A 57,123-nucleotide genomic window follows, 5' to 3' on the forward strand; every position below is an offset into this window, starting at 1 on the left:
TCTGCCACGGAACGCCTAACCATTACCCCAACCTTTCAATCGGGAACGCAGACCCTTGAGTTTTTGGCCTTTGATACTCCAACGGCCTCTGCCTCAGTAGACTTTGGTGAGTATCGCTTCAGCGTGGATGCCGCCCTTATTGCCACCATAGATGATGGGGGCATTGAGCTTGCAGATGGATTCTCCTACTTTGTTGATACCTCAAACGTATTGAGTGAAAGCACGCTTGGAACAACTGTTCTTGCCTCCGCCTTAACCTCTCTTGGCACCATTGCTTCCCTGGTCGCCACCACCGTAGACATTAACGGAGGCAACATTGATGGGACTGTCATTGGTGGAGCGGCTACTGCAGCTGGAACCTTTACTTCTCTTACAACAGACACCGGAGGAGTTTCTATTCCAAACACGCAATCCTACACTGGAGCCGGGATAGTCACCTTATCTTCTGCGGCAGGACAAACCCTCATCGTAGACTCCGGAACAGTCGGAGACCTCAACATTGGTACTGCAACCAATGCAAAGACCATTACTATTGGAAACGTTACAGGGGCCACTGCCCTGGTCTTGAACACGGGAACCGGGGGAGTGAACATTGGAGACAATGCCAACACCAAGACCATTGACATTGGTGGGGTAGATGCTTCCGGCACGGACACCATTAGGATTGCAACAGAGGGCACCTTAGCAGACGTTATCACCATTGGAAACTCCAATGCCGCTACCACCGTCACTATTACCGGGGGAGATGACTGGTCAATTACCGCAGCCGGGGCACTCACAGTGGTCTCCTCAACCTTCAATGGCCTTGCTACCTTCAATGCAGATGTAGACCTTGTCTTTGGCGCAGGCGAGAATCTCAACATTTCAGCCGGAGCCGCCCCGACCGCAGACATGGTTGTTATTACCAACGCGGGCCAGGGAACAACAATCACTGCCATTGACGGATTACAAATTGACTTTGTGACCGCAGCGGTTGGAGGGAGTGTTGACAACGCAGGGCTTCGCATTGTGATTGATCCTGTGGGCGCAACCGAAGCCGGTGACACGGTGCAGGCAATTGACATTCCCAACGTAACCAATCCAACAGGAGCCATCACCGCAATTCAAATTGGCACTGGATGGGATGTAGCGCTGTCTGTAGAAGGAGGAACCGCGGGGACAGCCCTGGTAGAAATTGGCTCCGATCAAACCAGCGGCATTATTGCAGAAATTGGCACAGCATCAGCAGTCACTCTAACCGGATTGCTTACGGGTCAGAGTATTGATTTGAATACTAACTATACCTCTATCAACCAGTCTGCCACTGGCTTGGATATTCTTTTGGATACCGCAAGCAATACCTCTGGCACCATTCTATACAAGGGCATTGAGATTTCTGGCGGAGCGCTCACGCAAAACACAGCAGGTTCCACCGCCTTTAAGGGAATAGAAGTTACCATTCCTGCCATTACGCAGACTGGGGCTACCATTACCGCAGACGGCCTTGAGATTATCACCGGCAGCATTACCACAGGGGGAACGGAAAATGCAATAAAAATTACTGCAACAGGCGTTGTAGCTGGGACATTAACCGGTCTTAACATCTCGGGCATTAGCCAAGGCGCTGGAGCAACAGAAGAGGGTATTAATGTTGGCGCTGGTTGGGATATTGGACTTAGGATTGGGGATGCGACAAACTTTATTACTCTTACAGAAGATTCTACTGGTTTAACCTATGGTGGTACAGCACGAGCAACCAGACAAGTAACGCTTTCACCTGAATACCCCGGCGCAACTTTAACCGGAGACGGGAGCAGCAATACAGGTACGATGACATCTGATTTCTGTGAAAGTGGGTTTTCAGCCGATATTCCTGAAACAAATACTGGAGTTTGTAATACTGCAACGGACATTCATAACTATTACGAATGGGCGGGCACGGGCGGTAGTCAGCAAGATTATGATATTTGGGTTCGCTGGCGCGTGCCGGATAACTTTGCCAGTTTCGCCTCTGTTACCGATCCGATTAAAGTGTGGGCCAAAGCAGCATCTAATGCGAATACAGAAGTGACGGCGTTCGTGTATGATACGGATGGAGATTTGGAAAACACCGGCGGCACGCTGGTAGATGGAGCTACGTGGACGCAAACTTCCGTAGAAGCCGTTTTTGATGAGCCTGCAACGACCACTTACACTCCCGGTAGTTTCATGACCATCAGAATTGTCATGTCTGACGGCGGAACGGATACGGTCTATGTCGGTGAGATTACGATTGACTACTTGGCAAATAATTAAAAATCTTTGTTTTTATCGCAGTGTTCTAATGGTTATAGGGCACAATAATTTTCAAAACGTGCGTAGATTTTTTATGGGGTTAGCAAAACCCCTCCGTTTTATTGTCATATTCCTAATAATTACTGGCTGGGTGTATTCGGGCTGGCCACAGATCCCGTTTCTTAATTTCCCGCCGAAAGTCCAAGAGGCATACGCCTTAATCGCAGTTCAAAACGATGCTACCGAGGTTGCTTGCACCAATGCTTCAACGTGTGCTGTTACACTAGATGTTCCGAGCACTGCGACTATGGTTGTTGTTGCAGTCATGGTTAGGAATGCTGAAACTATTACTTCTGTTACTGATGGAGACGGCGATACCTATAGCGTGGCCTCCTCTCAAGGCACTGATCCAACAGTTGCGATTTATTTTGCTACTACCATCACGGCAAATGCTTCAAAATCAATCACTGCAAACTTATCAGCATCAACAGCAGATACTGTTATAGATGCATATACGCTTACCGGAACAGAAACGACAAGTCCCATAGATGCAACAGCAACAGCAACAGGTTCAGGCGCTACTGCAAATGCAAATATCACCACAAACAACAATGATTCATTAATCGCCTTTGTCGCAGGCCTACAAAGTAATGGCGGAGTAAATACGTTAGGTACTGGACAACTACAAAGAGGAAGTGTGACAGTAGGTGGTCAAGTAAAGTACGCGGGAACAAACACATCAGAAATTACTACAAGCTCTGGAAATAATGATCAAACGGTAACGTGGTCAAAAAGTGCAACATGGAGAGCGGTTGCAGTGGAGATAAAAATAGCCGCCGCAGTCACTACTTTGACCCAAAATGATTTTGAGTTTTTTGTAGATAATAATGCTTTATTGCCAACAGATGTATGGGGAAACCCAGATATAGCTGAAAATGTCGCTGTGGATGCTGTTCCTCCAAGTAATGACCCGATTGATAAGGGAGATCATATTCGTCTTCGTATGAATATAAGCGTTACAGATGCCCAGCTTGATGCTGGTGCCGAGGGGTTTATATTGCAATACGCACGAGCGAGTGATTGTACTACTGGTCCGAGCTGGACAGATGTAGACGCGTTTGGTACAGCTGGCGCAACATGGCGATTTTTTGACAATGGCAGTATTACTGACGATACCGCCCTTGATGGCGCTACACTTACACTAGATAGTTCCGATGAAGAGGGGCGGTACTCAGAATCAGACCCCACAGGTACTAATCCAGTAGCGGTACCCGCTGGACAGGAATTGGAATGGGATTGGAACATTGAGTATGACGGCACCGGCGCGGTGGATGAAGCGCGCACATATTGTTTTCGTATGAGAAAAGATGATCCTGCCGACCTCGATGGTTATAACTCTGATTCTTTTCCAAGGATTGATATAAGGCCGAGTACGGCTGATCAACTGCGCCACGGCAACTTCTTTACCGAAGGAGTTGAACGAGGCTTCTTCTGGGCCGACTAGCAAAAGCAGGGCCAGGCCCTGCTTTTACAGCATGAATTACCAATTTTTACGGCATAAAGTATTTGTAAACTGGGTTACCCCGCTTGTTATAACGGCGTTGATTTTTAGTTTAGTTCAACCGGCCTTTGCGCAAATCTTTGAGCAAGACACAAATCTTGCACAATATGTAGCGACCAATGACGTAATAGTAGGAAGCGAGGCAGGGGATAATGGGTTTCGGCAGATTTATTATATTTTTAATGGCAATAAAGTTTTTATTACCAACAGCAGCTATACCAATGCCGACCCCGTTACAGACAAAGAATATATTGCCTGGATGGGGCAGGTGACGGGCAGTTGGAGAATTTTTCTTTATCATGTTTCAACTGGCGTAACCACCCAGCTTTCAGGCGGAGCAAACAATGTGAACCCGCGATTGAGTCAGGGACGGGTTGTGTGGGAAGGATGGGTAGAAGACAGATGGCAAATATTTCTTTTTGACGGCATATCTATACGGCAAGTAACCGAAGGCGAACTTTCCCTTAACCCCGATATTGAGGGCAACGAGCTTTTGTACGCAAGAAAAGATGCCCGGGGAGAATGGAGAACGCTCCAGCATTTTCTCGGCACAAACCAGGCGATAATCATAAAGCAGGGACCTGTCGCAAAGAGGCCGAAGTTTAGGAACGGCCAAATTGTGTTTGAAATAGAAGAATGGCTTGCAGCTGCAGAAGCTCGCAAGCAGGCAGAGCAAGAGGTGCAGCGCCTCGCAGAAGAAGCAAGGCGCGCAGAGGAACTGGCTAGCTTGGCTGAGGAATTTACCGGAGGAGGTGTACCTCCTGCTGAAGAGCCTCCTATCACAGAGGAAGAAACGCCTATAATAGAGGAAGAGGCACCGGCTGAGCAAGAGCCGCCTCTTGAAGAACCAGCCCCAATAGAAGAACCCACAGATGTCACCCCAGAAGAAGAACCAGCACCAGGCGAGACGACCGAGGAGCCAGCCGAAGAGCCAACTGAAGAAGAAACGCCTACCGAAGAACCAGTTGAAGAGCCCGCAGGCGAAGAACAGCCAAGCGAAGAACCCGCGGAGGAGGAGCCAGCTCCCACACAAGAACAGCCAACTGAGGAACCAACGGAGGAAGAGACACCCATCCCAGAAGGGGAGGAACCTCCAGTGACTGAAGAAGAGCCCATTGTGCCAGAAGAGCCAACAGAACCAGAAACGGTAACTGAAGAGGAGGTTGCAGCTGAGCTAGAAGGGGAGCCCTTGGTTCAAGAAGAGCTCACCGAGGAAGAGGCAGCTCTTGTGGGAGAGGAACCAGCTCCTGAACCTACACCCGAACCTACGCCTGAGCCCGCGCCAGCTCCTGCCGAGGAGCCGGCTGCAGAACCCGAACCCGCTCCGGAACCAGAATCATCCCCGGAACCAGAGCCTGAACCCGAGCCAGCTCCTGCTCCAGAACCTACGCCCGAACCCGAGCCAGAACCTGAACCTACACCTGAGCCGACCCCAGCCCCAGAACCGTCACCTCCTTCAGAAGAATAGTGCTGTTTAGTCTTGGGCGAGTTGTGCTTGTTTTACGCTAATGCGTTTGAGCCAGAAGTCGTATTCTAAAATAAGGTTTGTTTGGTGGGTGAGCAGTTTCACAGATTGGTCGCTGCGTATCATTTCGCGCTGAATATCAAGCGCTAATTCCTTGAGCCCTTCAAATTGTGATATGAGAAGTGTGACGCTGGTATTGCCCTGCAAAAGATTCTGCGTTTTTTGAATTTCGCTTTGCAGCAGCTCTAGCGTTTCACTGCTTACTTCAATTGCATCAAGTTTGCTTGCTATTTTTTCTAGCCCATCTTTCGCATTTTCCTTTCTCGCTTGCAGCTGTTCGCTGTCTGCTATAAGGTCAGGCGAACCCAAGTTCTGTTTTGCATTGTAGCGCAGCAAGTCTCCCGTTGCAGAGTTGAGATTTGTTAAGGAGACAATAAGGCCCTGCTGTTCTTTGAGTATCTGGCGCTCTTTTTCAAGAAGCAGGGGGAGTGCTGCGGCAAGGTTTGAGAGCCCTGCAACACGGGGGAGCTGTTGATTCTCCTTTAGGGATTGTAGTCCTACCTTGTTTGTTTCCTGGAGTTTTTGCAGAAGATTCATTTCTTTATTGAAAAGATCGGCTGCACCAATAGAGAGTTGCGCCAGCTCTACTAAAGCTACCCTATTTTGCACAAGATTTGTTCTGTGCTCTGCAAATATCTTTTGCGTTTCAAGATAGGCGTTTGGCAGGGCCAGACGAGGCGCTAGAAACAAAACATAGTATCCTGCAAAAAGGATGACCAGTAATGCAATAACCTTTGCCAGAGAAAGGCCGAGAAAGCGCCTTTCTTGCTTAAGGAGTTTGAGTACTTGTAATGCCTTCATTTCTTCTTTATCATAATATAAGACAAGTACACACTCAATATTGTCTACAATGAAACTATGAAAAACTCGCCGACGCCTTTGCTGAAAGACCGTATGGTAAATCAAATAAGGAATCCTTTTGTTGCCATACCACTGGCGCTCTTTGTGGTTGCTGCGGTCTTTGCGGTGTATTCATACACTCAGTTAGCAGAACTTAAAGGAGATCCTCGAAGAATAGCTCAGCAAGAGATTGAAGAACTTGTGAATCGTGTTGGCAAGCTTATTGTTCTTCCCGAGAATGAGCAGCCAACCGTGGCAACAGTTTCTGATGCAGAGAGCTTGCGGGAACAGCCGTTTTTCGCCCAGGCAAAGAATGGATACAAGGTATTAATTTACACAAACGCGCGTAAAGCAATTCTGTATGATCCCTTGAGCAATAAGATTGTGGAAGTTGCGCCATTGAACATTGGAGAGACTGCGCCAGGGGAAGGCGAAGAGCAGCCCGAAACCACCCCTGAGCAGTCACTGAACATTGGAGAGACTGCGCCAGGGGAAGGCGAAGAGCAGCCCGAAACCACCCCTGAGCAGTAAAAGAGCAGGGCCTCTGTGCTCCTGTGGATAGAATATGTGCGGCGTATTTGATATTATATATATATGGGTCTCTGGAAGGCACGTTCTGTCGCATTTGTAGGAGCGTTTGTCCTCATTTTCATTAGTGGAGGCGTATTTGGCTTCCTGGCACACGCCGTTGATTTTTCAAGCACAAACTTTATTCTGCGAGACCCCGTGATTACCGTTGAAGGAGGAAGGTCAACCTCTGCAAGCTTTGAGTTTCTCTCCAGCACGGGTCAGCCCATCATAGGCGAGAGCACGAGCGCTGGCTTCATCCACCGGGCCGGCTTTCTCTATTTTGAGGAAGTTTCTGTCGCCCTGCCCCCGCCTTTGGCGACGCTGAGTCCGCAAGGACCCAGCGTGGTCTTTTTTGGAAAGGCATATCCTGACAGTGAGGTTATTCTTTTAAAGGATGGTCAGATTGCAGGGACCGCGCAGGCAGACGGGGCAGCCAATTTTTCCCTGAGTACCGGGGCGTTATCCACTGGGGATTACCTGTTCTCTTTGTACGGCAGGGACTATACCGGGAGATCCTCCCGTCTCATCTCGTTTTCGGTGAGTGTTGTATTCAATACCACTACGACGATTCGCAGTGTGATAGTGCCCCCGACCATTGCAGTTGACAAGAGGCAGGTTGCAAAGGGAGAATTCATTGATTTGTTCGGGCAATCCGTTCCAGCAGCAGACATTGTAATTCTTGTTAAGACTCCCACCGGAGAATTCTCCGTGCAAACGGTTTCAGGCCAGCAGGGGAGATACCGATATTCTCTTGATACCTCTTCTTTGGAGTTTGGGGATTATTCAGCCGTGGCCGAGGCCTCGCTTCAGGGAAGCTTTTCTGGCATTGCAAGCGCCGCAGTGAACTTTACCGTTGCTGCGGAAACCATCCTTAAAGAACCAATCGTCTGCCCTTTTGGGGGAGACCTGAACGGCGACTGCCTTGTGAATCTTATTGATTTCTCCATCCTCATCTTCTGGTTTGACCGCCCCAACGTTCCTTCCCGAGTGGATTTGAACGGAGACGGAAAAGCCGATTTAGTAGACTTTAGCATCATGGCCTTCTACTGGACCGGGTAAATGCGATGAAATACATTCTTTTCCTTTTCATCCTCGCAGTTCCTGCCCCTGCATCGGCGGCTGAGATTTTCTTTGGGACTCACAGCGAGGAGGTTGGTTTGGGTCAGCAGTTTGAAGTGGGGGTATTGCTGAACACGCAGGGGCAAGATGTGAACGCCGTAGGGGGAACGATTTTGTTCCCGGCAGACGCGCTGGAGCTGAAAGCGATATATGAAGGGAGCTCCATTACAAGTTTCTGGGTGCAAAAACCCGCTTTAAGACAGCAGGGTGAGGTTGTCTTCTCTGGCGTGATGCCGGGCGGCATTGAAGACAGCAAGGGATTCTTGTTCTCACTTGTATTCCTTGCAAAAGGGGAAACGAGCGTAACTTTTAAGACCACAGAGGAGCGGATTCTTTTGAATGACGGACAAGGGTCTGCGGCCTTAATAGAGCGAGCGCCGGCCACGCTTCGTATTACAAAAACCGCAACCGGAGAGGAGTTTGTGGTGCTTCTTGACGCTGAAGCTCCGGAATCCTTCACGCCGCAAATTGCTCGCGACCCGAATATTTTTGAAGGGAAATGGTTTGTGGTCTTTGCCACGCAGGACAAGACTTCTGGCATTGCGGGCTACAGTGTGCTGGAAACCACCAGAGTAGAGAGACAGGAGGATGCAAAATGGCTTGCCGCTGAAAGCCCCTATCTTCTGCGCGACCAGGAGCTTAAAAGTTACATATTTGTGAAGGCGCTTGATAAGGCAGGGAACGAGAGAATCGCAGTGCTCTCGCCCAAAAACCCCAAGCAGTGGTATGAAAACCCCGTTGCTTTTGGTATACTAGGGCTGTTAGTCCTTGTGTTTTTGAGTATGCTGTATTTTGCGCGAAAGAAAAAAAGGCTCGCAAAAAGTATCTTACACCTATGTATTTTTATGGTGAGTTTTCTCCTTTTTGGCGCGGCAGGAACAACAGCGCAGGCTGCAATTCTTTCTGTGGGGCCGGTGGGAGGAACCTTCACCGCAGGAAGCACCTTTAACATGTCCGTGTTCTTGGATACGGAAGGGGAAGCGGTCAATGCCATCGGGGTATCTATTGGTTTTCCTCCCGACAAGCTGCAGGTGGTCTCTCCTTCCATCGGCCAGTCCATTATCGGAGTGTGGACCGCTGCCCCCAGCGTGAACAACCAAACCGGAAGGATTCAACTCCAGGGGGGTATTCCCGGGGGCGTTACGACAAGCAACGGATTGATTACGACCGTCACGTTTAGAGTCACATCGGTGGGGAGTGCCTTTGTGAGGTTTCTTGATGATTCCGTGGTGCTCTTGCATGACGGGGTGGGGACGGACGCGCTTTACGAGACCGGGAATGGCATCTACGAGCTTATTCTTCCTCCTCCCGCCGGCCCGGCCGTTATCTCACAAACGCATCCAGAGCAGTCAAGGTGGTATCCCAACCCGAACATCACCTTTACATGGATTAGCCAAGAGGATGTTGACGGGTACAGTTGGGTATTCAACAAAGAGCCGGTGGATATTCCAGATGATATTATTAATGGTTCAAGGACCAAGGTTGGATACACGAATCTGGGAGACGGCATCTACTATTTTCATATCAAAGCGTTCCAGACGCAGTCATGGGGTGGAGTCACCCATTTTGCAGCGAAGATTGATGCAAGCCCGCCCGCAGAATTTCCCATCAACATTGAAGGCTCGAGCCGCACCACGAACAGGCAGCCAAGCATCAGGTTCGCCACGACAGACGTTCTGTCTGGCATGGACTATTACACCTTAAAGATTGTGCCGCTGAGTTTAAAGGCTACGCCGTCAGACGGCAGGGCCTCAATAAACCAGCCCTTGTTTATTGAGATTGAAAGCCCTTACATTGTAAGTCCCCTGGAGCTGGGAACGTACGATGTCATTGTCCGCGCGCATGATAAGGCCGGGAACTTGCGCGAAGTTATCAAGCGCTTTTCCATCGTCAGCAGCCCCTTTCAGTTTATTCGCGGGGAAGGCCTGCAGATTACGAGCACCTTCTTGATATCCTGGATATGGTTCTGGATTCTTTCAATGCTGCTCATCTTGGCTCTTTTGTACGGAGGGTTGCGGGTTGCCAAATGGCATCGCGACTTTGATATTAAGCGAGCCGAGAAAATACTGCCAAGACACGTAAAGGAACAGCTTGCGGAACTGAAGGACTACCGAAAAAAATACGGTTCCAAGATTGCTATGCTCCTGTTTTTCCTGTTTGGTGCGGCTTGGGGGATACAGCCTGTTTCGGCCCAGGAGGCGGAACTTACCCCGCCCCTCATTACCACCGTCTCCCGCGATATTTCCAACAATGAGATTTTCTACGTCGGTGGGAAAACCGGAGTTTCGTTCGGTGAGGTCACCATCTACCTTCAGAATCTTCGTACCGGAGAAACGTTTTCCTACGGCGTTTCTTCAGACCGGCAGGGAGACTGGTTCTATCGTCATGATGCCTTTTTGTCCAGCGGGGGCTATCAGCTGTGGACCCAGGGCAGGGTTGCAGACCAGGTGAGCCCGCCGAGCCCCCAGATTCAAATAACCGTCGGGTCAACCGCCATTCAGTTTGGGGCTTCCAGGATAAGCTATGAAGTGCTGTATCTCATATTTGTCGTTATCCTGTTGTTTGTTTTGCTGGGGCTGTTTGGGTACATTGTGTTTCATGGATATTACGGCCGCAAAGAGCGCGGGCGCCTCATGAAAGAAGTGCTGGAAGCAGAAGAGTCTGTCCGCCGCGGATTTGCGGTGCTACGGCGGGATATTGAAGCAGAACTTGCCTTTGTGAACAAGTTAAAGCTTAGCAAAACGCTTTCCGACGAGGAAAACGCAATGGAGGAGCGGCTGCTCAAAGATTTTAAAGAAGTTGAGCGGTACATCGGCAAAGAAATTTGGGATATTGAGAAAGAAATAGACTGATGGTACTCACGCAATCTTTTCAAAAACTGAATAGGGGAGACAAGGCGCCAGAGTTTTCTTTAAAAGGAGTAGATAATAAGACCCACTCTTTGTCTGATTTTGCTGGCAAGGAAGGTCTTTTGGTTTTGTTTATGTGTAATCACTGTCCGTACGTGAAGGCAAAGATGGATACCATAGTGAAGTTGCATGAGAAATGGGGAGACAAGATTGCGATTGTCGGTATTAACAGCAACGACCCAGAATATCAGGGTGAGGGCATGGACAACATGAAGGCATTTTTCAAAGAGAGGAACATGAAGTTTCCCTATCTTTTGGATGAAACCCAGGAAGTGGCAAAGGCATATGGGGCTACCTGTACGCCAGACCCCTTTTTGTTCGATAAGAGCCAAAAGCTTGTGTTCCACGGCAGGATTGATGATGCTTTAGAACCGGGGCAGGAAGCAGGAGAGAACACCATGGATGAGAATATTGCAAAGCTTCTATCTCAAAAAGAAATATCAGACGAACTCAAGCCCTCCATGGGCTGCTCTATTAAATGGCTCCAATCATGAAAGCTCTTTTTAATGGCAAGGTGATAGCGAAAAGCAGTGATACGGTTGTAGTGGAAGGAAACCACTACTTTCCTCCAGAATCTTTGCAAAAAGAGTATTTTAAGGACAGTGAGACCCAGTACACCTGTCCCTGGAAAGGGGAGGCTCGATACTATCATCTTTTTGTTGATGGCAAGGACTTAAAAGATGGGGCATGGGAATACCCAAATCCCAAGGAAGCCGCACAAAAGATTGCAGGTTACATCGCCTTTGACCCCGAGGTTGAGATAACCGAAGAATAGTACATGACACAAAAAAAGCTCATTAAAGAGATTCATAAATCAGGGCAAATTTGTTTGCCGGCTGCAACCTTGGGAAAATTGATGAATCTTCCCCCCGAGCGAGTAGGGGGCATGCGTTTAACCCGCATTACCCAAGAGTTTGCCAAGGGATTTCACTTTCTTAAAAACTACGGCAAGTCAGCCACTTTTTTTGGGTCAGCAAGATGCGTTGCGGGAGATAAGCACTACGAGGAAGCAAAGAAGCTTGCCTCCTTGCTTGTAAAAGACGACTTTGCCATTATTACGGGAGGGGGGCCCGGCATTATGGAGGCAGCCAACAAGGGGGCATCTGAAGCCGGTGGGCAAAGTGCCGGCATTAACATTCAACTAGACCATACCCAGAACGTGAACCCGTATGTGAAGAGATCCATTTCTTTAAACTACTTTTTTGCAAGAAAAGTAATGCTTGCCTTTGCTTCTGAGGTGTACATCTTTTTTGCGGGAGGGTTTGGCACCTTAGATGAGTTTTTTGAGATGACTACCCTTGTTCAAACAAGAAAGATTGACCCCATTCCCATTATCTTGGTGGGAAAAGAGTACTGGAGCCCTTTGCTTACATGGATTAAGAAGGACGTGTATGAAAAAAGAAGGAATATAGACAAAGAGGATATGAAAATCTACCGCCTTGTGAAAGATGCCAAGGAGGCCCACCGAGTTATCAAACGTCTGGTGAAAGGGGATATTATACGCACTCAGCTTTAACTATGCCTAAATGAGATTTAGGCGGGGGATTGACACAGAGCTTTGGGGAGATATAATCTCTTAAAGTTCTTTTTTTGTGTTCAAGCATTCCTCTCTCTGCTTAATCTTGTTAAGTTTGGAGAGGAGTGCTTGAAAGAAAACTACTCTTACAAGAGTAAAGGGAAGCAAGACCCGCGCAGCCAAACCTCGGTTCTCAAATGGAGCGCTTCTGACCTCTTGAGGTTGGGGCTAAATGTCTCCATACGGACCGTTGATACGGTTCTTAACCTGAGTAAGGGTTGTGTGCGTCTCCCAGTTTTCTCAAAAAGCAAACTATACTCCAGAAAGGACGGTGGTGATATATATGGAGGGTCCGAGCACTTAAGCCAGGCGGCGGCATCATTGATTCCCACCGGGAAAGAGGAGTATCGGCTCCTTATTTTCCTGGTGCATTCGGGTGTTTCGTTCCTTCCCCTGTAAAAAAAGCGTGGGAATACCTTGTAAAAGAGGGCATCCCTAAAGCATCGCTCGTGCGATAACACAGGACAGGAAAGAGACGACACGATCTTGCGTCCGTCCGCGTTCCGTCTGTGTCTGTGCGTCGAGTTCGCTCCTGCTTGACGTGCCTGAAGCTGGGGAGATGGTGTTCTTCGAGAGCAGCATCTCCCTGGCCCCTTTTTATTTCCGTCAAAATTTAATCTCGTTTAGGTATTGGTAATCTAGGTACACTACGCTTAATATGTGTGGCCTTGTTTGAGAAAGTGGGTATAGCGCCAGACAAAAAACACCATAAGGATGGTAACGGTCCCGGAAAAGAGAAAGGGCACTTGTGGTCCAAACACGAACAGGAATCCACCAAGCAGGGGACCCAAGAGTCGTCCTAAGCTCTCAAAGGCACTTGAGGTGCCCAAGGTAATTCCTTGAGGTTCTGTGGTTTCTTTTGTGATTAAGGCGGTAATGACAGGGCGTGCAACAGCAGAACCAAATCCCGCGCTCGCCATTACAAGATAGAAGAGGGAAACCTGGTTTGGCAAAAATGGCATTACAATAAAAGACAAAGCCATTAACACCAGGCCCCCTGCTATGGTTGCGTGTTGTCCAAGGGTCTTGGTAATGCGAGAAAGCAGGAAGAACTGCGTGATAGCAGAAACCAGGCCCATTAAAGCAAAGCCAAGACCAATGGCTCCGGTATCCAAAGAGAGCTTTTCTACTCCCAAAAGGGGTACGTTCACTTGATTGTTGGACAGGATAAACGACCACACAAAGGCAAGCAGGAACAAAGGCGTTAGGGAACTCCGGAGGCCTTGCCAGATTCGGGGCAGGGAAATCCAAGCCAAGCGTATGGTTATCTTATAGTATCTTTTTTCTTTTAGAGACTCGGGGAGCAAAAAGAACATGAGTATCAAGTTAAGGGCAGCCACCACAGCAGCGGCGAAAAAGGGAAGTACCAAACTTTCTTGCGCCAGGAAACCTCCAATGGCAGGGCCCAAGATGATTCCCAAAGCCAAAAATGCTCCTATCTTTCCCATGGCTTTTATCCGCTCTTCTTTTGAGGTGACGTCAGCTACGTAGGCGCGGGCTGAGGGCATGATGGCCCCGGAAAAAATTCCTTGGATGAACCTAAACAAAAATAGGGCGGTGAGATTGGCCGCAAAAGCAAACATCAGAAAACTCAAAGACAACCCCAAAAGACCCAGCAGGATGATTGGTTTTCTTCCGAACCTATCAGATAGAATTCCCCAGAAAGGAGAGAATAGAAGCTGCGAGAAGGCAAAGGAGGCAGCCAGCAATCCAATCGTAATATTAGAAGCCTCAAAGTGCTTTGCATATATCGGGAGCAGGGGAAAAACCATAGAAAAAGCAACCACGCTCACGAACACAGAGAGGTAAATCAAAAAAAAGTTGGGGGTTTTATCCCTCATAGAAACAGTATATCTAAAAACTCCCAAATTGACAAAAACAGGGGTGTATCTACAATAGAAGAATGGCAAAGAAGAAGCCCGCCTCTTCGGCGGGTGCGCCGAGGAGGCGCAAAAAAAAGCAGCGACAAAAAAAGGCAAAACAAGCAACCCCTCAAAAAAGGAGGGTTTCTCGGGTAGAGCCGCCAGAAGCTGTGCGAAAGACCAAGATTCGGGTCATTGGCATTGGAGGAGGTGGCGGCAGTATTGTAGGGGAGATTGCAAAGAGTATTGGAAAGGTAGATTTTGTTTCTGCAAACACTGATTTGCAAGCGCAAAAAAACCTGCCTCGGAATGTTCGGGGATTTGTGTTTGGCCAGGAGTTCACAAAGGGTCTGGGGTGCGGTATGGACGAAAAGCTGGGGGAGAGTGCAGCAAAGGCAGAAAAGGACAGGATAAAAAAGCTCGTGGAAGGACAGGACGTGTGCATCCTGGTTGTTTCTTTGGGCGGGGGTACTGGATCTGGTGCAGCTCCGGTGTTTGCTGAAGCAGCAAAGGAGGCTAAGTGTTTGACCTTGGGCATTTTTACCATGCCTTTTTCCTTTGAAGGGCAAAAAAGAAGAGAGATAGCAGACGCTGCTCTAGAAAAGGTTGTTCCCTTGCTCAATGCGTACGTCCTTATTCCCAATGAGAACATCTTTCGGATTATTGACCAAAAGACCCCGCTCAGAGCTTCTTTCTCAGCTGTAAACAAGAGATTGGCCGAAACCTTAGAAGGCTTTATTGATACCTTATCTTTGCCAGGACTTATCAACATTGACTTTGCCGACTTTAAAACTCTGCTGGAAGGCAGGGGACGCTTGGCGTATTTGAACTCTGTTTCAATGCAGGGTGCTCCCAAAGCCCAGCTCGTCTTAAAAGAAGTGTTACATAACCCGCTGTATGATTATGGCATTACCGGAGCTGACCGGGTGGTGTTCAACCTGACCGGGGACAAGACAATGAAAATGCAGGAGGTGGCCGAGATTTCAAAGCGCATCTCTTCTTTTAACATCAAGGCCCGTATCATCTTTGGCATTTCCTTTCAGCCAAAATACAAAGACAAGCTCCGTATTGCCTTGTTTGCCATAGGGTGCAAAGAAAAGGAAGGGACAAAGGAGCAAGAAAGAAAAAAGGACGCAAAAGTTGCCTCAGCGGTACCTCGCCGTGGAGGCGGGAAGGTTACTTTAAAGAAACCTGCAACAAAGAAGCAAAAGAAAAAAACCGAGGAGAAAAAGACTCCGCCCCCAGCTCCAAAAAACCCTCGCCCACAGTCTGGCAAGGTGAGAAGAAACGCTTTGGATTTGAAAAAAGCCCAGGACCGGGAATTAAAAGACCTAGAAAAGCAAGAGCGCCAGTGGGATATTCCTTCTTTTCTTCGCAACACCAGGTATCAAGAAGACGCCTCCTAAAATTTCTTATGGCAGAGATCACCAAAGCGATAGTCCCCATTGCGGGTTTGGCAACGCGCTTTTTGCCGCTTTCCAAAGCCCTGCCAAAAGAACTCTTGCCCGTAGGTTTAAAGCCTATGGTGCTTTATGGCTTGGAGGAATTGAAGGCAGCGGGCGTTAAACAAGTCATCTTTATTGTGAACAGCAACAAGAAACAGGTTGCAGACTACGTAAAGCGATCTTTCCAACTAGAAAAGCTTTTGGCGGACAGGAACCAAGAGGAGCTGCTTAAAGAGGTGCAAGAGCTTCACAAGACCTTGGAAGGGTTCTCTTTCACCTTTGTTTCTGTGCAAAAGCCTTTAGGAGACGGCCACGCGGTGTTGCAGGCAAAGAAGCTTGTTGGCCAGGAACCCTGCTTTGTCCTGTACCCAGATGATATTATTGAGGCAAAGACCGCAGGATGCACTCAACTGGCCCAGGTATTTAGAACCTCCCAAAAGCCAGTGACTGCGCTAGCCCGCCTTCCCAAGGAACGCCTGTCTTCCTATGGAGTGGTTGCCGTAGAAAAGATTGCTCAGCGTCTCTACAAGATAAAAAAAATCGTTGAAAAACCAGAGGGAGAAACCCCCTCTGACCTCGCCATTATTGGGAGACGTATATTAACCCCAGAAGTGTTTGACTATTTGAAAAAAGCAAAGCCAAACAAGAAAGGGGAAGTGGTGCTGTCTGAAGCGTTGGGAGATATGGTCAGAGACGGAAAAATCGTGTATGGATATGAAATAGAGGGGAGATGGTGGGAAGCTGGCAACAAAGAGGATTGGTTAAAGACTCACCTCCATTATTCTCTTAAGGACGCTCGAGTAGGCAAAGCACTGCAGCAGTTTTTAAAAGAGGAGTATAAGGTACTATAATTATTATATTAACTAACCTTTGTTTTATGCCAACAAAGAAAAGAAAAACGGTGTATAGGAGCTCCATTACCGGCCGCTTTGTGAGAAAGCAGGATGCAGAGCGAAATCCCAAGAAGACAGAAAAGGAGAGAGTTCGCGTAAAGGGATAAAGAAGAGTTGAACCCTCTCTTTGGTGTGGTAGGATAGAGGATATGGTGAAGGTAGCAATCAATGGTTTTGGGCGCATAGGCCGACTCTTTTTTCGTCAGGTACAAGAGTTAGGCGACCTTAAAGTTGTTGCTATCAACGACTTGGGGGATTTGGAGAATCTATCCTATCTTTTACAATACGATACGGTATATGGAAGGTTTGAAAAGGGGCTTAAGGGAGTTAAAACTTTTAAAGAGAAAGACCCTGCAAAGCTTCCCTGGAAAAAACTTGGGGTAGATATTGTTGTTGAGGCAACAGGCGTTTTTGCTTCCTATGAAAAGGCAAAGGTGCACTTAAAAGCCGGTGCAAAGCGCGTGGTGATTACGGCACCTGCAAAGGACGAGGACGGCAAAGAGGGGAGAACAGTGCTCTGTGGGGTGAATGAAAAGGAAATGGCAAAGTTTAGCATTACTTCAAATGGTTCTTGCACCACTAATGCAGCATCTCCTGTGATTTTGGTGTTGTCTCAAAACCCAGGGATTCAAAAAGCAGTGCTCAATACTACGCATGGATATACTGCAACGCAGAGCTTGGTGGATGGGCCAAGCCGCAGCAGAGATGTTCGGAGAGGAAGGGCGGCAGCCCAAAACATCATTCCCTCCACTACCGGAGCTGCAGTTGCCGTGACCCGGGCAATTCCTCAATTAAAGGATAAGTTTGACGGCATTGCCTTGCGGGTTCCCGTGGTTGCAGGAAGTATTGCAGACATCACCTTTCTTGCCAAGAGAAAGACAACGGTAAAGGAAATCAACAGCATTTTAACCAAGGCAGCCTCTTTACCTAAATGGAAAGGAATCTTAAAGGTGACCTCTGATCCCTTGGTTTCCTCTGACATTGTAAAAGAACCCTACGGAGCCATTGTGGACCTAAGCCTTACTAGGGTGGTGGATGGAGATTTGGTAAAGGTGCTTTCTTGGTACGATAACGAATGGGGGTATGTCACCACATTAGTCAGGCATGTGAAAGCAGCAGCAAAAGCATTATGATATACTTATACTCGGCAACGGAGTTCCAAAACACCGGTTGTTCAAATCTCCAGCGAGATTTGTCAACCTGCACTCTCGGCAGTTTGTCCGCCTTCGGCGGAACCATGCCAAATTGCCTCCGAGAGCTATTTTGTTAACTTGTTGCCTCGTATCTTATTGGTTTTCTTCATCATGGAAATTAAAGTATTTGTAGAGATACCCAAGGGTTCAAGAAACAAGTATGAGCAAGATGAAAAGACAGGCGAAATCGTCTTGGACAGGGCATTGTATGGCGAGGAGATTTTTCCGTTTGACTACGGCTTTATTCCGGGAACGAGAGGGGAAGACGGAGATCCTTTAGATGTTGTTTTACTTGTGACTAACCCAACTTTTCCTGGGTGCGTGGTAAGGGCAGAAATCATTGGATATCTTGAGATGGAGGATGAATCTGGCATTGACAATAAGGTGCTTGCGGTTCCCGCAAAGAAGCTTGACCCCAGGTGGGAGCACGTTCGAGACATTGGGGATTTAACAGAAGAGCAAAAGCAGGAAGTCAGAGATTTCTTTGAGAACTACAAGAAACTGGAGCCCGGAAAATGGGTAAAGCTAAAGGAGTTTAAGCCAAAAGCAGAGGCAGAACAATTGATTCAAGAGGCAAAAGAGCGCCTTGGCAAGAAACAGGCATAATATATATGGCAGACCTGAATACATTTCTCCAACTTTCTTTTGCAGGAAATACCATGGGTGCATATATCATGGCCCTTCTTTTTTTTATTGGAGTGTATCTTCTTTTGCAGCTTTTTCGCAAGCAAATACTGAATAGAGTCAAAATTATTGCAGAAAAAACAAAAAATGATTTTGATGACCTTCTTATTGCAATCCTACAATCAGTCGGTTCTCCTTTTTACCTTCTCTTGGCAACCGCAGCAGCTCTCCAGTTTATCCAGGAGCCAGAGTTTGCGAGGAGCGTAGGATATTGGATAGCCTTTGTGGTGATTGTCTACAGTGTAATAAAGGCATTGAGCAGGGTTATTGATTACTTCTTTGAAAAGATTATTAAAAAACGTCTTGAAGAGGGTGGCACATTTGATCCTTCTATCATCAAGCTTCTTAAAAAAGTGCTGAAAGGAATACTCTGGGTGGTAGCTCTCTTACTTGTTGTCCAGAATCTTGGATATGACATTACGGCTTTAATTGCAGGTCTTGGGATTGGAGGCATTGCAATAGCATTTGCTCTTCAGGGTATTCTTTCGGATATCTTTGCTTCTTTCTCCATTTACTTTGACAAGCCTTTTCAGACAGGAGATTTCATTATCGTGGGAGATGAGATGGGTACCATAAAGCACATTGGCTTAAAATCTACACGTATTCAAACACTGCAGGGCGAAGAATTGGTTATGTCCAACAAAGAGTTAACAGAAGCAAGGATACACAATTATAAGACAATGGAGAGGAGGAGAATCGGGTTTCGTTTTGGCGTGGTTTATGATACCCCCACAAAGAAGCTCAGACAGATTCCAGAGATGGTGAAAGATATCGTTGCCGCGCAAGAGTTAGCTGATGTGGATCGTGTTCATTTCACAGAGTTTGGGGATTTTAGCCTAAACTTTCAGGTGATGTATTACATAAATATCCCAGATTACACGGCATATATGGATACACAACAGGCAATCAACCTTGCCATCAAAGAGAAATTTGAGCAGGAAGGCATTGAGTTTGCATATCCTACCCAGACCCTGTACGTAAAAAAGTGATGGCGCAAAAAAATCTCAAATACTATTACCAGAAAGCTAGAAAGGGAGGTTTTGCCCTTCCTCAGTTTAATTTCTCCACCGCAGAGCAGCTGCAGGGAATTGTGCAAGCTGCGGTAAGACTAAAAGCCCCTCTGCTGGTGGGAACGTCAGAAGGAGACAGCAAGTTTCTGGGGAAAGCGCAGGCAGTAGCTCTTGTTGAGTCCTATCGGAAAGAAACAAAGCTCCCCATTTTTTTGAACTTTGACCACGGCAAATCCTTTGATTCGGTTAAAGAGGCAATTGAAGCTGGGTACGACGCAGTGCACTTTGACGGTTCCTCGTATTCCTTTAAAGAGAATATTGTTCTCACCCGCAAGGTGGTAGCTTTGGCAAAAAAGAATCGCGTCTCAATGGTAGAAGGAGAGTTTGCGGAAATTCCGGGGAAACATTCTGTGTTTCATAAAGGGAAAGCACCGTCTTTCAACAAAGACTCTTTTACCGACCCCAAAGAGGCAAGGGAATTTGCTCAAAAGACCGGAGTTGACAGTTTAGCCATTCTTATCGGTACGGTGCATGGCGTGTACAAAAAGAATCCCCGTCTCAATCTGAAACGGTTGCAAGAAATCAAAAAACGTGTTATGTGTTTTATGGTACTGCATGGGGGGTCTGGTACTCCAAGGCGAGATCTGCTCCACGCAGTAAAGAGCGGAGTGGTGAAGGTGAATATTTCAACAGAACTGAGAGCCGCCTTTACCAACACCTTGAGAGCAACTCTGAAAGGGAAACCAGAGGAAGTTACTCCGTATAAAATATTGCCGCCAAGTGTTCGGGCGGTACAGAAAGTAGCAGAATACCATATTCAGTTTTTGGGTTCTGCAAACAAAATCTAGACAGAACATATGTTATCACTCAAAGGAACCCAAAGAAAAATACTTGGTAGGAAAGTGCGTGAGCTCCGAGTGAAAGGAGAGATTCCAGCCGTGTTGTATGGACCGGGATTCGACCCCGCAGTTTTGTCCGTTGCGAAAAAGGAGTTTGATGCAGTATACAAGGAGGTAGGGGAGAGTTCTCTTTTATCTCTTGTCATGGCGGCAAAAAAGGCTCCAGTCCTTATTCGAGACGTACAGCGCCACCCGCTTTCAGGTGACACCATTCATGTTGACTTTTACCAGCCGAGACTTAATGAAAAGATTAAAATCATGGTGCCCCTGAGCTTTCAAGGAGAGGCCTCTGCCGCAGCCGACTTTGAAGGTACCCTTCTTCAAAACATGCACGAGGTTGAGGTTTCCTCGTTGCCTCAAGACCTTCCTTCAGAGATTACAGTAGACGTCTCAGCGTTAAAGACTTTGGAAGACCGGATCTTGGTTGAGAATCTGCAGGTTGATTCTAAGGTGGAGATTTTGGCTGAACCCGACTGGATTGTGGCTCAGGTGGTTCCGAAAGAAAACGTGGAAGAGGAACTTGCAAAGCCCGTGGAGGACGAGACAGCTGCTGTAGAGGCGGTTAAGATTGTGGAAGAGAAGAAAGAGGAAGGGGCCCCAGCAGAGGAGCAAAAGAGCTCGTAGTTTGCCGCCCTGCTGGGCGAGCCTCGCCTTTGGCGGGTATCTTGTATATAATATACAAGATACATGAACTCAGCCACAAAACAACTCATCGGTATCTTGATGCTCGCAGCATTTCTGTTGCCGAGCCTTTTTGTCTATGCCCTAACCCCAGCGCAAGAACGGGAACAGCTGGAAGCAGAGCTTAAGGCCCTGGAAGAAGAGATTGGGGCAATTGAGGGGGATATAACAAAGACCCAGCAGGAAAAGAAGACCCTGCAAAACGAGATTTCCATTTTAAGAAACAAGATACGGAAGCTTGATTTGCAGATTGTTCAGTCAAACAAAATCATTGGTGACTTAAGAGGGCAGATTACCGATACTACCTTTTCCATATCAAGAACCGAAGAGGACATTGAAGTGAAGCGAGCGCAGTTAGCAGAGCTTTTGCAAAGGTTATACCAAGAGGACCAAAGAACCATGGTGGAGATTGTTTTAACCGGTCCCACCCTGTCTGACTTTTTTAATAATTTAGCTGCCCTGCAGTCCTTGCAAGACCGCAACAAAGAGCTTTTGGAAAGTACTATTGATCTTTCCTCGTATCTTAAAGGGCAAAAAGGCAAGCTGGAAACAGAGAAGTCGGAAGAAGAGAACTTTGTGAAAATTCAGATTCTCCAAAAGCAAGAGAGTCAGTACTTAACAGGTCAGAACCAGCAGCTCTTGGAAGTGACCAAAGGAAAGGAGTCTGAATACCAAAAACTCCTAGCTGACCGTCAGCAGCAGGCAAGCGCAATACGCTCTCGCATCTTTGAACTTATCGGAGTACCAGAAGCCCCAACCTTTGGGGAGGCGGTTCAGATTGCAGAGGCTGTGACCCAGCTAACCAAGGTGAGAGCCCCCTTTTTACTGGCAGTGTTAACGCAAGAGTCTAATATTGGAAAGAATGTAGGCCAATGTTACTTAAAAGACACCCAGACCGGAAACGGGGAAACGGTTAACGGAACCTTTGTGCGCCGTGTCATGAAACCAACAAGAGACGTGAAACCTTTCTTAGAGATAACGCAGGAGCTGGGGAGAGATCCTTTCAATACTGCTGTTTCTTGCCCTATCCCTTCAGTTGGGGGATACGGAGGCGCCATGGGTCCTGCCCAGTTTATCCCTTCAACCTGGCTCGCGTACAAAGACGAGATTGCACAGTTAAAGGGAAGTCCTGCTGATCCTTGGAATATTAGGGATGCATTCTTGGCCTCTGCGGTGTACTTGGCTGATGTTGGGGCAACAAGGCAAACCTTTGAGTATGAATGGTGTGCCGCCGTCTCTTACTTTTCTGGCAACTGCTCTTCGCGAAACCAGATACGATATGAGTTCTATGGGGACAACGTGATGGCAATCACGAGAAGGTACGAACAAGACATTGCAGCCCTGAAAGGAAATTAAGTCTGCTTAAACGAGATTTAAGAGCTCTTAAATCTCGTTTAGGAATCAATGGGATTTTTGGTAGTTGGCGAGGGATTCTATAACAGGGTCAATATCCCCCGCCATGATTTTTTCTATTCCATGCCAACTTTGCTCAATGCGATGATCAGTAATTCGATCCTGCGGATAGTTATACGTTCTAATCTTTTCTACTCTTTTTGCCCAGCCAATCTGGGCTTTTCTTTGACCTGCAGCTTCCTTTTCTTCCTTTTCTTCCTTTTGTTGCAAGAGTTTTGATTCCAGCAAGGATAATGCCGCTTCCTTGTTTTTTTGCTGGGAGCGGGATGCTTGTGAGAACACCATGAAGCCCGAGGGAACATGGGTGAGCCGTACTGCGGTTTGCCTTTTGTTCACGTTTTGGCCGCCAGGTCCGGAAGAACCGGTAAACTCTATTTTTAAGTCTTGGGGATTAATCTGAAACTGGGTTTTCTTTGCTTTGGGAATGAGAGCTACGGTCGCAGTGGAGGTGTGAATGCGCCCCGCCTTTTCTGTTTCCGGGATTCTTTGAACCCGGTGTACCCCTCCCTCATATTGCAGGTTCAAGAATGCATCTTCCCCCTTTACCTCCAATGCTGCGTTCTTTATGCCCCCAATGTTGGTGCGGTCTTCTTCCAACAGAGTAGTTTTCCATCTCTTCTTTGCTGCATACTTTTGGTACATGCTGAGAAGATCTGCAGCAAACAGGGCTGCTTCTTCACCACCCGTTCCCGCGCGAAACTCCATGATAAGAGCTTCTGGCAGATCTTCTTGGCCTTTTGCCAAAAGTTCTTCCAGCTCCTTTTCTGCACCTCTAAACCTTTCTTGAAGTGTTTTCGTTTCAGCTTCTGCTAAAGTGAGCAACTCTGGTTGGTCTTCAGCACCCAACAGTTCTTGATTCTCTGTGAGCTGGGTCCTTAGGTCTTCTGTTTCTTTTGCCTTGTCTAAGATTTTCTCAAGCTTTGCTTTCTTCTTGGAGAGTTCTTGGAAACGCTGGTAATCAGAAATTAACTCCGGGTTCTGAAGCTCTTTTAAGAGGTTCTGGTATTCTTGCTTTAACTCCTCCAGGTTCATTTCTTCTTTAAGAGTCTGGCGCGGAACTTCTGGACCTGACCAACCTTGTCCATGATTTTCTCTTTGCCAGTGTAGAATGGATGGCAGGCAGAACATACCTCAATCTCAATGAGTTCTTGCGTTGCCCCGAGGGTAAAGGTATTGCCGCAAGCGCACGTCACCTTTGCCTTTGGGAAGTATTGTGGGTGAATATCTTTTTTCATAGATAGTATGAGGTACTTTAGCATACTTGCGAAAGGAAATCAATTGTGATATAAAGACGATTGCTATGGCAGTTGTTACGAAACCAACAGAACAAAAACTTGATCCTATCACGCAAGAGATGATGGCGGCTGGTTTGCATTTTGGGCACAAAACGTCAAAGACACATCCCAAGATGCGCCCTTTCATTACCGGAGTGCGAAACACCGTGCATATCATTGACTTGGAAAAGACCAAAGAAAAGCTCAAAGAAGTTACAGAGTATGTAAAGAAGTTAAAAGAGGAAGGGAAAATACTCTTGTTGGTGGGAACCAAGGTGCAGCAGCGTTCTTTGATTCAAGAGACAGCAAAGGCCTGTGGTCTGCCCTTTGTCACACAGCGATGGATTGGTGGGACCTTTACCAACTTTGGCATTATTTCAAAACGGATTGAACGGTTAAAGGAGTTGGAGGAGCAGCAGGCCTCAGGGGAGTGGGATGAGAAATATACCAAGAAGGAACAGCTGGATCTCAAAGAGGAAATCCGCACCTTAGAGACACGCTTTGGGGGTATAAAAGAACTTACCAAGGTTCCTGATGCCATATTTATTTGTGATTTAAAAGAGAATGTCTCGGCAGTGCGGGAAGCAAAGAAGAAGAGTATTCCCATCATTGCCATTTCAGATACCGATACAAACCCAGAAGAGGCAGATTACTTTGTTCCCGCAAACAACGACGCGGTTAGCTCGCTTAAATATATTCTTGATAAGATTCAGGAAGCATGGATAAAATAGGTATGGCAGGAATTGACGATATAAAAGAGTTGAGGTCAGATACGAGCATGTCGGTAACAGACGTGAAAAATGCTTTGGAAGAGGCAAAAGGAGATATGACAAGGGCAAAAGAGCTTCTGCGTTCTCGCGGAGCTGAAATTGCACAAAAGAAGCAAGAAAGGGAAGCTGGCGAGGGAATCGTTGAAACATATCTTCATGCCACAGGAAAGACGGGGGTTATCTTAGACCTACGCTCTGAAACCGACTTTGTTGCAAAATCTCCGGACTTCAAAGCATTGGCCCATGAACTGGTGCTGCAGATAGCTGCCATGGATCCAGAATCCGTAGAGGAGCTTTTAGCGCAAGACTATGTGAAAGATCCTTCAAAGAAGGTGCAGAATCTTTTGGAAGAATATATTGCGAAACTCGGAGAAAACATTGTTGTAAAGCGATTTTCGCGTTACCAGATATGATAGGAGTTATTGCGGCATCAGTCATTCTTATTTTCAGCACTGCTGGCCTTTTGTATTTTGCAGTAAAGAAAGCCCCGATGCTTTTAGCATATCCCGCAAGAGAGGAAGGCAACTTGCCAAAAGAGATTTTAAAGAAGATTGCAGACAAGGTACAGGATTTAAAAGTCCTGCATCAGGTTGCCTCCCCCGACATGCTCTTGCAGAATGTGCTTTCCAAGACCAGGATTGTGGCCCTCAAGACCGAGTCAAAGACCGGCAAGATCTTGGAAAATCTGAGAAAGAGATCCCAGGGAAAGAGTGGCAATTCCAAGTTTTCAGATGACTATTGGAAAAAGCTCAGGAAAAAGAGGGTGTGACCGTTATGCCGAGGTAGCTCAGTGGAAGAGCAACTGTTTTGTAAACAGTAGGTCGCGAGTTCGAATCTCGCCCTCGGCTCCAGGTCTTGACTAGGGGGTCAGGACATAGTATCCTTTCTATACAAGGCTTATGTAGATTCTTTGCCACATTAGTTTCTTTTAAAAGACAATTCCCGAAGGTGTTCTTATTGAATGCCTTCGGGAGTTGTTTTGACCCCGTTAGAGGCCCGATTTTCCCCACTGGAAAAATCGGCAGAAACCAAAGGTTTCTTGCCTCTAACGGGGTTGACCCAATTCCCGTTCTTTAAAAATTACATACGAAAGTAAGTTAAGTTGATTCTTGAGAGTTGTTCCGACTCTATTAGTACTCTTATAAGAGTACGTTTAGAGAGTTTGATCCTAGCTCAGGATGAACGCTGGCGGCGTGGATAAGGCATGCAAGTCGAGCGATCTGGCTTTTGCCAGGTAGCGGCGAACGAGTTAGTAACACGTGGATACGTACCCTGAAGACGGGCATAATCCGCCGAAAGGCGGACTAATTCCCGATAGTTCCCGTAAGGGTAAAGAAGCAATTCGCTTCAGGAGCGGTCCGCGGCCTATCAGCTTGTTGGTGAGGTAATGGCTCACCAAGGCTATGACGGGTAGGGGAGGTGAGAGCCTGTTCCCCAACGTGGGTACTGAGACACGGACCTGACACCTACGGGTGGCCGCAGTCGAGGATATTGGACAATGGGGGAAACCCTGATCCAGCGACGCCGCGTGCGGGATGAAGGCCTTCGGGTTGTAAACCGCTTTTATAGAGGAAGAAACTTTTAGTTGACGGTACTCTATGAATAAGGGGGTGCTAACTCTGTGCCAGCAGCAGCGGTAATACAGAGCCCCCGAGCGTTATCCGGATTTATTGGGCGTAAAGCGTCTGTAGCCGGTCTGGAAAGTCTTTTGTTAAATGCCAAGGGCTCAACCTTTGGAATGCAAGGGAAACTTCCAGACTCGAGGATGTTAGGGGCTGATGGAACTCTTGGTGGAGGGGTGGAATCCGTTGATATCAAGAGGAACACCAAAAGCGAAGGCATTCAGCTGGAACAGTCCTGACGGTGAGAGACGAAAGCGTGGGGAGCGAAAAGGATTAGATACCCTTGTAGTCCACGCCGTAAACGATGGATACTAGCTATGTGAAGTGTCGACCCTTCACGTGGCGAAGCTAACGCGTTAAGTATCCCGCCTGGGAAGTACGATCGCAAGATTAAAACTCAAAGGAATAGACGGGGGTCCACACAAGCGGTGGATCATGTGGCTTAATTCGTCAACAAACGAGGAACCTTACCAGGGTTTGACACCTATCGGAAAGCTTCCTGAAAGAGAAGCCTTCTCACAAGGACCGGTAGGCAGGTGTTGCACGGCCGTCGTCAGCATGTACCTTGAGGCGCTCCGTTAAATCGGGCAACATGCGCAACCCCTATCGCTTGTTTTACATGTCAAGCGAAACTGCCTGAGACAATCAGGAGGAAGGTGGGGATGACGCCAGGTCAGCGTGGCCCTTTGATATCCTGGGCTGCACACATGATACAATGGAGCCGACAGCGGGACGCAATGCAGTAATGCGGAGCAAATCCCTAAACGGCCCCCCAGTTCGGATTGAGGTCTGCAATTCGACCTCATGAAGTCGGAATCGCTAGTAATCGCGTATCAGCTATGGCGCGATGAATATGTTCCTGGACCTTGTACTCACCGCCCGTCAAGTCAAGCGAGCCGGGAATACCCGAAACTCCACCTTGCGTGGATCTAAGGTAGGCTCGGTGAGAGGGACTAAGTCGTAACAAGGCACCGGTAGGGGAACCTGTCGGTGGATCACATCATTTTTCGAAGTGTCGTCCAGATAGCCCAGCCCTTTCTACGTTTCTGCACTGTCAATCGACGAGTGTGGTAATGTGGAAAGGTATTCTTCACGAAATTGTATTTTTTGAGGAAAGCGCGGGGTGATCTGAGGTTTGACTGGAGCCATAGAATCTAGTTCCTGCCCACATCTGTAAAGTTGTGGCGGGTTGTGGAGTCGGAGCAACTCTCAGAGATCAACTTACAAGAGCAAGGTCTTCACAAAAGGCCTGTTTTTGTTTATGATAGAGAACGAACATTTCCTTAATCTCGTTAAGGAAATATGCGCGTGTAGTTCATTGGCAGAACGCTTCTCTGATAAAGAAGAGGTAGAAGGTTCGATTCCTTCCACGCGCACAATTTGGGCCTGTAGTTTAGTGGTAGAACACCTCATTTGCAATGAGGAGATCGTGGGTTCGATTCCCACCAGGTCCACAGATATAAACTTAATGAAATAACATGTTTGAATATAATTGGAAAAACAAAGAAGCAAGCTTCGGACCGCCAGTAGCAAAAGAAGTTCCAGGCGGTACACATATTTCCATTGAAAACATTTTAACGTTCCAAGGGAAGTTCGTTGCGTTGAGACGACCAGAGGCAAACCCACAGCACGAGATACCAGAAAAAGCACAGAAAGCTAAAAAAGCGCTCCTGTATTTTGTGCATAACCTTCCACGTTGGGGCGAGACCCTGGATCAGTACGTCAACCGTGTCGTGATGGATTACGCAGGGGTAAAAGTGAGAAGCTACAAGGTTGTTGGACTCGACATAGAACTGTACGAAGACACTCAGCAGTGGGCGTGGACACCCTATACCTTTGTAGAACTTGAGTCTCTGCCTACCTCGGGAGTGTATGGCAATGAAATTACCGAGGTGGTAACGTTTAACATAAATACTATTCCAGACGAGTTTGGCTGGTGGGAGAAAGGTGAGTTGGAGCAATTTCTTCGTAAATCTCAGTAATCTGTCTGAGTTCTGAGAGAAGTTGGTTTCCCGCCTACGCTAAAGCTACGGACGGGCAAGGCAACTGAGCCCGCAGTTTAAGACAAAGTCGAAAAATAATCTCAGTTAAGCATTTTATTTACTATGCAAAGTTTCATTAACTTTATCAGAGAGCAAGGTGTAATGGGTCTGGCGATTGGTTTTATTTTAGGAGGTGCGGTATCAAAAGTTGTTGCGTCGTTCGTAGAAGACATCATTAATCCTATACTCGGGATTATATTGGGAGCCGCAGGAGCGCTTGATGCTGCAGTACTTAAAGTTGGTCCTGTTGAGATTTTGTGGGGAAGTTTTGCGGCCACGATAATTGACTTTGTAATTATAGCTCTTGTTATTTTTTACGGTTTTAAATTCTTAAAACTGGAAAAATTGGACAAGAAGAAAGGTAGCTAGAAACAAAACAGTTGTTTTCCACAGGCAGGGTATATTGACAGCCTGTTTTTTGGTATAATATTTCAATATCTCAAAAGGTCGTTTTTTGTTGTTTTGAAACTAAATACATAATATTTAAAATGGTGCAAAAAGGTACAATAAGTTTAGCTGTCGGCATCCTCTTGGTTGTTGGTGGTTTAAACTGGGGATTGGTTGGACTTTTCAACCTGGATGTTGTTGCCACCGTCTTTGGAGGAACCGCAGCATTGGGATCTAAAGTGGTCTATGTGCTTGTGGGTCTCGCAGCTTTGTATAAGCTGGCCAAGATGGTGGGAGTAGTGAAGTAATTGATACTTCTTTCCGCCCCCCACCGTACGGTGGGGGATCAAAGAGGCATTTATTCTCATGCTGTACTCATTTTTTACTCTTTTAAGCCGCATTATTCCTGCAAGGGAGGTGTTTGCGCATTGCGACATTCCTTGTGGTATATACACACCACAGCCAGCTCAAACTGCGGCTAGAACCGTGGTAAAGATGGTAGAAAAGCTTCAGGAAATAAGTCCTACTGACATTCACGGGATTTCACGACTTACTGCGGTGAAAGAAGAACATGCCCAGATTGCAAAGGAGCAGCTCCTTATTTTGTGGACTGATTACTTTGCAGAGGAGCATCTCAAAGCATTTCCCGATCTCCATGAAACCTTTTGGAAGGCAACAAAGCTTTGCAGTAAGGTAAAACAGGAGGTGAATATGCAGGCGGCGCAGGACTTGCAAAAGGCGGTAGATGAGATAGCAGAGATGTTCCAAGAGGCAGAGAGGGCAAAGAAGCAATGATTTCCTACTTCAAAGTGAGAGAACAAAGCATGGAACCCTGGGCTAGGGAAGGAGACTTTGTGGTAGTAGATAGGATGTCCTATCTTTTTTTAAAACCCAAGATAGGACATGTTGTAGTAGCAAGGCACCCCAAAAAACCTAGCATACTGCTCTTAAAACGTATTGTTAGAGAACAGAAGGATAGGTACTGGATAGAGGGAGATTGCACCTCAAAAAGCACAGATAGTAGGCATTTTGGGTGGCTCAAAAGAGATTTTTTGGTAGGAAAAGTTATCCACAAGACAAGCTCCCTTGCTTGTAGTATAATGGCACAATGCATAAATAGGCATATTAAGGTAGTGCCATTTGTGCGAGCACGCACATAATGTCATAATCCTTTAAAGGTCGGGAAAAGTACTTTGCATAACTAAAATAAACATACACACAATATGGTTCTCAATTTGTACGAGGTTACTATCACCGGCCTCCTGGATTTGTGGCAAGGATTCATTGGCTTTTTGCCGGCTTTGGTAGGAGCCTTGGTAATCTTTAGCATTGGATGGTTCATTTCAGTTGGAGTGGGCCGCTTGGTAACTGACATTTTAAAGAGAATTAAATTCAATCAGGTTTTTGAGCGGGGGAATTGGAAGCACGCCTTAGAAAAGGCGGACATGAAGGTGGATCCTGCAGGATTCATCGGCAGCATCTTCAAGTGGGTGTTAGTTATCGTATTCCTCTTGGCCGCAGTTGAGGTCCTTGGATTGAATCAGCTGGCTGTTTTCATTACGAGTGTTCTGGCATATTTGCCTAATGTTTTGGTTGCTTCGTTGATTTTCGTGGTAGCCGTGATTATCGCAGATATTGCAGGGAAAGTGTTGAGGGCAGCCGTAGAATCCACCCAGATCGGGTACGGGCATCTGGTTGGCGTGATTGTGCGATGGTCCATCTGGGTCTTTGCGATCGTGGCAATCCTGCAACAACTTGACATCGCAGCCGGGTTTTCTCAGGATGTCGTACGCGCTATCCTCGCGTTCCTGGTCATTACCGGAGGTTTGGCCTTTGGCTTGGGAGGAAGGGAAGTAGCAACTCAGTTGCTGCAGGACCTGAACCGAAAACTGAGAGGGTAAAAACTCAACTGCTTGAGTTTTTATATCCTGAATTTGAACCACCCCGCCTCCTCGGCGGGGTGGTTTTTATTGATCTCAAGTATTTCTTGGCAAAACCAAGGAATCCTTAATTTCATTTAGGAGATATGCGGGTTTTCAAAGGAGCGGGGTCTTTTCTTGACATTCTATCTTGGCTCAGCTATACTCTTTTAAGACATGAGAAATACGCAAAAACATTGCAAACTACAAAGCGGCTGGCAAACCTGATGGGTTTTTGTGTCAGTTATGAAGCCGCTTTAAAAAGCGGTTTTTCGTTGCTCGTGTCAGTACGTTAATAATTGAATAATGGGTATAATCTGCTAGCAACAGGAATCAATTGTGGGGTACCCGTAAGGGTACCTAAATTACAGGCAGATAGTGGATGCCTTGGGATGCAAAGGCGATGAAGGACGTGGCGTGACTGCGATAAGCCTCGGGGAGTAGTTTAGCATGCTTTGATCCGGGGATGTCCGAATGGGGAAACCTGGTTTGTGGAAACACAGATCGTCCCGACGTAACGTCGGGAAGCGAACCCGCTGAAGTGAAACATCTCAGTAAGCGGAGGAACAGAGAACGCAAGTTTATTCCCTTAGTAGCGGCGAGCGAACAGGGAGGAGCCTAAACCCCATACTTTTTGTATGGGGGGTTGTAAGACTATAGTGTCGGGAGTTAAGCACTCAACCGAGTGCTTAATTTCGGAGGGAGAACATTTAGATAAAGTGGTTAGAAGAACGCCCCTGGAACGGGCGGCCAAAGAGGGTAAAAGCCCCGTATTCGAAAACTACCTTTATGCTCCTTGCTATTTTTCTTGAGTACCTCGGGACACGAATATCCCGTGGGAAGCTTCCGGGACTGTCCGGAAAGGCTAAATACTTTGCATCACCGATAGTGAACTAGTACCGTGAGGGAAAGGTGAAAAGCAGCCCGGTGAGGGCGATGAAATAGAACCTGAAACTATCTTGCCTACAAAGAATCGGAGCCCCGCACATAATGTGTAGTATCCAACATGATACAACGATAGTACATATTATGTGCGGGGTGACGGTGTGCTTTTTGCAGAACGAGCCAACGAGTGTTCCTAACAGCTTTGTCGAAACGCTTCTGGCGTGAAGGCATAGCGAAAGCGAGTGTGAATAGCGCGACCAATTAAGCTGTTGGGAACGACCCGAAGCCAAGCGAGCTTGCCATGAGCAGGGTGAAGTCAGCCGAAGGGCTGATGGAGGCCCGAACCCGTAGATCGTTCAACGTCTTGGGATGACTTGTGGTAAGAAGTGAAAAGCTAATCGAGCTTGGTAATAGCTGGTTCTCCCCGAAATAGCTTTAGGGCTAGCGTCGAGAAGCAAGTCTTGGAGGTAGAGCTCTGGAAAGAACGTTCTTGGGGCAACCCAGATGTTTTTACCAAACTTCGAATGCCAGGATCCTAGACTCGGCAGTCAGAACGTGGGGGCTAAGCTCCGCGCTCAAAAGGGAAACAGCCCAGATCTTCATCTAAGGTCCCTAAATCAAGCTAAGTGCAAAACAAGGAAGTGAAACTCCCAAGATAGCTAGGAGGTTCGCTTAGAAGCAGCTATCCTTTAAAAAAAGCGTAACAGCTTACTAGCTAAGGAGTTTTGCGCCGTAAATTCATAGGGGCTAAGCTTGATACCGAAGATAAGGACCTCGTACCATACGGTGCGGGGTGGTAGGGGAGCGTCCTTACTGCAGTGAAGTCGAGTCGTGAGGCTCGGTGGAGCGGTGAGGAGTGAGAATGTTGGCATGAGTAACCACAATGCAGGTGAAATCCCTGCACACCGAAAACCTAAGGTTTCCTTGGCAATGACAATCATCCAAGGGTTAGGCGGCCCTAAGTGCTGCACCGAACGGTGTAGTGCGATGGACAGAAGGTTAATATTCCTTCCCCTTGTCATATGCTTTCTCAGATGACGGAGGGTAGTAACTCTTGCAAGTTAATGGATTCTTGTCCTTGGCGTGATTGGGTAACCAAAAGCGCAGAGGCGACCTGCCGTTATGGCGGGGAGAAGAGTGAGCGCCCTTCCCGGAAAAGCTCTGGGAATATGAATATGATGAGTCCGTACCGAAAACCGACACAGGTGGGTTGGTATCAACGTACCAAGGTGAACGGGTGAAAGCTCCTGAAGGAACTCGGCAAATCAGTGGTCGTAACTTCGGGATAAGACCTCCCGCCGCAAGGCGGGCGCAGCAAACGTATTCCTGGCGACTGTTTACCAAAAACACAGGTCCCTGCTCAACTCGAAAGAGGATGTATAGGGGCTGACGCCTGACCAGTGCTGGAGTGTTAATCCTGCAGGTGGCTTTGAGCAATCAGAGCTGCTTAGTGGGTGAAGCCCCAGTGAACGTCCGCGGTAACTATAACCGTGTTAAAGTAGCGTAATCCCTTGCCTGGTAAGTTCAGGCCCGCATGAAAGGCGTAACGACTGGGAAACTGTCTCCAGGAGCTGCCCGGTGAAAATGCAATACCGGTGAAGATGCCGGTTACCTGCGGCTAGACGGAAAGACCCCGGGAGCTTTACTATAGCTTCTTATTGTCTTGTCATTTTACCTGCGTAGAATAACAGGGAGGCTTTGAAGCCTGTCTTTTGGGATGGGTGGAGCCGTCAGTGAAATACCTGTCTGGTGAAAAGATAAGACTAATTCAGCTTTTTGCTGATGACAGTGGGAGGTGGGTAGTTTTAGTGGGGCGCTAGCCTCCTAAAGAGTAGCGGAGGCGTTTATAAGGTCGGCTAACGAGGGATGGAAATCCTCGCAGTCGTGTAAAGGCACAAGCTGGCTTTACTGCGAGACGGATATGTCGAGCAGTTGCGAAAGCAGAACTTAGTGAACCGATACGTCATAGTAGAAGGCGTAAAGATCATCAACCAAAAGTTACCCCGGGGATAACAGGCTGGTAGTGCCCGCGAGTCCATATCTACGGCACTGTTCGGCACCTCGATGTCGGCTCATCACATCCTGGGGGTGGAGAAGCTCCCAAGGGTTTGGCTGTTCGCCAATTAAAGTGGTACGCGAGCTGGGTTCAGACCGTCGTGAGACAGGTTGGTCCCTATCTACCGCAGGCGTCGAGTCTTGAGGAGAGTTGTTCCTAGTACGAGAGGACCGGAATGAACTAACCTCTGGTGTACCAGTTGTCCTGCCAAGGGCACCGCTGGGTAGCTATGTTGGGAAAGGATAAGCGCTGAAAGCATATAAGCGCGAAGCCTACTCCAAGATGAGGACTCATGAATCCCTCGAAGATCACGAGGTTGATAGGCTCTAGGTGAAAGTGCAGCGATGCATTGAGCCGAGGAGTACTAATGATTCGAACATTGATTTCTGTGCTTGCAGATTATGCCCATTATTTTTAAAAGAACGTTCAAGTGGGCCAAAACTCAACTGCTTGAGTTTTGGCGGGAGGCCCACTTTAGTTGCCATGTGCGAAAGCACGGCATACCGAGGGTCTCCCCGGTACATTAAATTAGCGAGTGCAAAAGTGGGGATTATACTGCGGTTGTCCCACCTGTTCCCATACCGAACACAGAAGTGAAATACCGCAAGGCCGATGATAGTGCTCTGCGCGAAAGTAGGTAGTCCCCACTTTTGCACTTCTCATAACGCTCGGAAGACAAGCAGTTGGCTTCAACCCTGAGCGTTTTTTTGTTTGTCAGTTTGTTTGGGGTCCCCGAATACTATCCTCATGTTTTCATTTGGTTAAACCTTTCTCAGTCAGCTTTGAGGCCGGAGATCGCCGGATTTGCAATGGCATTTAGTTCTGTTTCGGTAGTGCTGAACTCTTTGCTCTTGCGTTTATATAAAAAGCCCAAGTTCGCAAGAGTATGAAGAGATGGTATAATACGAATATATAAAATTTATATTACTATTATGACCAAAAAAGTTCAATTTTCTATAGAAGGCATGCATTGCGGTTCATGTGCTGCAGGAATTAAAATGGTCTTGGACAATACAGGCGGAGTCTTAAACGCTACTGCAGACTGGGACAGCAAAAGTGGTGGGGTGGAGTATGATGATGAAAAAATCAAACTGGAGGATATTTTGAAGGTGATTGAGGAGCTTGGATATAAAGCAACTCCCAAAAGTTAATAATATGGATTTTCTTTAGAAAGAAATAGCTATATTATGAGTGATGAAATTCTTCAGGAGCAGAGGAATGAATTAAACAATGAAGAAGTGCCACAAAAAAAAGGTATAGGGCGCTTTATTTTTGCCTTTTTCACGTTCTCCCTTCTTGCTGTTGTCGCAGGAGGACTTTTTTGGATTTTTGCGTTAAGCCCGAGTTCCCCTGTAGGGTTTGGATGGTATCTTTTTGCGTTTGCTGCGGGGCTCTCTATGATTGTTTTGCCCTGCACTCTACCATTGGCATTTGTCATTGTTCCTTTGGTGATGGGAAAAAGTTATGCAAAAGGGTTAGCTACCGCATTAAGTTTTAGTATTGGGGTCGTGATAACCCTTAGTATGTATGGCATACTTGCCGCCCTACTGGGCAAGGCAGTGTTTGGTTTTTCTGGTGGAAGTGGGGAGATGATTAAAAATGTTTTCTATGCTCTTGCGGGAATCTTTGCAATTACTTTTGCTCTTGGAGAGCTCGGATTTTTAAAGGTGAGAATACCAAGTTATTCGGGGGCAGTACCCGGATTTATTCAGAAACGTAAAGATATATTAAAGCCACTGCTTCTCGGACTATTTTTGGGCAATATTGGTGTTGGTTGTCCCCACCCCGCAACCCCTATGATTTTAGGGCAAATTGGCATTATAGGAGACGTGTTCTACGGCTGGCTTTTGTTCTTTGTTCATGCCATTGGAAGGGTAATTCCACTTTTGGTTTTCGCAATGTTTGGAATAATTGGAATTAATGCGACAAAAGCATTGGTTCGTCATAGAGTAACTATCGCAAAAACAACTGCGTGGGGAATGGTATTTGTTGGTGGTTTTCTCTTTACTCTCGGGTTTTTCGGCCATAATTGGTGGGTGTATTCGGGGCAGCATACTCTCTTTGAAGAAGTGGTGCAGGAGGAGAGGTTTACAGATATTTTATCGCAAAGACTTAAAATAGCTCCTCCCCACAGGCACGGTCCAGAGGAGTTAGAGGGGAAAGCAGGTATGTTTGGAGCACCTCTTTGGCTCGGGAACTGGGTTTTAGTGGCCTTGTGGGTCTTGCCCATGTGGTGGTATTGGTTTAGATCGGGGCGCAGAAGAAAAATGGGAGTATTTTTTGTGGTGATTACTATTTTGTTAGGTTTAATCTTTATTCGCATCTTGCCTAATTGGTTTTTTGGCTTATGATAAATATTCAATTCCCATGAGCAAAGTAATAATTCAAGAGGTTACCTCTTCTGGGTGCAGTCATTGTGCCGTTACAAAAGAAGTATTAGAAAACGAAATTAAACCGCAATTTCCCGATGTAGAGGTTGAATATATTGATATGATGACCGAGCAAGGCCAGAAAATGGTGCAGGACTACGGCATTATGTCCTCACCCGGGGTTATTGTGAATGGAGAGTTATTCTCGATGGGCGGCCTTGATAAAAACAAGCTCATCGAGAAAATTAAATCCCTCAACTGACTTAATAAGCCAAATCAGGGATATAAACCTCTTGTGCTTCTATAATCTTGGTTCTAACGTTGTCCGACAGGGGGGGGAGCCATTCTTGAAAATTCAATACTGCCTAAACGAAACTTAAGCAAACTCACCCAAAGCAAGTAGTTCCTTAATTTCATTAAGGAGATAATCAATAGAATCAATCATGCTTAAATGAGATTTAAGCAGCATGGAGAGAAAGAATCGCAGAGCTAAGCTCAGCTTTGCATGCGGAGCCTGGTATTGACATTCTAGACTCCATATGGTAGTATTATTTTGTTTAAATCAAAGCTGCAAGAGAAACAGAGTCGAGTTTTAGTCTTCAGCATTCTGTATTTAAGCGTCTAATTAAGCTATTTCTTTTTACAGCAATGCCAGAAGGAACTATTGCTCGATTGACTGACCGAGGATTTGGATTCATTAGTGTTGAGGGAGAGGAAAAAGATCTTTTTTTCCACTCCAACGAACTCAAGAATGTAGAGTTCAAAGATCTTCGGGAAGGAGATAAAGTAACGTTTGAGATAGGAGAAAGTCCAAAGGGACCTAACGCCACCAACGTTAACCGAGTTGAAGCTGAAGCTCAAGCTGAAGCTGCATAACAAAACAAAAGCACCCCCAATATTGGGGGTGCTTTTGTGTCTAAGCTTTCAATCGTCAAGAAGGCGGTTTTTTTGGTATAGTTAATTACTACATAGACTACAATCTATCGCTACATCACCGGAAAGCTCGTAGCCTACTTGTTGCATGAACAGAAAAGTAGCAGCCGCACTCATAACTATAAGAACTATAACTATACTCATTGGTATTTTTGCGCCCATGGTTTGTTGTTTGTTTTAACCTTATTTAAGAATCTTTCGACCCTCTTTATTATCAATTCTAGACTCCTCGCCGATTTTAATGGTTATTATATTTACTCGGATTTTGTCGGCTAGTTCTTGGGTGGTATAAAACTCTTTGTTCACGTTCTTTTATTATACTTTACAATGGCTTGCAAAGTAAAGAGTCTGTTTTGCACAGAACAGGTTCTAACATCGTCTTGTAGGAGGGAACCGTTTACTGCCTAAGCGAGACTTAGGAAGTATGGCTAAAGAGAATCGCCAAGAAGGCGGTTTTTTGGTAATATATATGCATGGATCCATTTTTTCTTACGCTGCTTGCAACCTTTGGCATTGCTGCGCTTGCGCTTTCAGGGAGTTTTCTCTTGTTTGTAAAGGACCATTTCTTAAAGCGTATTTCGTTGTATCTTCTTGCTATGGCAGCCGGTGCCTTGCTGGGAACCGCATTCTTGCATATTCTTCCCGAAGTAGTAGATAAGGGAGTTCCGGAGCAGGGATTCTTGATTCTGCTTGGCGGATTTCTCTTTTTCTACATTGGTGAAAAGCTTCTCCATTTGCACCATGGGCCCCAAGGAGCAGACGAGCACAGTCCTCGTGTTCTGGGTGTGCTGAGCCTTTCGGCTGATGCCGTGCACAACTTTGTTGACGGTATTATCTTGGCCGTGGCCTTTTTGGTGGATGTAAGGCTTGGCATGGTGACGGCAGCTGCCGTTGCTCTGCATGAGATACCCCAAGAGATAGCCGAATTCGGGGTGCTCTTGTATGCCGGGTTCTCAAAGCGGCGGGCTCTATTCTTAAACTTTCTTTCTGCAACAACCGTTATCCTTGGAGGAGTTGTGGGATTTTTATTCCAAGAAACTTTCATCTCCTTTATTCCTTTTGTGCTGCTGTTTGCGGCAGGAAGCTTTTTATACATTGGAGCTTCAGACTTTGTGCCGGAGTTTAAGAAAGAGCGCAATCCAAAGAGAGCTCTTGCTCTTTCTTTCACCTTCTTTTCTGGAATCTTTTTAATGTGGATATTTACCTTTGTGGAGTAAAAAAAGGCCAAAACTAGATTGCTTTTATATGAACCAAAAGTCGCCTTCGGGCGATTTTCTGTTAGAACAAACAAGAGGACGGCATAGAAGAGGAGATTGACTGGATGATCCTGGCCGGGTTTGTGCGGAGTGGAGCTGTGGAAAACCGCTCTTGAGGTGCTTTTTTGTTTCCCAGGGTTTGTGGTAGCATACAAGAAGAAAGGGCGAAGCTACATAAAGTATAATTTTAACAGACACGTTCGTATGAACAAAATAATTCTTGTGACAGGGGCCATTCTTGTTCTTGGGGGGGCGCTGTTCCTCTGGCAGATAGGGCTTCCCGGGTACACGGGCAGCGTTCCTTATGTAGAGGAGGTAGAGGAGGCAAGCATCTTTGAGAGGATTCTTTCTGGGAACGGCACGCAGAAAGCCGTGCTTGAGCCGGTTGACGAGAGCAACAGCCGGGGGTTGGGGTACCGCTTCGTTCAGGACGGCACGATGCTCCACGCGGTTGCAGCGAGAATGGAAGACCCCTTGGAGGGAACCGTGTACGAGGGCTGGCTGGTGCAGCCCGAACCCCTCCGGTTTTTCTCCACGGGAGTCCTGGAGAAGAACGAGCAGGGAGAATGGGTGCTGGAGTTTGAGTCCCAGGAGGAGTACCCTTCCTACACGCGCGTCATGATTACGCGAGAGTTCATGGTGGACGAGACCCCGGAGGCGCACATCCTGGAAGGAGACCTCTTTTAGGAGGCCCCATTCTTCTCTTGACGCGAAAGAGGGAGCATGCTATACTCATTGTTGTACTAGAGTCGGAGTACAGTTTCCACCCCACGAAGATTATGTGGGTTGGTAGTAGAAGTCACATCAAGATTCTTTTGAAATCAAGTTGTACTTCGAAAATAGAGTGGAACAAGAAAACCAAGGAAGGTTTCAGAGACCTATGGTAGAAGGAAACTGGACTTGTGCCGATTGCGGCACAGCCATTACCCAGCTTCCTTTCCAACCTCGTGCTGGAACGGAGAACAATGTTCGCTGCACTGATTGCTGGCGAAAGAATCGTCCTCCTCGAAGAGACTTCCAGAATTAAAACCACAGCCCTGCACCATACGGTGCAGGGTTTTGGTTTACCTTTTCTTTATATGTTTGTCTGGGGAAAACTTTTTTGCCTTGATTCTTTGCTCTATGGTATGGTGGTGAAACGATATCACGTGGTGTACTCAAAGAAAAGCTGGAAAGAAGGGAGTACCATGCCAGAAGTGCAAGAGTTGTGGCACGAATGCGTGCGGTGTGGGAGCATCTTTGATGCAGATACTCCCGCCTGTCCTCCGTGCGGAGCGGAAGAGCCACGAGAGCTGGACCTTACGCTCAGGGAAGTTCTGGAACATGTTGATCCAACCAAGGTTTGGACCAAGACCCCCAAGAGGTTCTACGAACTTCTCGAGGAAAGAAAGCAAGTCCTTGCTCAAAGAGAGCTGGATGCCCAAGCTGTGTCGGTGTAGCTGACACAGCTTTTCTCTTTGTCGTGAGTGTGATACGAAAGTGGTATGAACCAAAGGAGATTTTTCAAGGAAGCAAGATGGTTGCTTCAAGAAAAGTATCAAAGCAAACTTACAAAAGCTGCAAAAAAAGATATTGCACGACTCAAAGCAGGGGAGCCGGTGGATTACCTTATTGGATTTGTAGAGTTTGCGGATTGCCGCATTGATCTTTCCTTAAAACCTCTCATTCCTCGCCCGGAAACAGAGCATTGGACCCAAAAAGCCATACAAGATATCCGCATGTCTCCTAAACGAAATTTAAGCACTCACTGTTTAGATGTATTTTCCGGATCAGGATGTATTGGCATTGCAGTTTTAAAGCACATTCCCCATGTTTGTGTTGACTTTGCAGAAAACGAGAAAAAGTTTTTACAGCAAATTCATCTTAATCTTAAAAAGAACAGAATTTCAAAGAAGCGCTTTCGAGTATTTCAGTCAAATATCTTTTCTGAAGTATCTTTGCGGTATGACTACATTTTTGCCAACCCACCATATGTCGCAAAATCAAAGAAACATAGTGTACATGCATCAGTTCTTAGGCACGAACCTCGTGAAGCTTTGTTTGCGGGGAAAGATGGGCTTTTGTACATCAGAAGGTTTTTGAAAGAAGCAAAAACACATCTCAAACCAAAGGGATCAATATACCTGGAGTTTGACTCTCCTCAGAAAAAAGAGATAGACAAACTTCTCCAGCGGTTTGACTATAGTTCTTGGCAATTCCATAAAGACCAATACGGGAAATGGCGTTTTGTCGTTGTGGAAAACTAAATCTCGTTTAGTTATCCACACCTAAACGAGATTTAAGCAGACGAAGTTGTTCTAAAGAAATACTATCTTTGATTGTGAAATCTCCGACACGGGTGCGTTCAAGCTCGGTGAGATAGGCGCCGGTGCCCAATGTTTCTCCAATGTCTTTTGCTAAAGAGCGGATATATGTGCCGGCGGAACATACAACTCGAATCTTGAGCGAGGGCGGAGAATATTTGAGCACCCCAATCTCGTGAATCTGCACTTTCCGACTGGGGAGCACCACATTCACGCCTCTTCTTGCAAGCTTGTACGCGGGAACCCCTTTTACCTTTATCGCAGAATAGGGCGGGGGAGTCTGCTTTATCTCTCCCACAAATGACCTTAGCGTATCCTTAATCTCGCTTAAGTGTGGATAACTTAGTGAGACCAAGGATATTTGGCCTTCGGGGTCGCCTGTAGTGCTGGTTTTGCCAAGTTCTAGGGTAGCAACATATTCTTTTTTGGTGTTTTTGGTGATTTCAGTGAGTTTTTTGGTATCCTCTCTTCCCACGGCAACAACAAGAACACCTGTTGCAAAGGGGTCTAAGGTACCTGCATGCCCTACCCGCCTTTCTCCTGTTTGTCTTCTGACTTCATCCACCACGTCGTGGGAGGTTATGCCTTTTGGCTTGTTGATGTTGAGTACCATTAAGGGTAAACTTAACTAAACTAAGTTTAGCAGAAATGAATCTAAAAGAAGAACTCAAAACAGTACTCAAGGGTGAAGTGGAGGACTCGCCAGATATTCTCCAAGAGTACAGCAGAGATGCTTCTCTCTTTGAGCTAAAGCCCCGGTTAGTTGTATTTCCCAGAGATACAGAGGATGTAAAATCTTTGGTGAGGTTTACCAAAGAACATCCGGAGGAAAACTTGTCTTTAACCGCAAGAGCCGGGGGAACGGACATGACAGGAGGGCCTTTGACCCAAAGCATTGTGGTGGATATGGCGCGCCACTTTAACAACATTCTTGAGATTAAAAATAATAGAGCAAGGGTGCAGCCGGGGGTTTGGTACCGGGACTTTGAAAAGAAAGCTGCAAAGCAAAACCTTTTGCTTCCTTGCTATCCTGCTTCAAAGGACATTTGCACCTTAGGGGGCATGGTAGCGAATAATGCAGGAGGAGAAAAGACCTTGCGTTATGGCAAGACCGAAGATTACGTTATAGAGCTTAAGATAGTTCTTTTAGACGGAGAAGAACATACCGTAAAACCCCTCTCATTTCAGGAACTTAAAGAGAAGATGGCAGTTGAAGGATTTGAGGGAGGGTTTTACCAAAAGATATTTAAGCTGGTTCAAGAACACAAATCCCTTCTTGCATCGGTAAAACCCAAGGTTTCCAAAAACTCTGCCGGATACTACCTTTGGAATGTATGGGACGGAGCAACTTTTGACTTAACAAAACTCTTTGTTGGCTCTCAAGGCACGTTGGGGATTATTACTGAGATAACCTTTACATTGGTAACGCCAAAAAAGCATTCTACCCTGCTTGTACTCTTTTTGTATAATTTTGCACCGCTGGCAAAGCTTACACAAAAGCTTCTGAAACATAAGCCAGAGAGCCTGGAATCGTATGATGACCATACATTGCAATTTGCAATCATGCACATTCCGGATTTTATTAAGCTCTTGAAGGGGAACATCATCACCTTAGCTTTTCAGTTTATCCCCGAGTTTATCATGTTTTTGAAAGGAGGACTAAAACTTCCAAAACTGGTGGTGTTAGCTGAGTTTACCGGAGACTCAGAAGAAGAAGTCTACAAAAAAGCCGCAGCTGCAAAAAAGGATCTTGCTGGTTTCAAAGCGCTGATGAGAATTACACGTTCTGACAAAGAGGAATTAAAGTATATGACAGTGAGAAGGCAGAGCTTCAATCTGTTGCGACACCACGTGAAAGGCAAGCGCACCGCTCCCTTTATTGACGATATCATTGTTCCGCCAGAAACATTGCCTGAGTTTTTGCCAAAGCTTCAGTACATCCTGGCACAGCACCCAAAGCTCGTCTATACCATTGTGGGCCATGTAGGGGACGGCAACTTTCACATAATCCCCTTGATGGACTTAAGAAAGGAAGAGAACAGAATTCTTATTCCCTCTTTAATGGAGCAAGTGTACAAGTTGGTGTTTGAGTACGGGGGAAGCATGACTGCAGAACATAATGACGGCATTATTCGCACCCCCTTTTTAGAAGATATGTTTGGCAAAGAAGTGGTAGAGTTGTTTTCTAAAACCAAACAAGTGTTTGATTCTCAGGGTATCTTTAACCCGGGCAAAAAAACAAAAGGTGATGTGGATTTTGCCCTTTCGCACATAAGTCTCAAAAACAAGTAATCCACAGGAAGCTATGGGTTGTATGACTTGACGTACTTTTGTTGCCCAAGGTAGAATGCTTGCAGAACACAAGTGAAATGACAGGAATTCAGAGGAAGTGGGTGTAATTCCCATGCCACAGCCCTGTACCATATGGTACTGGGCGTGGCCGTGCATCAAATGATGCATGGCTCCCCCGGAACGGTTAGAGCCCGGTCGACTGAATTCCCCTCTATAAGTTTTGGTCACGTCCACTCGAGGGAGGGGGAAAGCGTCCATGAAAGGAAAAGCTTCTTTCAGGTGACCTTAAAACTCCCTCAGGAGTATTTTTTTGGCTTGAAATATGAACAAAGGAACGCTTTTCTTGCTTTTTTCCGTAGTTCTTTTAGGAGGTGGAGTTGCTGGCAGTGCTTTTCTGCAGGGTGGGACAGAGAGTATTGTCCCAGCCCCTAGGACACCAGAGCAACTCATCCCTGTCATCCTTGAGGTTGAAGGGACTATGTATAAAGTGAGCGTAAAACCTGGCAGCAATGCGTATGATGCCATGGTGCAAGCTCATGAAACCTCTGACCTGAGTTTTGAGGGCACTGAGTTTTCTGGACTAGGGTTTTTTATAGAAGAGATCAACGGATTACGGCAGAATCCCAGGGTTGGGAAGTACTGGATATATTACATAAACGGCAAGATGGCAAAGGTTGGAATATCAATATACAAAGTACAGACAAATGATGTTATCTCGTGGAAGTATGAAAAAGAACATGAATAAACTTACCATTCTCGTTGTTTTCTTTGGGTTGGCTTTTGCCGCTTCTGTTCAGGCCAGCAATGTTTCTGTGTCTTTGAGGTATCAGGATACGCTTGTGCTTGACGCCGTATCTTTTGAGCTTCCTTTGCCGGGAACCGTCACCATTATGGATACCGAGGGAGAAGAAAGATTGGTCAATGTGCAAAGCGTGCTTGGCGTGCTGATTGCACTTGATGAAGCTGACGCATCCTTTGAGATGTCAAAGATACAATACTTTGTCGCTTTTGAATCTTTGTATCTCCAATGTATTACCGTAACTTTATTGGGAAGCGAACCGTGCGACAACTGGTTGTATGCGGTTAATGGAACGTCTCCTGGCTTAGGAATGGACGCTTTTATTCTTACTGGTGGAGAGCAGATTTATGTATACTTTGGCCCTTCCCATCAAGTTGTTTTGAGCGCAACTACCATAAGCCAGGGAGCATCCTTTCAGGCTACGGCGCAGAATTATCAATATCAAGATAATACCTGGGTTCCGCTTACCGGGATAACTATTGGTTTTACGCAACCCGACCTTAAAAACCCATTTTCTCCTATTGAGGTATTGCTTTTAGCCGTAGATGAGCAGGGGCAAATATCATTAAACCTGGATATTCCGCCAGGGGATTATAACGTGGGCATTAAAGAAGATTTTTACTTTCCAAGCGTTCAGCTTACGGTAGTTGCGCCCACCCCTACAAGGCAAAGCGGGGGAGGACTGCCCCAGCACGTGCATCGGAATTTGGATGTCAAGAAGGCAATGCAATTTCTTGCCCTTAACCAAAATGAAGATGGATCGTTTGGCCAAGGAACATTATTCACCGACTGGGCAGCAATTGCTTTTGGCGCATATGGCGAGGAAAGTCCTATAAAAGAAAAGGTAAAGGATTATTTGCTTGACGATCCCGATCCAGGCGGTTTTCTCACCGATTACGAAAGAAGAGCTATGGCGCTGATGTCTCTCTCAATAGACCCGTATTCTGGCACCAAAACCGATTACATTCAAAAGATTAGTGATGGTTTTGACGGCACGCAGTTTGGAAATCCTAACCTGGTGAACGACGATATCTTTGCTCTTCTTGTTTTGCTTAATGCTGGATACGAGGCGTCTGAAGGTATTATTGCAAAGACACTGGAGTTTATCCTTTCCTATCAACTGGAGAACGGCTCTTTTGTGGGTGTGGATATGACAGCAGCTGCGGTGCAGGCATTGGCTCTGGTGTCTTCAGAGAAAGGCGTAAGCGATTCTCTTTTGAACGCGAAAGAATATCTTAAGAGCCAGCAGGAGAATTCTGGCGGGTTCAAAAACGTGTATTCTACAAGCTGGGTAATGCAGGCAATGGCAGCTCTTGGAGAGCCGGAAACATCTTTCGCGGGCAACCAAAACACACCCGGAGACTATTTGTACATGCAGCAGGCAGAAGACGGGGGAGTGGAAGAGTCAGATACCAATACGGACAACCGTATTTGGGCAACGTCATATGCTATCCCAGCTGGCCTTTCAAAGCCATGGGGCGACATACTCCAGGATTTTGAGAAACCTGCCATGCAGCCAGTTGAGCCAGTTGCTCAATCCTTAAAAGAGGAGTTGATCCAAGGAGAGATTGCTGCTTTGGAAGTGTCTATAGATGTACTTTCTCAGCACATTGCATCCCTTGCTGAAACTACAAGGAAACTGGGGGTGATTGAACTTAAGGTTTTACGCATTGCACAAGAAGTAGAGGCATTAAGACCTCAGGTTGCGGCGCTATATGTTGCTTACCTTGCAAAGCTAGAGCGGCCGCAGTCCAAAGCATTGGCCCAGCAGTCGAGTACTGAGGTCGCAAAGTCCAACGTGTTAGAAGACGGAACCATTACCTTTGAATCTGAGGCCACGACCCTTAAGCAAGAAGACGGTGAACAATTCACGGCAGAAGCTGCCTTGACAGCACAAAACTTTTTCCGTTCTTCTGCCGGACAGGCGGTCTTGGCCCTTTTGGTAGGTGTTATTCTCTTTCTTGTTCTTGGAGGATGGAGAGTCATTCTTTCTTTGGTTCGGCGCCCAAGAACTGTGGTTTGACCCCCACACCATAACAAGGTGTGACCCCGTCCTATTTGCGCAAAGCGCGCACCTTGTTTAGTGTGGGGGTTTGAACTCAGGCAGCAGAGAAGATATACTAAGGACATGAAACAAGATGTCTTGCTCCGTGTTGTACGGACATTAAACCTAAACCCAAAACCTGAATACAGAGGGTTTCGCTGCGCAAACTGCCAGCGCTACTTGCACAAGGCATGGCATCACTGGCTAACTTCTGGTGGATATAGGATTTCAGTGCATCTTTGCCAATCTTGCGAGGGTTTGTTTAAGCAAGACAAGTTGAAAGCTCGTGGCTTGAGCCGCCCTGTTTTAAAATCAAGATTCTATACGAATTTTTCTTCTAAGATTCGGAGCCAACTCCGCAATTTTCTTGGTAGAACATCAGCAAAACCGGTCTATAAAAGTTTTGCCTGCGACAAATGCAGAACCAGTTTGCTGAAAGCCTACCATGTGTGGTCGTTTTTGCGCGGTTCTTTACGTGAACTCCATTTGTGCAAGCGATGTGGAGACACGGTCTTTTTGGTATAATCTATACTATGAAAATCTATCTTGCAGCAGATCATGCTGGCTTCGATTTAAAAGAAGTCATCAAGAAATATTTAAAAGAACAGAGAAGAGAGGTTGAGGATATGGGGGCTTTTACTTTAAATAAACAGGATGACTACCCCGACTTTATCCTGCCTGCTGCCATAAAGGTGGCAGAGAATCCTCAAGAGAACTTTGGTTTGTTTTTTGGCGCTTCAGGACAGGGAGAGGCCATAGCGGCAAACAAGGTAAAGGGTATTCGGGCAGCAGTGTACTATGGGGGGTCTTTGGAATTGGTGAAGCGTTCTCGCTCTCACAACAATGCCAACGTTCTTTCTTTGGGCGCAAGGTTTCTAACCGTAGAAGAAGCAATTGACGCCGTTGAGATGTGGCTCAGAACAGAGTTTGTAGGCGGGAGACACGAACGTCGTATTGAGAAAGTGAAGAAGTTTGAACAACGCAGACAATAACTTAATGAAATTAAGGAATCCTTAGTCTAGCTAAGGAGAAAGAAACTGTGCAAAAAGTTGTACCAGCTATTCTCACTCAAGACCCATCTTCACTAAAGGACCAGCTTGAGATATTGAAAAACCACACGAAGTGGGTGCAAATTGACATTATGGACGGTAAGTTCGTCCCTGCAGTTTCTGTGAACATTTCACAACTGCAGGAGGCTTACCAGTTTTTTAACCTTGAAATTCACTTAATGGTCAAAGACCCAGAAAACTATTTGGAGGACTGCAATGCAGTAGGCGCAAAACGCGTGTACTTTCACCTGGAAGGGGCGCGGAATCCAGAACAGGTGCTTTCTGCCATGGAGAAGTATCCCTTTCAAAGAGGAATTGCGCTTAATCCAGAAACGACAGAAAACCAGCTCGCCCCCTATGCCAAGAATGCGGATGCAGTTTTGCTTCTCAGCGTGGTGCCGGGAGCGCAGGGACATGAGTTTATTCCTTCTACGACAGAAAAGGTGCAGCAGATTCGGTCTTTCAACCCAGACGTGGTTATCGGCATGGACGGAGGAATTGCAAAAGACAACATAAAACAGGTGTTTAAAGCGGGAGTGGATTACGTTGCTGTGGGAAGTTCAATCTGGAAAACAGAAGACCCCGTTGCTTCTTTGAGAGAGCTTCAAGAAATGGTAAGCTAGAGTAACTATATGAAAGAATACTCTATTAAGGATCTTAAAAAGAAGGCAAACCAGATACGCCAAGACATCATTAAACTCTTGGTTCAGGCCGGATCTGGGCATTCAGCAGGTCCTTTAGGTATGGCAGACATTTTTACTGCCCTGTATTTTCGCGTTTTAAAGCACAACCCAAAGAACCCAAGATGGAAAGACCGGGACCGCCTCATTCTTTCTAACGGGCATATTTGTCCGGTGAGATACACTGCCATGGCTCATGCAGGGTATTTCCCGAAGAGTTGGCTTAAAACCTTTCGTAAAATCAACTCAAAGCTGGAAGGACATCCGTCTTTCAAGAAACTTCCTGCAGTGGAGACTTCTTCTGGCCCCCTGGGTGAAGGGTTGTCGCAGGCCTGCGGGTTTGCCCTGGCTGCCAAGATGGACAACGCAAGCTACCACGTGTGGTGTTTGATGTCAGATGGCGAACACCAAGAAGGCATGACCTGGGAGGCAGCAATGCTGGCCTCCAAGTATCGTTTAAACAACCTCACGGTGGTGGTGGACAGAAACAACATTCAGATTGACGGCGTGACAGAAGATATCATGCCTTTGGAACCCTTCAGGGCAAAGTATGAAGCGTTTGGCTGGCATGTGATAGACATGAACGCGCATGATATGAGAGAAATCATTTCTACTTTAGAGGAGGCAAAGGCAATCCAAGAAAAACCCGTGTGCATTATTGCTCATACCATTCCCGGTAAGGGAGTTTCTTTCATGGAAAAAGACTATAAATGGCACGGGGTCCCGCCGGGAACTGCGATTGCAGGAGAGCCAGAAAAGGAAAAGCAAGTAAAGATTGCCCTGAGAGAACTTCGTACCCTAAGGGAAAAGATTGAAGCTGCCGACATTGACTAGCTGCTTAAATCTCGTTTAGGTGTGGATAACTAAACGAGATTTAGGCAAACAAAATGAATTGGTATTTTGCAAAAAACTACTTGGACGAAAAAAAGGTAAAGCAGGAACCCATGCGAAATGGGGCAGGGAAAGGATTGGCTGAATTGGGAGAGAAATACAAAGATGTTGTGGTGCTTGCGGCCGATACTGCAGGTTCTTCAAGGGCCAATTACTTTGCAGAAAAGTTTCCCAAAAGGTTTATTCAGGTTGGGGTTGCGGAACAAAACCTTATTGGCGTTGCAACAGGATTGGCATACCAGGGAAAGGTGCCGTATGCAGTAACCTATGCTGCGTTCTTAATTGGAAGGGCATGGGAACCCATACGCACTACGGTAGCGTATCCTGAAAATCACGTGGTATTTGTTTCATCTCACGCAGGTCTGGCTACGGGACCTGACGGCCCCACGCACCAGATGACAGAAGATATTGCTCTTACAAGATGCCTTCCCGGCTTTACCGTGATAGCTCCTTGTGATGCAGAGCAGGCAAAAAAAGCAGTGTTTGCCTCATATTCTTTGAAGGGTCCTGTGTATATTAGAAACTGCAGGGAAAAGACCCCGGTGCTTACAACAAACAAGACTCCATTTGAGGTTGGCAGGGCACAGGTGCTGCGCGAGGGAACCGATGCAACAGTGATTGGTCATGGATACATGGTGTACTGGCTCTTACAGATTGCAGAGGAACTCAAGAGGAAAATTTCTCTTGAGGTTATCAATCTTCACACCATAAAGCCGTTAGATGAGAAAACCATAGTGCAGTCAGCAAAGAAAACAGGGAAAGTATTTTGCGCAGAAGATCATAACGTGATAGGAGGCATGGGTTCTGCAGTTGCTGAGCTGTTGGCAGAAAAACTCCCGGTTTCTGTGTTTCGCCATGGGGTGTATGATACATTCGCAGAATCTGGTTCTGTAGGAGATTTGTGGAAGAAATATGGTCTGGACAAGGAAGGAACAAAAAAAGCATTACTCAAGTTTTTGAAATGAACCCTCGCTTTGACTTAATTTCTATAGGAGATACCACCTTAGACGTATTCTTGGAACTGGAGCAGGAGGTGAAGGTGGTGCGCGAAAAGAATGGAACAAAGTATCTTGGTTTAGCGTATGCAGAAAAGATTCCCGTAAAAAAGCTCACCAATGTGCTTGCAGTGGGGAATTCAGCCAACGTTGCGGTGGGAGGTTCTCGTCTTGGTCTAAAAACTGCCCTGTATACAGTATTGGGGAATGACGAAATTGGAGAAGAAATGGCAAAGGTGCTTAAAAAAGAAGGAGTTTTTAAAGACTACATTGTTTTTGATAAAAAGAAAAAGAGCAACTTTTCTGCGGTTTTAAACTACAAAGCAGAGCGGACTATTTTGGTATATCATGAACACCGAAACTACAATCTTCCCAACCTGGGTTCTACAAAGTGGTTGTACTATAGTTCTTTAGCTGAGGGCCATAGCAAACTTCATTCTCAGATTCCACAATATATAAAGAAGAGTAAGGCAAAGCTGGGATTCAACCCGGGTTCCCATCAGCTCAATGAAGGATTGCGGAAACTACGCCCCATTCTTAAGGCGTGCACGGTATTGTTTGTGAACCGAGAGGAAGCACAGACACTGGTAGGAAGAGAGAAGAATATTAAGAAGTTAATGGAGAAACTCCACAAAGAAGGGCCCAAGATAGTTGTTATCACAGAGGGTCCCAAGGGTTCCTATGCCTCTGATGGAAAGAATTTGTACCATCTTAAGATTTTCCCTGCACCCTTGGTAGAACGCACAGGGGCTGGAGATAGTTTTTCCACTGGCTTTCTTTCAGCTTTAGCTTACGGGAAAAAGATTCCAGATGCCATGCGCTGGGGCACGGTGAACTCAGCTTCTGTGATTCAAAAGATAGGGGCCAGGGAAGGCCTTTTGCACAAGAATGAGATGCAGAAGATTCTTAAGCGGCACCCTGGGTTTAGGCCAAAAAAACTCTCATGAAGTATCGTGTGTTTGCGGCAGAAGAAGTGCCCGAGGTAGCCCTCAGACTTTTGAGGAAACAAGGGTACAGTGTTCAGGTTGGAGGAAATCTAAAAAGGAAAGCTAAGGGAGTAGAGGCCGTGCTCTGTCTCTTGACCGATAATGTTAACGGAAAGCTTATGGATGCCATAGGACCTCAACTTAAGGTTATCTCAAACTGTGCAGTAGGGTTAGATAATATTAATCTCAAGGCCGCAAAAAAAAGGGGGATTGTGGTAACCAATACTCCAGACGTACTGACTGTGGCAGTGGCAGAACACACCATAGCCCTGCTGTTTTCAAGGGCCCGCCGTGTGGCAGAGGCCGACAGGTTCATGCGCCAAGGAAAATTCAAGGGCTGGGAACCCTTACTCTTTTTGGGCTCTGAAATCTCGCAAAAGACCTTAGGGATTGTGGGCCTGGGAAGGATTGGCGTAGAAGTGGCAAAAAGAATGCATGATGGTTTTGGCTTAAAGATTTTGTACTATGACGTAAAGAGAAACCAGAAACTGGAGAAGGAATTCGGTCTCCAGTATAGGGGTTTGCAGAAGCTTTTGCGGGAATCGGACTTTGTGAGTTTGCACGTGCCCATGCTTTCTTCCACCCGTCATCTGATAGGAAAGAAGGAGTTAGAAGCAATGAAGAAAACCGCCTATCTTATTAACACCGCACGAGGGCCAGTGGTAGACGAGAAGGCTTTGGTGCTTGCCCTAAAAACAAACAGGATTAGGGGAGCTGCCTTGGATGTGTTTGAAAACGAGCCAAAGCTTGCCCCGGGATTGATAAAACTCAAGAACGTGGTGCTGACCCCGCACATTGCCTCTGCCACAGAAGAAACAAGGGATGCCATGGCAGAGCTTGCTGCAAAGAATATTATCATGGTGTTAGAAAACCTATGATTAAGGAAGCGATTGAGAACTTTGCCAGCCAGTTTGCATATAATCCTGTCATTGAAAACCAAAAGAACTGGCAGAAGTTTGAAAAGTTTTTGCTGGTGGGCATGGGAGGCTCTCATCTACAGGGTGGCATTATGCGCATGCTAAAACCCTCTTTGGATTTTATGATTCACCAGGACTACGGCTTGCCGCCTTACGCCAGCAAGGATCGTCTGGTTATCGTTTCCTCATATTCTGGTAATACAGAAGAAACAGTTAGTGCATTCAAGGAAGCTGTAGAAAAGGGATTCCCTTTGGCTGTGAGTTCTGTGGGAGGAAAGCTCATTGAGTTGGCAAAAGAACATCAGGTACCATATGTGCAGATCCCGGATACAGGCATTCAGCCGCGCTCTGCCATTGGGTATACCCTAAGAGCGCTGCTCAAACTCACAGGGGAAGAAGAGTTGCTGCGGGAGTCCTCAGAGCTTGCGGCCCGTTTGCGCCCCAAGGAGTTTGAGGATGCAGGAAAAGCGTTGGCCAAGCGTCTTTTTGGAAAGATTCCTGTGGTATACAGCTCAAGACGCAACCAGCCTATTGCGTACAACTGGAAGATTAAGTTTAACGAATCAGCAAAGATTCCCGCCTTTTACAACGTCTTCCCAGAGCTCAACCACAACGAGATGGCAGGGTTTTCCGCCAAAGGCGGACCCGCCTCATTTAATCATCTCTTTTGTGTTATCCTTCTCAAAGACACAAAAGACCACCCAAGAATTCAAAAGAGAATGGAGGTGACAGAACAGCTATACCGCGAGCGCGGAGTTCAGGTGGAAACAAAAGAATTGGAAGGGAAGAGCTTGCCAGAGCGCATCTTCTCTTCCTTGCTGTTGGCAGACTGGACTGCTTGGTATACAGCAAAAGAGTACAGAACTGAGCCAGAGGAAGTTGTCATGATAGAGGAATTCAAAAAACAGATTGCAAAGTAAACTGGGGAAAACCCTCTTTGCAACTTTTCTTGTAAATCGTACAATTATATAATATGAACCAAGAGCTTCATTCTTTTGTAAAGGAATCCTTAGGGAGTAAGCAGAACAGGGCCGCAATAAAGGAAGCCCTGCTTTCAGCTGGGTGGCAAGAGCAAGAGATTACAAAAGCCTTAAACTCCTTTGCCGAGGTTGATTTTCCCATACCTGTCCCCAAAAAGAAGCCATATCTTGCAGCCAGGGAAGCGTTTCTTTACTTGGTTTCTTTTATTACTTTATATATTTCAGCTTTTAGCTTTGGTGCGCTCGTTTTTTCCTTTATCGACATCTGGTTTCCAGACCCGCTCCGCTTTGGGGGAGGTGTTCCAAGAACCGCAATTGCTTCTTTGATTGTTGCCTTCCCTATTTTCCTGGTTATTACCCGTGCATTGCACAAAGGCGCAGCCAAAGACCCGGAGCGAAAGGAGTCTAAGGTAAAGAAATGGCTGACCTACCTTACTTTAGTGATTGCAGCAGGGGTGCTTATCGGAGACCTTATCACCGTGCTTTCCAGTTTGTTGGGAGGAGAGCTTAGCATGCGATTTTTCCTCAAGGCTCTCACTGTCTTTATTGTTGCAGGGAGTATCTTTGGATATTATCTTTCTGATCTCCAGAAAGAAGAAAAAGAATCATGAAACAGCTCTTCTCTTCTAAAGTGTTTGTTCGAATAGTCATTGGTGTTGTGGTTTTGGCAGTGGGGTATGGCATTCTCCTTGCAGGTTCACCTCTAAAGCAGCGTGCCTTGCAGTTTGACCAAAGACGAATTTCAGACCTGCAGAATATTTCCTCTGCTATAGATATGTATTGGCGAAACAATGAAAAGCTTCCTTTGACCTTTGACGATTTGAAGAATCAGTATTCCTATATCCGTTCTGTAGTAGATCCTGTTACTCAAGAATCCTATGAATACAATATACGTTCTGAGACGGAGTACGAACTTTGTGCGGTGTTTGAGATGGATTCTTTAGATTATGGTGTAGGAATAGCCAGAAAACCTTTTCAAGAGCCTTGGACGCATGGAATAGGGAAGACATGCTTTGAGAGAGAAGTTCAAGACGCAAGAGGTCGCGCGTTAGAACCAGCATTTCCTTAACGAAATTAAGTTTTTATGGAACAAATCTTAGCAAATCCGTTTTTTCTTATTGCAGTAGCCCTGTGGACTCTTCCTTGGAAAGGAGTTGCCTTATGGAGAGCGGCAAAAAGAGGAGAGAAGAAATGGTTCGTAGCACTCTTGGTTTTCAACACCCTTGCAGTTCTTGAAATCATCTATATTCTCTTTTTCAGCAAAAGGCCAAACAATCTTAAGTGAAACGCAAACAAAGGTGTGGTATACTGCAAAGGAGATTATTACTAACCAAGTTTCCTTAATTTCATTAAGGAACTATGCACATCATGTATAGTCTAACAAAATATGTTGTAGCAGGAGTCATTCTTTCTCTTGCATTGCAGGGAGGCGCTGCCCTAGCTCAAGAGACCAACGAGGCAGAGCTTGAGGCAATAGAGCTTGCAGAATCAGTCACGTTGGCAGATTTGGAGATTGAGGATCCAGGTCTTTTGCCCACATCTCCTTTCTACTTTTTTAAGGAATGGGGAAGAGGTATTCAGAGCTTCTTTACCTTTAACTCCATTGCAAAGGCGGAGCTTGAAGCCCGTTTTACCAACGAAAAAGCAGCGGAATTAAAAGTAGTGCAAGAGCAGCGCCCGGATGACGAGCAAGCAATTACCCGTGCCCTTTCAAATTTTGAGCGTTCCCAAGAACGCCTTAAGGAGCGTTTGGAGCGTGTGCAGGAAACCTCAGAGAATCCCAACGTGGAGCGCTTACTCAACAGGATTGTAGAAAAGAGTATTGTCCACACAAAGCTGTTGGAGGAGATAGGGGCGAAAGATAGCGGCTTTCAAGTTACAGTAGCAGCAGCGATAGAACGCATAAATGAGAAGGCTGCGGGAGCTTTGGGAGAATTGGCAGAGCTTGATACTCCAGAAAAGTTTGCGGAGCGTATAAAGTTTGCCTTGGAAAACTCGCCGGGATCTGCGTTTAAGCATATCCGTTCCGTTGAGTTTATCGACAAAATTGAAGAATATCTCCCAGATGAGGTGAAGACGCGCTTGCAAAGAGTGCGTGAGGAGTTCAAGGATCGCGTGAGAGAAAGAATTGAGCTTGAAGGAGAAGATGGAGAAAAGCTGCGTGCCATCTTTGAACGCATTCCCGGAGATGACAGCAGGAGAGCTGTGGTGTTAGAGGAGATTCGCCTGAAGCTTTCTGACCGGGCAGCCAGCGCGTTAGAAGGGGTTCAGAGCTTCATTGAGAGAAAGATTTCTAGTGCAGTAGACTACAAGGAGAGGACAGCAGAACAAATACACCGTGCAGGGTTAGTTCTTGCTCGGGCGCAAGAAAAAATGAGGGAGGCAGACACGGTGCGCCAGGCAGCGAGAGATTTACTTTCGCAGGCAGAGCGCCATCTTGTTTCAGCAAAAGAGGCGTTTGAACAGGAACAGTACGGCGAAGCATTTGGGCAGGCAAGAGCAGCCGAGGTTGCAGCGCGCAATGCTTTGCAAGCTCTTGAGGGGGGCGTGGATTCACCTTCCGTTCTTGAACTCCAGCGGGTGCAAGACAGATTGCAAGACCGTGTGCGACTCCTAGAACCTACTACGCCAAGACCAAGCGATTTGAGCGATACTGCTTTGTGTACGCTGGAGTTTAAGCCCGTATGCGGTGTAGATGGCAAAACTTACTCTAATCGCTGTATTGCAGAAAAACAAAATGAGGTATCTGTTGTACATGAAGGAAGATGCCAAGGGGAGAGCGCACTTCAGCCGAGTGACATTCTCCAAAAGCTTACTCCAACTTTAAGTGAAACGTTCCAACAGTTTCTTCCCGTTCTTGGAGAACCGAAAGATGAGTCTTCTTCAGGAACCACGCTGCAAGCAGAACAAGTACAGGTGGTAAGAACGATAGAGGCAGATGATAATGGGTTTTACCCATCTTCTGAAGTCAGGGTAAAGAAAGGAGCAGAGGTGAAGCTGACCTTTACTGTACGTACTACTAATGTATATTTTGGAGGTTTGGATTTTCGAAGTTCGAAATTCAAAACAGCATCGGTAAAACCCGGGCAATCAACCACTGTAGAATTTGTTGCAGATGAATCCTTTGAATTCACCTCTTGGTGGCCAGCCTCAGAACGTTTGAAGGCCCGGGGCAACGTGGTGGTGGAATAGGATGAATGAAAACTTGGCAGCGCGAAAGAAAAGGTCAGTTCAGGTTGTACAAAAGCTCAAGAAACTATTTCCCAACGCCAGGATTGTCTTAAAATACAAAAACAACTGGGAGCTTTTGGTTGCGGTTATCCTTTCTGCTCAATGCACCGACAAGAAAGTAAATGAGGTTACACAGAAGATTTTTAAGAAATACAAGAATCTGGGTGATTATATACAGGCAGACCAAAAAGAGTTTGAGCAGGATATTAAGCCAACAGGATTTTTTCGCAACAAGGCAAAGAATATCTTGGCTGCAGCTAAGATGATAAAAGGGAAGTTTGGGGGAAAAGTTCCAAGAACTATGCAAGAAATGCTTAAGCTTCCTGGTGTTGCAAGAAAGACCGCAAACGTGGTTCTGGGGAATGCATACGGAATAGTAGAAGGCATCGCGGTAGATACCCATGTAAGGCGATTGTCTCTTAAATTTCGTTTAAGCAACCACGCAGATCCCAATAAGATAGAGCAGGATTTAATGAAGCTTGTTCCAAAGAAAGATTGGTTTTTCCTCACCTATGGCCTCATTGAATACGGAAGACACATTTGCCCCAGAAGAAAACATGAGTGCAAAGATCATCCTTTAACTAAAATATATCAAAAAGCAGCAACGATCTGGCCATAATGGAGAAGTTAACTGAGAAAAAATGCGTGCCGTGTGAAGGAGGAACTCCTCCTTTGAACGAGGAAGAAATCCAAGCATACGCAGGTCAGCTTCAGGGTGAATGGGAGGCTATAGATGAGAAAAAAATACAAAAGCAGTTTTCTTTCAAGAACTTTAAAGAGGCCTTGGCGTTTGTAAACAAGGTAGGCGAGATTGCAGAATCTGAAGGGCACCACCCTGATATTCGCCTGTTTGGATACAAGAATGTGGAAATTGAGCTTTCTACGCATGCCATTGGCGGTCTCTCCGAGAATGACTTTATTGTAGCCGCAAAAATAGAGCAGCTTTCTGCTTAAATCTCGTTTAGGTGTGGATAACTAAACGAGATTTAAGCAGACGGGGGGATACTGCAAATGAAACGTATACTGCAAGATAAGAATACGTATGTGCTTTCTCTCAAGCGGGGGGAGGAGTTGATGGAGGGAATCAAGGAGTTTTGCAAAGAACACCATATTGAGGCCGCCTTCTTTCATGCCATTGGGGCTGCAAACGAGGTAGAACTTGCCTGGTATGACCTTGGGGTAAAGCAGTATGTGACGGCCTTGTTTCAAGAAGATCTGGAGCTTGTTTCTTTAACTGGGAATGTGAGCACAATGGGAAACGAATTGGTGGTACACAGCCATGGAGTATTCTCTGGCAAAGACATGAAAACAAAAGGAGGTCATGTTAACAAGGCAGTGGTTTCGGGTGCCTGCGAGATTATCCTGTGGCGTCTTGAAGGAACGATTGACCGCGCCTTTGACGAGAATACGGGGCTAAATTTGATGACATGAAGGAATCAAATTTCAGTTTCCCCCGTGTAGGAAATTATTCAAAACCGAGGGTTTTGAAAAGAAGGGGGGTCGGGGGAAACTGTGTGAGCGTAAATTTCATGAGATGAGGAGGATTCTCTTTTTGCTTGCGGGACTGGCTACCTTGGCCGGTTTTTCGTTTCTTGTTTTTCCTTCTGAAAAGATGGGAGACGATGAGGAAGAGCTCTCCTTGGAACGGGCCGTGGGGCAGGTTCTCTTGATGGGGTTTGAAGGGACCATTCTTACCCCAAAACTGGAGGCCCTAATGCGAAAGATCCAGCCCGGGGGCGTCTTGCTTCTGGAAAGGAACATTGAGAACGCAGAGCAGCTATCTCGTCTTACTACGGCTTTGCAGGAACTCTCCTCTGTTTCTCTGTTTATCGCAGTAGATCAGGAGGGAGGGGAGATAGCAAGGATTCCATGGGTAGAGGATACTGCGCAGGCGGAATTAAAAGATGCAGAACATGCGCTCATCGTGGGCGGAAAAAGAGCACAGGAGTTAAAGAGATTAGGAATTACCATGAATTTAGCCCCGGTGTTAGATAGCAGAGATAAGAATGA

At 46.4% G+C, this 57,123-nt stretch carries 57 protein-coding genes, 3 tRNA genes and 3 rRNA genes (1 of these 63 only partly in view); 58 read left to right on the forward strand and 5 right to left on the reverse strand.

The genetic code is table 11. The features are described 5' to 3' along the window. The 3 genes from IH982_00005 to IH982_00015 form a co-directional block, all read left to right on the forward strand. Positions 1–2,274, forward strand: a 2,274-nt coding sequence (locus IH982_00005) for a hypothetical protein (GenBank protein ID MCH7828245.1), incomplete at its 5' end; no start/stop codon positions are given. 28 nt (positions 2,275–2,302) lie between these two features. Continuing rightward, positions 2,303–3,757: a hypothetical protein gene (locus tag IH982_00010; GenBank protein MCH7828246.1), complete on the forward strand. Its 1,455-nt coding sequence runs from the start codon at positions 2,303–2,305 to the stop codon at positions 3,755–3,757. Positions 3,758–3,788: 31 nt separating this feature from the next. Continuing rightward, on the forward strand, positions 3,789–5,282 hold the full coding sequence (locus IH982_00015) for a hypothetical protein (protein ID MCH7828247.1): 1,494 nt from the start codon (positions 3,789–3,791) through the stop codon (positions 5,280–5,282). A gap of 6 nt (positions 5,283–5,288) precedes the next feature. Here the strand turns inward: IH982_00015 and IH982_00020 are convergent, their stop codons facing one another. Beyond that, positions 5,289–6,140, reverse strand: coding sequence for a hypothetical protein (locus IH982_00020; GenBank protein MCH7828248.1), 852 nt, complete (start codon positions 6,138–6,140; stop codon positions 5,289–5,291). 57 nt (positions 6,141–6,197) lie between these two features. Here IH982_00020 and IH982_00025 point away from each other — a divergent pair, with 57 nt between their 5' ends. The 6 genes from IH982_00025 to IH982_00050 all read left to right on the forward strand — a co-directional run bounded on the left by IH982_00025 (position 6,198) and on the right by IH982_00050 (position 12,293). Next, on the forward strand, positions 6,198–6,710 hold the full coding sequence (locus IH982_00025) for a hypothetical protein (protein ID MCH7828249.1): 513 nt from the start codon (positions 6,198–6,200) through the stop codon (positions 6,708–6,710). Between the two features lie 63 nt (positions 6,711–6,773). After that, a complete protein-coding gene (locus tag IH982_00030; GenBank protein ID MCH7828250.1) occupies positions 6,774–7,808 on the forward strand; it encodes a hypothetical protein in 1,035 nt (344 codons plus the stop codon). Positions 7,809–7,813: 5 nt separating this feature from the next. Beyond that, complete coding sequence (locus tag IH982_00035) at positions 7,814–10,720, forward strand: hypothetical protein (GenBank protein ID MCH7828251.1); 2,907 nt, start codon at positions 7,814–7,816, stop codon at positions 10,718–10,720. Next, complete coding sequence (locus IH982_00040; protein MCH7828252.1) at positions 10,720–11,271, forward strand: thioredoxin family protein; 552 nt, start codon at positions 10,720–10,722, stop codon at positions 11,269–11,271. Before IH982_00035 ends, IH982_00040 begins: the two co-directional genes overlap by 1 nt. After that, a complete protein-coding gene (locus IH982_00045) occupies positions 11,268–11,552 on the forward strand; it encodes a DUF427 domain-containing protein (protein MCH7828253.1) in 285 nt (94 codons plus the stop codon). Before IH982_00040 ends, IH982_00045 begins: the two co-directional genes overlap by 4 nt. Positions 11,553–11,555: 3 nt before the next feature. Then, positions 11,556–12,293 (forward strand): TIGR00730 family Rossman fold protein, encoded by a 738-nt coding sequence (locus IH982_00050; GenBank protein ID MCH7828254.1) that lies wholly within the window; start codon positions 11,556–11,558, stop codon positions 12,291–12,293. A gap of 713 nt (positions 12,294–13,006) precedes the next feature. Here the strand turns inward: IH982_00050 and IH982_00055 are convergent. Then, complete coding sequence (locus IH982_00055) at positions 13,007–14,194, reverse strand: MFS transporter (protein MCH7828255.1); 1,188 nt, start codon at positions 14,192–14,194, stop codon at positions 13,007–13,009. A 62-nt stretch (positions 14,195–14,256) separates the two neighbouring features. Between IH982_00055 and IH982_00060 the strand changes: the two genes are divergently transcribed. The 8 genes from IH982_00060 (at position 14,257) to IH982_00095 (ending at position 22,376) form a co-directional block, all read left to right on the forward strand. Further along, a complete protein-coding gene (locus IH982_00060) occupies positions 14,257–15,621 on the forward strand; it encodes a cell division FtsZ family protein (GenBank protein MCH7828256.1) in 1,365 nt (454 codons plus the stop codon). A gap of 8 nt (positions 15,622–15,629) precedes the next feature. Beyond that, a complete protein-coding gene (locus IH982_00065) occupies positions 15,630–16,511 on the forward strand; it encodes a UTP--glucose-1-phosphate uridylyltransferase (protein ID MCH7828257.1) in 882 nt (293 codons plus the stop codon). 191 nt (positions 16,512–16,702) lie between these two features. Then, positions 16,703–17,686, forward strand: a complete 984-nt coding sequence (locus IH982_00070) for an aldehyde dehydrogenase (GenBank protein ID MCH7828258.1) — start codon at positions 16,703–16,705, stop codon at positions 17,684–17,686. Positions 17,687–17,857: 171 nt separating this feature from the next. Beyond that, positions 17,858–18,352 (forward strand): inorganic diphosphatase, encoded by a 495-nt coding sequence (locus tag IH982_00075; protein ID MCH7828259.1) that lies wholly within the window; start codon positions 17,858–17,860, stop codon positions 18,350–18,352. Positions 18,353–18,357: 5 nt separating this feature from the next. After that, a complete protein-coding gene (locus IH982_00080; protein ID MCH7828260.1) occupies positions 18,358–19,419 on the forward strand; it encodes a mechanosensitive ion channel family protein in 1,062 nt (353 codons plus the stop codon). Then, the gene (locus IH982_00085; protein MCH7828261.1) at positions 19,419–20,288 is read left to right on the forward strand and encodes a class II fructose-bisphosphate aldolase; all 870 of its coding nucleotides are present in this window, start codon (positions 19,419–19,421) and stop codon (positions 20,286–20,288) included. Before IH982_00080 ends, IH982_00085 begins: the two co-directional genes overlap by 1 nt. Before the next feature lie 9 nt (positions 20,289–20,297). Beyond that, complete coding sequence (locus IH982_00090; GenBank protein ID MCH7828262.1) at positions 20,298–20,963, forward strand: 50S ribosomal protein L25; 666 nt, start codon at positions 20,298–20,300, stop codon at positions 20,961–20,963. A 63-nt stretch (positions 20,964–21,026) separates the two neighbouring features. Next, positions 21,027–22,376: a lytic murein transglycosylase gene (locus IH982_00095; protein ID MCH7828263.1), complete on the forward strand. Its 1,350-nt coding sequence runs from the start codon at positions 21,027–21,029 to the stop codon at positions 22,374–22,376. A gap of 45 nt (positions 22,377–22,421) precedes the next feature. Here IH982_00095 and prfA read toward each other — a convergent pair whose 3' ends face one another. Both prfA and rpmE read right to left on the reverse strand, forming a co-directional pair. Beyond that, positions 22,422–23,465, reverse strand: coding sequence for a peptide chain release factor 1 (gene prfA / locus IH982_00100; protein MCH7828264.1), 1,044 nt, complete (start codon positions 23,463–23,465; stop codon positions 22,422–22,424). After that, positions 23,462–23,668 (reverse strand): 50S ribosomal protein L31, encoded by a 207-nt coding sequence (gene rpmE, locus IH982_00105; protein MCH7828265.1) that lies wholly within the window; start codon positions 23,666–23,668, stop codon positions 23,462–23,464. The genes prfA and rpmE overlap by 4 nt, the downstream gene beginning before the upstream one ends. A gap of 65 nt (positions 23,669–23,733) precedes the next feature. Here rpmE and rpsB point away from each other — a divergent pair, with 65 nt between their 5' ends. The 23 genes from rpsB to IH982_00220 all read left to right on the forward strand — a co-directional run bounded on the left by rpsB (position 23,734) and on the right by IH982_00220 (position 40,192). Next, a complete protein-coding gene (rpsB, locus tag IH982_00110) occupies positions 23,734–24,438 on the forward strand; it encodes a 30S ribosomal protein S2 (GenBank protein ID MCH7828266.1) in 705 nt (234 codons plus the stop codon). A 2-nt stretch (positions 24,439–24,440) separates the two neighbouring features. Next, complete coding sequence (gene tsf / locus IH982_00115; GenBank protein ID MCH7828267.1) at positions 24,441–24,890, forward strand: translation elongation factor Ts; 450 nt, start codon at positions 24,441–24,443, stop codon at positions 24,888–24,890. Beyond that, complete coding sequence (locus IH982_00120; protein MCH7828268.1) at positions 24,887–25,246, forward strand: hypothetical protein; 360 nt, start codon at positions 24,887–24,889, stop codon at positions 25,244–25,246. Before tsf ends, IH982_00120 begins: the two co-directional genes overlap by 4 nt. Before the next feature lie 7 nt (positions 25,247–25,253). After that, positions 25,254–25,328, forward strand: a tRNA-Thr gene (locus IH982_00125). A gap of 299 nt (positions 25,329–25,627) precedes the next feature. Continuing rightward, positions 25,628–27,105 (forward strand): 16S ribosomal RNA (locus IH982_00130). A 298-nt stretch (positions 27,106–27,403) separates the two neighbouring features. Then, positions 27,404–27,475, forward strand: a tRNA-Ile gene (locus IH982_00135). 6 nt (positions 27,476–27,481) lie between these two features. Further along, positions 27,482–27,553: transfer RNA gene (locus IH982_00140), tRNA-Ala, on the forward strand. A gap of 24 nt (positions 27,554–27,577) precedes the next feature. Beyond that, a complete protein-coding gene (locus IH982_00145) occupies positions 27,578–28,081 on the forward strand; it encodes a hypothetical protein (protein MCH7828269.1) in 504 nt (167 codons plus the stop codon). A 123-nt stretch (positions 28,082–28,204) separates the two neighbouring features. After that, entirely contained in the window at positions 28,205–28,510 is a 306-nt protein-coding gene (locus IH982_00150) for an MscL family protein (protein ID MCH7828270.1), read from the forward strand. 119 nt (positions 28,511–28,629) lie between these two features. Beyond that, positions 28,630–28,836, forward strand: coding sequence for a DUF378 domain-containing protein (locus tag IH982_00155; protein ID MCH7828271.1), 207 nt, complete (start codon positions 28,630–28,632; stop codon positions 28,834–28,836). Between the two features lie 58 nt (positions 28,837–28,894). Continuing rightward, positions 28,895–29,323, forward strand: coding sequence for a superoxide dismutase, Ni (gene sodN / locus IH982_00160; GenBank protein ID MCH7828272.1), 429 nt, complete (start codon positions 28,895–28,897; stop codon positions 29,321–29,323). Beyond that, positions 29,320–29,688 carry a nickel-type superoxide dismutase maturation protease gene (gene sodX / locus IH982_00165; GenBank protein MCH7828273.1) on the forward strand — a complete coding sequence of 123 codons (369 nt, stop codon included), beginning with the start codon at positions 29,320–29,322 and terminating at the stop codon, positions 29,686–29,688. The genes sodN and sodX overlap by 4 nt, the downstream gene beginning before the upstream one ends. 63 nt (positions 29,689–29,751) lie before the next feature. Beyond that, positions 29,752–30,429 carry a hypothetical protein gene (locus tag IH982_00170; protein MCH7828274.1) on the forward strand — a complete coding sequence of 226 codons (678 nt, stop codon included), beginning with the start codon at positions 29,752–29,754 and terminating at the stop codon, positions 30,427–30,429. Positions 30,430–30,802: 373 nt separating this feature from the next. Next, positions 30,803–33,777 (forward strand): 23S ribosomal RNA (locus tag IH982_00175). A gap of 153 nt (positions 33,778–33,930) precedes the next feature. Next, positions 33,931–34,038, forward strand: a 5S ribosomal RNA gene (gene rrf, locus IH982_00180). Positions 34,039–34,320: 282 nt separating this feature from the next. Next, entirely contained in the window at positions 34,321–34,539 is a 219-nt protein-coding gene (locus tag IH982_00185) for a heavy-metal-associated domain-containing protein (protein MCH7828275.1), read from the forward strand. A gap of 36 nt (positions 34,540–34,575) precedes the next feature. Next, positions 34,576–35,739: a hypothetical protein gene (locus IH982_00190; protein MCH7828276.1), complete on the forward strand. Its 1,164-nt coding sequence runs from the start codon at positions 34,576–34,578 to the stop codon at positions 35,737–35,739. Positions 35,740–35,755: 16 nt separating this feature from the next. Next, a complete protein-coding gene (locus IH982_00195) occupies positions 35,756–36,019 on the forward strand; it encodes a thioredoxin family protein (protein MCH7828277.1) in 264 nt (87 codons plus the stop codon). A gap of 386 nt (positions 36,020–36,405) precedes the next feature. Beyond that, the gene (locus IH982_00200; GenBank protein MCH7828278.1) at positions 36,406–36,633 is read left to right on the forward strand and encodes a cold shock domain-containing protein; all 228 of its coding nucleotides are present in this window, start codon (positions 36,406–36,408) and stop codon (positions 36,631–36,633) included. 530 nt (positions 36,634–37,163) lie between these two features. Next, positions 37,164–37,907, forward strand: coding sequence for a ZIP family metal transporter (locus tag IH982_00205; GenBank protein ID MCH7828279.1), 744 nt, complete (start codon positions 37,164–37,166; stop codon positions 37,905–37,907). 243 nt (positions 37,908–38,150) lie between these two features. Further along, the gene (locus IH982_00210) at positions 38,151–38,633 is read left to right on the forward strand and encodes a hypothetical protein (protein MCH7828280.1); all 483 of its coding nucleotides are present in this window, start codon (positions 38,151–38,153) and stop codon (positions 38,631–38,633) included. Positions 38,634–38,848: 215 nt separating this feature from the next. Then, positions 38,849–39,385 (forward strand): hypothetical protein, encoded by a 537-nt coding sequence (locus tag IH982_00215; protein MCH7828281.1) that lies wholly within the window; start codon positions 38,849–38,851, stop codon positions 39,383–39,385. A gap of 45 nt (positions 39,386–39,430) precedes the next feature. Next, positions 39,431–40,192: a peptide chain release factor N(5)-glutamine methyltransferase gene (locus IH982_00220; protein MCH7828282.1), complete on the forward strand. Its 762-nt coding sequence runs from the start codon at positions 39,431–39,433 to the stop codon at positions 40,190–40,192. Positions 40,193–40,199: 7 nt separating this feature from the next. Here IH982_00220 and truB read toward each other — a convergent pair whose 3' ends face one another. Continuing rightward, positions 40,200–40,862 carry a tRNA pseudouridine(55) synthase TruB gene (gene truB / locus IH982_00225; GenBank protein ID MCH7828283.1) on the reverse strand — a complete coding sequence of 221 codons (663 nt, stop codon included), beginning with the start codon at positions 40,860–40,862 and terminating at the stop codon, positions 40,200–40,202. Between the two features lie 35 nt (positions 40,863–40,897). Between truB and IH982_00230 the strand changes: the two genes are divergently transcribed. The 18 genes from IH982_00230 to IH982_00315 form a co-directional block, all read left to right on the forward strand. Further along, positions 40,898–42,541, forward strand: coding sequence for an FAD-binding oxidoreductase (locus IH982_00230; GenBank protein MCH7828284.1), 1,644 nt, complete (start codon positions 40,898–40,900; stop codon positions 42,539–42,541). Between the two features lie 322 nt (positions 42,542–42,863). Further along, complete coding sequence (locus tag IH982_00235; protein ID MCH7828285.1) at positions 42,864–43,286, forward strand: DUF4430 domain-containing protein; 423 nt, start codon at positions 42,864–42,866, stop codon at positions 43,284–43,286. Beyond that, positions 43,279–45,363, forward strand: a complete 2,085-nt coding sequence (locus tag IH982_00240; protein ID MCH7828286.1) for a terpene cyclase/mutase family protein — start codon at positions 43,279–43,281, stop codon at positions 45,361–45,363. The genes IH982_00235 and IH982_00240 overlap by 8 nt, the downstream gene beginning before the upstream one ends. Positions 45,364–45,917: 554 nt before the next feature. Next, the gene (locus IH982_00245; protein ID MCH7828287.1) at positions 45,918–46,376 is read left to right on the forward strand and encodes an RpiB/LacA/LacB family sugar-phosphate isomerase; all 459 of its coding nucleotides are present in this window, start codon (positions 45,918–45,920) and stop codon (positions 46,374–46,376) included. Between the two features lie 47 nt (positions 46,377–46,423). Further along, the gene (locus IH982_00250) at positions 46,424–47,056 is read left to right on the forward strand and encodes a ribulose-phosphate 3-epimerase (protein ID MCH7828288.1); all 633 of its coding nucleotides are present in this window, start codon (positions 46,424–46,426) and stop codon (positions 47,054–47,056) included. A 9-nt stretch (positions 47,057–47,065) separates the two neighbouring features. Continuing rightward, entirely contained in the window at positions 47,066–47,947 is an 882-nt protein-coding gene (locus IH982_00255) for a transketolase (protein MCH7828289.1), read from the forward strand. Positions 47,948–48,000: 53 nt separating this feature from the next. After that, entirely contained in the window at positions 48,001–48,969 is a 969-nt protein-coding gene (locus tag IH982_00260) for a transketolase family protein (protein ID MCH7828290.1), read from the forward strand. Further along, positions 48,906–49,946: a carbohydrate kinase family protein gene (locus IH982_00265; protein MCH7828291.1), complete on the forward strand. Its 1,041-nt coding sequence runs from the start codon at positions 48,906–48,908 to the stop codon at positions 49,944–49,946. The genes IH982_00260 and IH982_00265 overlap by 64 nt, the downstream gene beginning before the upstream one ends. Next, on the forward strand, positions 49,943–50,863 hold the full coding sequence (locus tag IH982_00270) for a D-glycerate dehydrogenase (GenBank protein MCH7828292.1): 921 nt from the start codon (positions 49,943–49,945) through the stop codon (positions 50,861–50,863). Before IH982_00265 ends, IH982_00270 begins: the two co-directional genes overlap by 4 nt. Continuing rightward, complete coding sequence (locus tag IH982_00275) at positions 50,860–51,822, forward strand: bifunctional phosphoglucose/phosphomannose isomerase (GenBank protein MCH7828293.1); 963 nt, start codon at positions 50,860–50,862, stop codon at positions 51,820–51,822. The genes IH982_00270 and IH982_00275 overlap by 4 nt, the downstream gene beginning before the upstream one ends. A 53-nt stretch (positions 51,823–51,875) precedes the next feature. Then, positions 51,876–52,493: a hypothetical protein gene (locus IH982_00280; GenBank protein MCH7828294.1), complete on the forward strand. Its 618-nt coding sequence runs from the start codon at positions 51,876–51,878 to the stop codon at positions 52,491–52,493. Continuing rightward, complete coding sequence (locus tag IH982_00285) at positions 52,490–52,951, forward strand: hypothetical protein (GenBank protein MCH7828295.1); 462 nt, start codon at positions 52,490–52,492, stop codon at positions 52,949–52,951. The genes IH982_00280 and IH982_00285 overlap by 4 nt, the downstream gene beginning before the upstream one ends. A gap of 15 nt (positions 52,952–52,966) precedes the next feature. Continuing rightward, positions 52,967–53,167, forward strand: coding sequence for a hypothetical protein (locus IH982_00290; GenBank protein MCH7828296.1), 201 nt, complete (start codon positions 52,967–52,969; stop codon positions 53,165–53,167). 1,088 nt (positions 53,168–54,255) lie between these two features. After that, entirely contained in the window at positions 54,256–55,074 is an 819-nt protein-coding gene (locus IH982_00295; GenBank protein MCH7828297.1) for a hypothetical protein, read from the forward strand. 1 nt (position 55,075) lies between these two features. After that, positions 55,076–55,732, forward strand: coding sequence for an endonuclease III (nth, locus tag IH982_00300; GenBank protein ID MCH7828298.1), 657 nt, complete (start codon positions 55,076–55,078; stop codon positions 55,730–55,732). After that, positions 55,732–56,067, forward strand: a complete 336-nt coding sequence (locus tag IH982_00305; protein ID MCH7828299.1) for a 4a-hydroxytetrahydrobiopterin dehydratase — start codon at positions 55,732–55,734, stop codon at positions 56,065–56,067. The genes nth and IH982_00305 overlap by 1 nt, the downstream gene beginning before the upstream one ends. 57 nt (positions 56,068–56,124) lie before the next feature. Continuing rightward, positions 56,125–56,544 carry a DNA-binding protein gene (locus IH982_00310; GenBank protein ID MCH7828300.1) on the forward strand — a complete coding sequence of 140 codons (420 nt, stop codon included), beginning with the start codon at positions 56,125–56,127 and terminating at the stop codon, positions 56,542–56,544. Positions 56,545–56,647: 103 nt separating this feature from the next. Further along, a protein-coding gene (locus IH982_00315; GenBank protein MCH7828301.1) for a glycoside hydrolase family 3 protein crosses the window boundary here: on the forward strand, positions 56,648–57,123 show its beginning. Its footprint extends 580 nt past the window's final position; 476 of the gene's 1,056 nt are visible here — the first part of the coding sequence; its start codon is at positions 56,648–56,650; its stop codon lies beyond the right edge, outside the window.

This window comes from Patescibacteria group bacterium (assembly GCA_022563395.1).
Taxonomy (GTDB): domain Bacteria; phylum Patescibacteriota; class Minisyncoccia; order Minisyncoccales; family UBA10102; genus 01-FULL-49-22b.

What these genes read in the sequence shown, in the direction of transcription:
- IH982_00010 (MCH7828246.1), top strand. Translation starts at nt 2,303, where the DNA reads ATGGTTATAGGGCACAATAATTTTCAAAACGTGCGTAGATTTTTTATG.
- IH982_00015 (MCH7828247.1), top strand. Translation starts at nt 3,789, where the DNA reads ATGAATTACCAATTTTTACGGCATAAAGTATTTGTAAACTGGGTTACC.
- IH982_00020 (MCH7828248.1), bottom strand. Translation starts at nt 6,140, where the DNA reads ATGAAGGCATTACAAGTACTCAAACTCCTTAAGCAAGAAAGGCGCTTT.
- IH982_00025 (MCH7828249.1), top strand. Translation starts at nt 6,198, where the DNA reads ATGAAAAACTCGCCGACGCCTTTGCTGAAAGACCGTATGGTAAATCAA.
- IH982_00030 (MCH7828250.1), top strand. Translation starts at nt 6,774, where the DNA reads ATGGGTCTCTGGAAGGCACGTTCTGTCGCATTTGTAGGAGCGTTTGTC.
- IH982_00035 (MCH7828251.1), top strand. Translation starts at nt 7,814, where the DNA reads ATGAAATACATTCTTTTCCTTTTCATCCTCGCAGTTCCTGCCCCTGCA.
- IH982_00040 (MCH7828252.1), top strand. Translation starts at nt 10,720, where the DNA reads ATGGTACTCACGCAATCTTTTCAAAAACTGAATAGGGGAGACAAGGCG.
- IH982_00045 (MCH7828253.1), top strand. Translation starts at nt 11,268, where the DNA reads ATGAAAGCTCTTTTTAATGGCAAGGTGATAGCGAAAAGCAGTGATACG.
- IH982_00050 (MCH7828254.1), top strand. Translation starts at nt 11,556, where the DNA reads ATGACACAAAAAAAGCTCATTAAAGAGATTCATAAATCAGGGCAAATT.
- IH982_00055 (MCH7828255.1), bottom strand. Translation starts at nt 14,194, where the DNA reads ATGAGGGATAAAACCCCCAACTTTTTTTTGATTTACCTCTCTGTGTTC.
- IH982_00060 (MCH7828256.1), top strand. Translation starts at nt 14,257, where the DNA reads ATGGCAAAGAAGAAGCCCGCCTCTTCGGCGGGTGCGCCGAGGAGGCGC.
- IH982_00065 (MCH7828257.1), top strand. Translation starts at nt 15,630, where the DNA reads ATGGCAGAGATCACCAAAGCGATAGTCCCCATTGCGGGTTTGGCAACG.
- IH982_00070 (MCH7828258.1), top strand. Translation starts at nt 16,703, where the DNA reads ATGGTGAAGGTAGCAATCAATGGTTTTGGGCGCATAGGCCGACTCTTT.
- IH982_00075 (MCH7828259.1), top strand. Translation starts at nt 17,858, where the DNA reads ATGGAAATTAAAGTATTTGTAGAGATACCCAAGGGTTCAAGAAACAAG.
- IH982_00080 (MCH7828260.1), top strand. Translation starts at nt 18,358, where the DNA reads ATGGCAGACCTGAATACATTTCTCCAACTTTCTTTTGCAGGAAATACC.
- IH982_00085 (MCH7828261.1), top strand. Translation starts at nt 19,419, where the DNA reads ATGGCGCAAAAAAATCTCAAATACTATTACCAGAAAGCTAGAAAGGGA.
- IH982_00090 (MCH7828262.1), top strand. Translation starts at nt 20,298, where the DNA reads ATGTTATCACTCAAAGGAACCCAAAGAAAAATACTTGGTAGGAAAGTG.
- IH982_00095 (MCH7828263.1), top strand. Translation starts at nt 21,027, where the DNA reads ATGAACTCAGCCACAAAACAACTCATCGGTATCTTGATGCTCGCAGCA.
- prfA (MCH7828264.1), bottom strand. Translation starts at nt 23,465, where the DNA reads ATGAACCTGGAGGAGTTAAAGCAAGAATACCAGAACCTCTTAAAAGAG.
- rpmE (MCH7828265.1), bottom strand. Translation starts at nt 23,668, where the DNA reads ATGAAAAAAGATATTCACCCACAATACTTCCCAAAGGCAAAGGTGACG.
- rpsB (MCH7828266.1), top strand. Translation starts at nt 23,734, where the DNA reads ATGGCAGTTGTTACGAAACCAACAGAACAAAAACTTGATCCTATCACG.
- tsf (MCH7828267.1), top strand. Translation starts at nt 24,441, where the DNA reads ATGGCAGGAATTGACGATATAAAAGAGTTGAGGTCAGATACGAGCATG.
- IH982_00120 (MCH7828268.1), top strand. Translation starts at nt 24,887, where the DNA reads ATGATAGGAGTTATTGCGGCATCAGTCATTCTTATTTTCAGCACTGCT.
- IH982_00145 (MCH7828269.1), top strand. Translation starts at nt 27,578, where the DNA reads ATGTTTGAATATAATTGGAAAAACAAAGAAGCAAGCTTCGGACCGCCA.
- IH982_00150 (MCH7828270.1), top strand. Translation starts at nt 28,205, where the DNA reads ATGCAAAGTTTCATTAACTTTATCAGAGAGCAAGGTGTAATGGGTCTG.
- IH982_00155 (MCH7828271.1), top strand. Translation starts at nt 28,630, where the DNA reads ATGGTGCAAAAAGGTACAATAAGTTTAGCTGTCGGCATCCTCTTGGTT.
- sodN (MCH7828272.1), top strand. Translation starts at nt 28,895, where the DNA reads ATGCTGTACTCATTTTTTACTCTTTTAAGCCGCATTATTCCTGCAAGG.
- sodX (MCH7828273.1), top strand. Translation starts at nt 29,320, where the DNA reads ATGATTTCCTACTTCAAAGTGAGAGAACAAAGCATGGAACCCTGGGCT.
- IH982_00170 (MCH7828274.1), top strand. Translation starts at nt 29,752, where the DNA reads ATGGTTCTCAATTTGTACGAGGTTACTATCACCGGCCTCCTGGATTTG.
- IH982_00185 (MCH7828275.1), top strand. Translation starts at nt 34,321, where the DNA reads ATGACCAAAAAAGTTCAATTTTCTATAGAAGGCATGCATTGCGGTTCA.
- IH982_00190 (MCH7828276.1), top strand. Translation starts at nt 34,576, where the DNA reads ATGAGTGATGAAATTCTTCAGGAGCAGAGGAATGAATTAAACAATGAA.
- IH982_00195 (MCH7828277.1), top strand. Translation starts at nt 35,756, where the DNA reads ATGAGCAAAGTAATAATTCAAGAGGTTACCTCTTCTGGGTGCAGTCAT.
- IH982_00200 (MCH7828278.1), top strand. Translation starts at nt 36,406, where the DNA reads ATGCCAGAAGGAACTATTGCTCGATTGACTGACCGAGGATTTGGATTC.
- IH982_00205 (MCH7828279.1), top strand. Translation starts at nt 37,164, where the DNA reads ATGGATCCATTTTTTCTTACGCTGCTTGCAACCTTTGGCATTGCTGCG.
- IH982_00210 (MCH7828280.1), top strand. Translation starts at nt 38,151, where the DNA reads ATGAACAAAATAATTCTTGTGACAGGGGCCATTCTTGTTCTTGGGGGG.
- IH982_00220 (MCH7828282.1), top strand. Translation starts at nt 39,431, where the DNA reads ATGAACCAAAGGAGATTTTTCAAGGAAGCAAGATGGTTGCTTCAAGAA.
- truB (MCH7828283.1), bottom strand. Translation starts at nt 40,862, where the DNA reads ATGGTACTCAACATCAACAAGCCAAAAGGCATAACCTCCCACGACGTG.
- IH982_00230 (MCH7828284.1), top strand. Translation starts at nt 40,898, where the DNA reads ATGAATCTAAAAGAAGAACTCAAAACAGTACTCAAGGGTGAAGTGGAG.
- IH982_00235 (MCH7828285.1), top strand. Translation starts at nt 42,864, where the DNA reads ATGAACAAAGGAACGCTTTTCTTGCTTTTTTCCGTAGTTCTTTTAGGA.
- IH982_00240 (MCH7828286.1), top strand. Translation starts at nt 43,279, where the DNA reads ATGAATAAACTTACCATTCTCGTTGTTTTCTTTGGGTTGGCTTTTGCC.
- IH982_00245 (MCH7828287.1), top strand. Translation starts at nt 45,918, where the DNA reads ATGAAAATCTATCTTGCAGCAGATCATGCTGGCTTCGATTTAAAAGAA.
- IH982_00255 (MCH7828289.1), top strand. Translation starts at nt 47,066, where the DNA reads ATGAAAGAATACTCTATTAAGGATCTTAAAAAGAAGGCAAACCAGATA.
- IH982_00260 (MCH7828290.1), top strand. Translation starts at nt 48,001, where the DNA reads ATGAATTGGTATTTTGCAAAAAACTACTTGGACGAAAAAAAGGTAAAG.
- IH982_00270 (MCH7828292.1), top strand. Translation starts at nt 49,943, where the DNA reads ATGAAGTATCGTGTGTTTGCGGCAGAAGAAGTGCCCGAGGTAGCCCTC.
- IH982_00275 (MCH7828293.1), top strand. Translation starts at nt 50,860, where the DNA reads ATGATTAAGGAAGCGATTGAGAACTTTGCCAGCCAGTTTGCATATAAT.
- IH982_00280 (MCH7828294.1), top strand. Translation starts at nt 51,876, where the DNA reads ATGAACCAAGAGCTTCATTCTTTTGTAAAGGAATCCTTAGGGAGTAAG.
- IH982_00285 (MCH7828295.1), top strand. Translation starts at nt 52,490, where the DNA reads ATGAAACAGCTCTTCTCTTCTAAAGTGTTTGTTCGAATAGTCATTGGT.
- IH982_00290 (MCH7828296.1), top strand. Translation starts at nt 52,967, where the DNA reads ATGGAACAAATCTTAGCAAATCCGTTTTTTCTTATTGCAGTAGCCCTG.
- IH982_00295 (MCH7828297.1), top strand. Translation starts at nt 54,256, where the DNA reads ATGAGGGAGGCAGACACGGTGCGCCAGGCAGCGAGAGATTTACTTTCG.
- nth (MCH7828298.1), top strand. Translation starts at nt 55,076, where the DNA reads ATGAATGAAAACTTGGCAGCGCGAAAGAAAAGGTCAGTTCAGGTTGTA.
- IH982_00305 (MCH7828299.1), top strand. Translation starts at nt 55,732, where the DNA reads ATGGAGAAGTTAACTGAGAAAAAATGCGTGCCGTGTGAAGGAGGAACT.
- IH982_00310 (MCH7828300.1), top strand. Translation starts at nt 56,125, where the DNA reads ATGAAACGTATACTGCAAGATAAGAATACGTATGTGCTTTCTCTCAAG.